At 70.8% G+C, this 57,671-nt stretch carries 47 protein-coding genes (1 of these 47 running past the window's edge); 22 read left to right on the forward strand and 25 right to left on the reverse strand.

Annotated features, from left to right (window positions below; genetic code table 11):
* Positions 1-40 precede the first annotated feature (40 nt).
* From ACWIGI_RS37185 to mqo, 7 genes are all read right to left on the reverse strand, one after another.
* On the reverse strand, positions 41-412 hold the full coding sequence (locus tag ACWIGI_RS37185; RefSeq protein WP_454208272.1) for a cobalamin biosynthesis protein: 372 nt from the start codon (positions 410-412) through the stop codon (positions 41-43).
* Positions 399-1,913, reverse strand: coding sequence for a cobyrinate a,c-diamide synthase (locus ACWIGI_RS37190; RefSeq protein WP_454208273.1), 1,515 nt, complete (start codon positions 1,911-1,913; stop codon positions 399-401). Before ACWIGI_RS37190 ends, ACWIGI_RS37185 begins: the two co-directional genes overlap by 14 nt.
* Entirely contained in the window at positions 1,910-2,530 is a 621-nt protein-coding gene (cobO, locus tag ACWIGI_RS37195; RefSeq protein WP_454208274.1) for a cob(I)yrinic acid a,c-diamide adenosyltransferase, read from the reverse strand. Before cobO ends, ACWIGI_RS37190 begins: the two co-directional genes overlap by 4 nt.
* Positions 2,531-2,611: 81 nt before the next feature.
* Complete coding sequence (locus tag ACWIGI_RS37200; RefSeq protein WP_454208275.1) at positions 2,612-2,782, reverse strand: hypothetical protein; 171 nt, start codon at positions 2,780-2,782, stop codon at positions 2,612-2,614.
* A gap of 222 nt (positions 2,783-3,004) precedes the next feature.
* Positions 3,005-5,113 carry a magnesium chelatase subunit D family protein gene (locus ACWIGI_RS37205; protein ID WP_454208276.1) on the reverse strand — a complete coding sequence of 703 codons (2,109 nt, stop codon included), beginning with the start codon at positions 5,111-5,113 and terminating at the stop codon, positions 3,005-3,007.
* A 140-nt stretch (positions 5,114-5,253) separates the two neighbouring features.
* Positions 5,254-5,703 carry a GNAT family N-acetyltransferase gene (locus ACWIGI_RS37210; protein WP_454208277.1) on the reverse strand — a complete coding sequence of 150 codons (450 nt, stop codon included), beginning with the start codon at positions 5,701-5,703 and terminating at the stop codon, positions 5,254-5,256.
* An 18-nt stretch (positions 5,704-5,721) separates the two neighbouring features.
* Positions 5,722-7,245: a malate dehydrogenase (quinone) gene (gene mqo / locus ACWIGI_RS37215; RefSeq protein ID WP_454208278.1), complete on the reverse strand. Its 1,524-nt coding sequence runs from the start codon at positions 7,243-7,245 to the stop codon at positions 5,722-5,724.
* 279 nt (positions 7,246-7,524) lie between these two features.
* Between mqo and ACWIGI_RS37220 the strand changes: the two genes are divergently transcribed.
* Entirely contained in the window at positions 7,525-8,463 is a 939-nt protein-coding gene (locus tag ACWIGI_RS37220; protein WP_454208279.1) for an alpha/beta hydrolase, read from the forward strand.
* Here ACWIGI_RS37220 and ACWIGI_RS37225 read toward each other — a convergent pair.
* The 3 genes from ACWIGI_RS37225 to map all read right to left on the reverse strand — a co-directional run bounded on the left by ACWIGI_RS37225 (position 8,443) and on the right by map (position 11,975).
* Positions 8,443-9,006 (reverse strand): alpha/beta fold hydrolase, encoded by a 564-nt coding sequence (locus tag ACWIGI_RS37225; protein WP_454208280.1) that lies wholly within the window; start codon positions 9,004-9,006, stop codon positions 8,443-8,445. The two genes, ACWIGI_RS37220 and ACWIGI_RS37225, sit on opposite strands and share 21 nt — an antisense overlap.
* A 79-nt stretch (positions 9,007-9,085) precedes the next feature.
* Complete coding sequence (locus ACWIGI_RS37230) at positions 9,086-10,957, reverse strand: cobyric acid synthase (RefSeq protein ID WP_454208281.1); 1,872 nt, start codon at positions 10,955-10,957, stop codon at positions 9,086-9,088.
* A gap of 154 nt (positions 10,958-11,111) precedes the next feature.
* Positions 11,112-11,975 carry a type I methionyl aminopeptidase gene (map, locus tag ACWIGI_RS37235; RefSeq protein ID WP_454208282.1) on the reverse strand — a complete coding sequence of 288 codons (864 nt, stop codon included), beginning with the start codon at positions 11,973-11,975 and terminating at the stop codon, positions 11,112-11,114.
* A gap of 123 nt (positions 11,976-12,098) precedes the next feature.
* Here map and ACWIGI_RS37240 point away from each other — a divergent pair, with 123 nt between their 5' ends.
* Both ACWIGI_RS37240 and ACWIGI_RS37245 read left to right on the forward strand, forming a co-directional pair.
* Positions 12,099-13,112 (forward strand): LLM class flavin-dependent oxidoreductase, encoded by a 1,014-nt coding sequence (locus ACWIGI_RS37240; protein ID WP_454208324.1) that lies wholly within the window; start codon positions 12,099-12,101, stop codon positions 13,110-13,112.
* Positions 13,113-13,252: 140 nt separating this feature from the next.
* Positions 13,253-13,963 (forward strand): hypothetical protein, encoded by a 711-nt coding sequence (locus ACWIGI_RS37245; RefSeq protein ID WP_454208283.1) that lies wholly within the window; start codon positions 13,253-13,255, stop codon positions 13,961-13,963.
* Between the two features lie 60 nt (positions 13,964-14,023).
* Here ACWIGI_RS37245 and zomB read toward each other — a convergent pair whose 3' ends face one another.
* From zomB to ACWIGI_RS37265, 4 genes are all read right to left on the reverse strand, one after another.
* The gene (gene zomB / locus ACWIGI_RS37250; RefSeq protein ID WP_454208325.1) at positions 14,024-15,910 is read right to left on the reverse strand and encodes a flagellar motor control protein ZomB; all 1,887 of its coding nucleotides are present in this window, start codon (positions 15,908-15,910) and stop codon (positions 14,024-14,026) included.
* Between the two features lie 122 nt (positions 15,911-16,032).
* Complete coding sequence (locus ACWIGI_RS37255) at positions 16,033-17,454, reverse strand: glycosyltransferase 87 family protein (RefSeq protein ID WP_454208284.1); 1,422 nt, start codon at positions 17,452-17,454, stop codon at positions 16,033-16,035.
* A gap of 412 nt (positions 17,455-17,866) precedes the next feature.
* Positions 17,867-19,207, reverse strand: a complete 1,341-nt coding sequence (locus ACWIGI_RS37260; protein ID WP_454208285.1) for a hypothetical protein — start codon at positions 19,205-19,207, stop codon at positions 17,867-17,869.
* A 4-nt stretch (positions 19,208-19,211) separates the two neighbouring features.
* On the reverse strand, positions 19,212-20,285 hold the full coding sequence (locus tag ACWIGI_RS37265; protein WP_454208286.1) for a DUF3089 domain-containing protein: 1,074 nt from the start codon (positions 20,283-20,285) through the stop codon (positions 19,212-19,214).
* A gap of 87 nt (positions 20,286-20,372) precedes the next feature.
* Between ACWIGI_RS37265 and ACWIGI_RS37270 the strand changes: the two genes are divergently transcribed.
* Positions 20,373-21,065, forward strand: coding sequence for a TetR family transcriptional regulator (locus ACWIGI_RS37270; protein ID WP_454208287.1), 693 nt, complete (start codon positions 20,373-20,375; stop codon positions 21,063-21,065).
* A gap of 214 nt (positions 21,066-21,279) precedes the next feature.
* A complete protein-coding gene (locus tag ACWIGI_RS37275) occupies positions 21,280-22,113 on the forward strand; it encodes a DUF1295 domain-containing protein (protein WP_454208326.1) in 834 nt (277 codons plus the stop codon).
* A gap of 3 nt (positions 22,114-22,116) precedes the next feature.
* Here the strand turns inward: ACWIGI_RS37275 and ACWIGI_RS37280 are convergent, their stop codons facing one another.
* The 5 genes from ACWIGI_RS37280 to ACWIGI_RS37300 all read right to left on the reverse strand — a co-directional run bounded on the left by ACWIGI_RS37280 (position 22,117) and on the right by ACWIGI_RS37300 (position 25,780).
* Positions 22,117-23,091, reverse strand: a complete 975-nt coding sequence (locus ACWIGI_RS37280) for an alpha/beta hydrolase (RefSeq protein ID WP_454208288.1) — start codon at positions 23,089-23,091, stop codon at positions 22,117-22,119.
* Positions 23,092-23,219: 128 nt separating this feature from the next.
* Entirely contained in the window at positions 23,220-23,540 is a 321-nt protein-coding gene (locus tag ACWIGI_RS37285; protein ID WP_454208289.1) for a hypothetical protein, read from the reverse strand.
* Between the two features lie 173 nt (positions 23,541-23,713).
* Positions 23,714-24,166 carry a DUF4259 domain-containing protein gene (locus tag ACWIGI_RS37290; RefSeq protein ID WP_454208290.1) on the reverse strand — a complete coding sequence of 151 codons (453 nt, stop codon included), beginning with the start codon at positions 24,164-24,166 and terminating at the stop codon, positions 23,714-23,716.
* 108 nt (positions 24,167-24,274) lie between these two features.
* Positions 24,275-24,769: a hypothetical protein gene (locus ACWIGI_RS37295; RefSeq protein WP_454208291.1), complete on the reverse strand. Its 495-nt coding sequence runs from the start codon at positions 24,767-24,769 to the stop codon at positions 24,275-24,277.
* 204 nt (positions 24,770-24,973) lie between these two features.
* Positions 24,974-25,780: a GntR family transcriptional regulator gene (locus ACWIGI_RS37300; RefSeq protein ID WP_454208292.1), complete on the reverse strand. Its 807-nt coding sequence runs from the start codon at positions 25,778-25,780 to the stop codon at positions 24,974-24,976.
* Positions 25,781-25,876: 96 nt separating this feature from the next.
* On the opposite strand from ACWIGI_RS37300, the gene ACWIGI_RS37305 reads away from it, so the two are divergent.
* The 8 genes from ACWIGI_RS37305 (at position 25,877) to ACWIGI_RS37340 (ending at position 33,000) form a co-directional block, all read left to right on the forward strand.
* The gene (locus ACWIGI_RS37305) at positions 25,877-26,992 is read left to right on the forward strand and encodes a TIGR03364 family FAD-dependent oxidoreductase (protein ID WP_454208293.1); all 1,116 of its coding nucleotides are present in this window, start codon (positions 25,877-25,879) and stop codon (positions 26,990-26,992) included.
* A 71-nt stretch (positions 26,993-27,063) separates the two neighbouring features.
* On the forward strand, positions 27,064-27,717 hold the full coding sequence (locus ACWIGI_RS37310) for a phosphonatase-like hydrolase (RefSeq protein ID WP_454208327.1): 654 nt from the start codon (positions 27,064-27,066) through the stop codon (positions 27,715-27,717).
* 85 nt (positions 27,718-27,802) lie between these two features.
* A complete protein-coding gene (locus ACWIGI_RS37315) occupies positions 27,803-28,870 on the forward strand; it encodes a 2-aminoethylphosphonate ABC transporter substrate-binding protein (protein ID WP_454208294.1) in 1,068 nt (355 codons plus the stop codon).
* Positions 28,871-28,905: 35 nt separating this feature from the next.
* The gene (locus ACWIGI_RS37320) at positions 28,906-30,090 is read left to right on the forward strand and encodes an ABC transporter ATP-binding protein (RefSeq protein WP_454208295.1); all 1,185 of its coding nucleotides are present in this window, start codon (positions 28,906-28,908) and stop codon (positions 30,088-30,090) included.
* The gene (locus ACWIGI_RS37325) at positions 30,087-30,332 is read left to right on the forward strand and encodes a hypothetical protein (protein WP_454208296.1); all 246 of its coding nucleotides are present in this window, start codon (positions 30,087-30,089) and stop codon (positions 30,330-30,332) included. Before ACWIGI_RS37320 ends, ACWIGI_RS37325 begins: the two co-directional genes overlap by 4 nt.
* Positions 30,329-31,225 carry a 2-aminoethylphosphonate ABC transporter permease subunit gene (locus ACWIGI_RS37330; protein WP_454208297.1) on the forward strand — a complete coding sequence of 299 codons (897 nt, stop codon included), beginning with the start codon at positions 30,329-30,331 and terminating at the stop codon, positions 31,223-31,225. The genes ACWIGI_RS37325 and ACWIGI_RS37330 overlap by 4 nt, the downstream gene beginning before the upstream one ends.
* A 3-nt stretch (positions 31,226-31,228) precedes the next feature.
* Complete coding sequence (locus tag ACWIGI_RS37335) at positions 31,229-32,026, forward strand: ABC transporter permease (protein ID WP_454208299.1); 798 nt, start codon at positions 31,229-31,231, stop codon at positions 32,024-32,026.
* 26 nt (positions 32,027-32,052) lie between these two features.
* On the forward strand, positions 32,053-33,000 hold the full coding sequence (locus ACWIGI_RS37340; RefSeq protein WP_454208300.1) for a DUF6301 family protein: 948 nt from the start codon (positions 32,053-32,055) through the stop codon (positions 32,998-33,000).
* Here the strand turns inward: ACWIGI_RS37340 and ACWIGI_RS37345 are convergent.
* Positions 32,975-33,574, reverse strand: coding sequence for a DUF7691 family protein (locus ACWIGI_RS37345; RefSeq protein WP_454208301.1), 600 nt, complete (start codon positions 33,572-33,574; stop codon positions 32,975-32,977). The two genes, ACWIGI_RS37340 and ACWIGI_RS37345, sit on opposite strands and share 26 nt — an antisense overlap.
* A gap of 146 nt (positions 33,575-33,720) precedes the next feature.
* On the reverse strand, positions 33,721-34,086 hold the full coding sequence (locus ACWIGI_RS37350; protein ID WP_454208302.1) for a MerR family transcriptional regulator: 366 nt from the start codon (positions 34,084-34,086) through the stop codon (positions 33,721-33,723).
* 49 nt (positions 34,087-34,135) lie between these two features.
* On the opposite strand from ACWIGI_RS37350, the gene ACWIGI_RS37355 reads away from it, so the two are divergent.
* Positions 34,136-35,248, forward strand: coding sequence for an alkene reductase (locus tag ACWIGI_RS37355; RefSeq protein WP_454208303.1), 1,113 nt, complete (start codon positions 34,136-34,138; stop codon positions 35,246-35,248).
* 79 nt (positions 35,249-35,327) lie between these two features.
* Here the strand turns inward: ACWIGI_RS37355 and ACWIGI_RS37360 are convergent, their stop codons facing one another.
* Both ACWIGI_RS37360 and ACWIGI_RS37365 read right to left on the reverse strand, forming a co-directional pair.
* Positions 35,328-35,705, reverse strand: coding sequence for a hypothetical protein (locus ACWIGI_RS37360; protein ID WP_454208304.1), 378 nt, complete (start codon positions 35,703-35,705; stop codon positions 35,328-35,330).
* A 326-nt stretch (positions 35,706-36,031) separates the two neighbouring features.
* A complete protein-coding gene (locus ACWIGI_RS37365; protein ID WP_354989989.1) occupies positions 36,032-36,391 on the reverse strand; it encodes a DUF4254 domain-containing protein in 360 nt (119 codons plus the stop codon).
* A 264-nt stretch (positions 36,392-36,655) separates the two neighbouring features.
* Here ACWIGI_RS37365 and ACWIGI_RS37370 point away from each other — a divergent pair, with 264 nt between their 5' ends.
* From ACWIGI_RS37370 to ACWIGI_RS37405, 8 genes are all read left to right on the forward strand, one after another.
* On the forward strand, positions 36,656-37,525 hold the full coding sequence (locus ACWIGI_RS37370) for a helix-turn-helix domain-containing protein (protein WP_454208305.1): 870 nt from the start codon (positions 36,656-36,658) through the stop codon (positions 37,523-37,525).
* A gap of 153 nt (positions 37,526-37,678) precedes the next feature.
* Positions 37,679-38,155, forward strand: coding sequence for an AMP-binding protein (locus tag ACWIGI_RS37375; RefSeq protein WP_454208306.1), 477 nt, complete (start codon positions 37,679-37,681; stop codon positions 38,153-38,155).
* Between the two features lie 59 nt (positions 38,156-38,214).
* The gene (locus ACWIGI_RS37380; protein ID WP_454208307.1) at positions 38,215-51,423 is read left to right on the forward strand and encodes an amino acid adenylation domain-containing protein; all 13,209 of its coding nucleotides are present in this window, start codon (positions 38,215-38,217) and stop codon (positions 51,421-51,423) included.
* A gap of 23 nt (positions 51,424-51,446) precedes the next feature.
* A complete protein-coding gene (locus ACWIGI_RS37385; protein ID WP_454208308.1) occupies positions 51,447-52,427 on the forward strand; it encodes an ATP-binding cassette domain-containing protein in 981 nt (326 codons plus the stop codon).
* Positions 52,424-53,257: an ABC transporter permease gene (locus ACWIGI_RS37390; RefSeq protein ID WP_454208309.1), complete on the forward strand. Its 834-nt coding sequence runs from the start codon at positions 52,424-52,426 to the stop codon at positions 53,255-53,257. The genes ACWIGI_RS37385 and ACWIGI_RS37390 overlap by 4 nt, the downstream gene beginning before the upstream one ends.
* 1 nt (position 53,258) lies before the next feature.
* Positions 53,259-54,080, forward strand: coding sequence for an ABC transporter permease (locus tag ACWIGI_RS37395; RefSeq protein WP_454208310.1), 822 nt, complete (start codon positions 53,259-53,261; stop codon positions 54,078-54,080).
* Positions 54,081-54,172: 92 nt separating this feature from the next.
* Entirely contained in the window at positions 54,173-54,685 is a 513-nt protein-coding gene (locus tag ACWIGI_RS37400) for a peroxynitrite isomerase (protein ID WP_454208311.1), read from the forward strand.
* 293 nt (positions 54,686-54,978) lie between these two features.
* A complete protein-coding gene (locus ACWIGI_RS37405) occupies positions 54,979-55,185 on the forward strand; it encodes a hypothetical protein (RefSeq protein WP_454208312.1) in 207 nt (68 codons plus the stop codon).
* Positions 55,186-55,209: 24 nt separating this feature from the next.
* Here ACWIGI_RS37405 and ACWIGI_RS37410 read toward each other — a convergent pair whose 3' ends face one another.
* Positions 55,210-57,027, reverse strand: coding sequence for a penicillin-binding transpeptidase domain-containing protein (locus tag ACWIGI_RS37410; protein WP_454208313.1), 1,818 nt, complete (start codon positions 57,025-57,027; stop codon positions 55,210-55,212).
* A gap of 89 nt (positions 57,028-57,116) precedes the next feature.
* A protein-coding gene (locus ACWIGI_RS37415) for a GNAT family N-acetyltransferase (protein ID WP_454208314.1) crosses the window boundary here: on the reverse strand, positions 57,117-57,671 show its 3' portion. The gene runs 309 nt beyond the window's last position; 555 of the gene's 864 nt are visible here — the last part of the coding sequence; the start codon falls outside the window, past its right edge; it ends in the stop codon at positions 57,117-57,119.

Raw genomic sequence — 57,671 nt, forward strand, 5'->3', positions numbered from 1 at the left:
GTGCTCGGGGGCATCATATCCGGTGCGGGTCCCGCCGCGTTCAGGGCCGGCGCATGACCGCCGCGGCCACGGTGATGCCCGCGACTTTGCGTTTGCGGATGCGCAGCTCGGCCGAGCGGGCCGCCAGCAGCGCCGCCGCCTCGCAGACGCTGGCGGTGCCCAGGGCCATGGCCGTGCGATCGGAGGGATTGGGGACCGCGACATCGGTCAATTGCGTGGGGGTATAGGCGATTATGCGCACCCCGAGCTGCGCGGCCACGGCGATCAGGCCGGGTTCGGCGGCGCGCCGATCGACGGTCGCCAGGCAGGCGACGGGCGCACCCGCCGCGGCGTCGCGCACCGCGGTCAGGATCGATTCGGCCGACGAGCCGGGGCGCATACCGATTCCGATGGCCAGTTCAGGCAGGAGCATGGGACCGCGCATACTCTGCGGCGGCGGAGACGAAACGGCCGATGGCGGCCGGATTTCCGGCGGGATGGGTGTGCAGGTACGAGGCGTGCACGCGGCCCAGGACCGCGCCTTCGCGCACGGTCTCACCCGAGTGCGCGCGCCACGCCCAGCCGAACGGATCGGCGCCCTTCACGACCAGGCGGGTGCGATGGAATTCGTGACCGCGCACGCGTTCACCGGCTTTCCAGAGTGGGGAATCGGTCAGCGCGACGGCATCGCGATAGCCGAGGGTCAGACGCGGGCCGAATTCGGCGTCGGCGTCCACGACACCGGCCATCCTATGGCCATCGAGGGAACGAGTGAGATACAGCAGGCCCGCGCATTCGGCGTGCACGGGCAGGCCCCGCCCGGCCCGGTCCGCGATGGCGGTCAGCAGGGGCGTATTGGCGGCCAGGGCGGCGGCGTGTTCCTCGGGGAAGCCGCCGGGGATGACCAATCCCGCCGTGCCGGTGGGCAACTCGTCGAACGCGGGATCGAAGACGACCACCCGGGCGCCCGCCGCCTCCAGCAATTCGCGGTGCTCGGCGTACCCGAAGGTGAAGGCGGCTCCGCCCGCCACCGCGATGACCGGCCGCGCCGGCTCGTGCGCGGATCGCGCATCGCGAGCACCGTCATACGCTGCTGGGGAACCGTGTTCGACAGCAGCGCCGAATTCGAGCGGCGCGCGGCCGGTCTCGCCCGGGCCGGCCTCGGACCAGGGCGCGGCGGACAGCGCCGCGCGGAGTTCCGCGGCGGGATTCCAGGTGTCTCCGACGGCGTCGGAGGCCGCCAGCGCCGCCACCGCGGCCAGATCCACGTGCGCGGCAACCAGATCGCTCATGGCGTCCACCGCGCTCAGGGCCGCCGAACCGTGTTCGGCGGCGGTGATCAGGCCCAGATGCCGTGAGGGCACGGCCAATTCGGCCAGGCGCGGCAGCGCGCCGAGCACCGGCAGGCCGACCCGGTCGCAGGCGGCGCGCAGCACCTGTTCGTGGCGTTCGCTGCCCACCCGGTTGAGAATGACGCCGCCGAGCCGGATTCCGCTGTCGTAGGTGGCGAAGCCGTGCAGCAGCGCGGCCAGGCTCTGGCTGTGCCCGCGCGCGTCCACCACCAGGATCACCGGCGCGCCGAGCATCGCGGCGATCTGCGCGGTGGACCCCTCGGCGACGGGTTCGGCGTTGTTCTCGTCGATGCGGCCGTCGAACAGGCCCATGACGCCCTCGACCACGGCGATATCGGCGTCGCGGCTGCCGTGCCGGTACAGCGGGACCACCCGCTCGGCCCCGCACAGCACCGGATCGAGATTGCGGCCCGGCCGCCCGGCGGCGAGGCCGTGATACCCCGGATCGATGTAGTCGGGCCCCACCTTGAAGGGCGCGACCCGATGCCCGGCCCGCCGCAGCGCGCCGATCAATCCCGTAGCGACGGTGGTCTTTCCGCTCCCCGAGGCGGGGGCGGCGATCACCACGGCGGGCACACTCACCACTCGATGCCCCGCTGGCCCTTGCGGCCGGCATCCATGGGGTGCTTGACCTTGGTCATCTCGGTGACCAGGTCGGCGACCTCGAGCAGCGCGGGCGGCGCGTCCCGGCCGGTGATGACCACGTGCTGATTGCCGGGCCGGTCGCGCAGAGTCTTCACGACCTCGTCGACGTCGACCCAGCCCCACTTGAGCGGGTAGGTGAATTCGTCCAGGACGTAGAAGCGATGCTGTTCGGCGTCCAGCCGGCGCGCGATCTCCTGCCAGCCCGCGAGGGCGGCGGCCGCGTGATCCTCGTCCGAGCCCTGCTTGCGGGTCCAGGACCAGCCCTCGCCCATCTTGTGCCATTCCACGGCGCCGCCCGCGCCGGTCTGCTCGTGCAGCGTGCCGAGGGTGCGGAAGGCCGCCTCCTCCCCCACTTTCCACTTGGCGCTCTTGACGAACTGGAAGACCGCCACGTCGAAACCCTGGTTCCAGGCCCGCAGGGCCATACCGAACGCCGCGGTGGACTTGCCCTTGCCCGGCCCCGTATGCACCGCGAGCACGGGCAGATTGCGCCGCTGCCGCGTCGTCAGACCGTCATCGGGAATGCTCTCCGGCAACGGAACACCCTGGGGCATGGATCCGGTCTCCTCTCGTGGCACGGTCGCGCGACCCTGTGCGCCCCCTCACCGTGCCATACCCGCCGGTCCCCGCCGCGCTCAGGTCAGCGCGTGCACGATCCCGGACACCACCCGGCCGATGGTCCGCCCCGCCACGGCGAGCATGCCCGGCGCGGCCTCCATGATCGCGGGCGCCGCCTCCCCCGCGAAATCGGCACCGTTGTCCAGCTGCTTGTTCCGCTTGGACTTGTTACGACGAAAGATCCCCATACCCGGTACTACGCACGAGAGCCCGCCCGAGTTCCCTCGAATCGCAGATCGGCCGGACAACTGTCGGACCGCGTGGGCGATACCCGCCGGGCACGGCACCCGAGCACCTCGACCGGCCGAATCATCACCACCCCGTCACGCCCGCGAATCCGTCGCCACACGCGTACTCGATATCTGTCGGTGAGCGCCGCACGGAAGGGCCGGCGCTGATGCGAATCACGTTCAGGCCGCGCGCGAACCGGCCCTGACGATGCCCGCCACCGCCTCGCCGGTCAGCTCGCCGAGGGCGAGATAGCCCGCGCGGAGATCGGCGGCGAGATCGCGGGCCAGGCCCAGGCGGATCATGCCGCGTTCGCAGTCCACCACCATGGCGGTGACCGCCCGCGCGGCCAGCAGGCGGGCGGCGGTGCGAGCGCGCGGGACCGGGTCCGTACCGCCGGTGGCGCGGCCGTCGGTGAGCAGCACCAGCATGGGGCGGCGGTGCGGGTCGCGGACCTGTTCGCGGGCGATCACCTCGCGGGCCTTCAGAAGTCCCTGCGCGAGCGGGGTTTTGCCGCCGGTTCGCATATCTGCCAGGCGGCGGACCGCGATGTCGACCGAGGAGGTGGGCGGGAGCACCAGTTCGGCGTCCGCGCCGCGCACGGTGATCACGGCGACCTTGTCGCGCCGCTGATAGGCGTCGCGCAGCAGGGCCACCACCGCGCCGGTGACCGCGGAGAGCCGGTCGCGGGCGGCCATGGAGCCGGAGGCGTCGACCACGAAGACCACCAGATTGCCTTCGCGCCCTTCGCGATACGCGCCGCGCAGATCGCCCGGCGCGAACTCGAGCGGGCCGGTCACCCGGCCGCGGGCGCGCTGGTGCGGCGCGGCGGCGAAGACGGTGCCGAGCAGGTGCAGACCGGTCCCGGTCTCGGGGGTGGCGCGCACGACGCGGCCCTGCCGGGTGCGGGCGCGCGAGCGGCGGCCGGGCGCGCCCTCGCCGACGCCGGGCACCTCCCAGCGCGGCGGCTTGGCCGCGATGTGGCCGGGCAGGCCGGTGCGCCCCTCGCGGGCGGGGGTTCCCGACGGATCGCCGCCGGACGGGTCGGTACCGGATTCCGGTGCGCCGGAAGGGTTCCGCGGCGGCGCGGGCGGATCGGCCTCGTTCCGGTCGCCCGCGGCGTCACGCTCGGGGCCGCCGGACTCGGGGGCCTCCTGCCCGCCGCCTGGCGAATCGGGTCCACCGTCCGGATCGTGGTCCGGGTCGGGCTCGGGGGAAGGATCGCGCGGTCCCGCATCATCCTGCGGGACCGCTTCACCTTTTCCCAGGTCGCCCGCACCGCCGTCCTGGGCGCGCGCGGCTTCTTCGGCGGCCTGCTCCATGGCCTGATCGAGCTGATCCTCGCTGATGCCCGGTTCGTCGAAGGGATCGCGCCGGCGCCGGTGCGGCAGCGCGAGTTCCGCGGCGACGCGCACATCGTCCTCTGTCACCGTGCGGCTGCCGCGCCAGGCGGCGTGCGCGGTCGCGGTGCGCGCGACCACCAGGTCCGCGCGCATGCCGTCGACGTCGAACGTGGCGCACAGCGCGGCGATCCGGCGCAGCTCCACGTTGTCGAGCTCGACCTCCCCGACCCGGTCGCGGGCGGTGAGGATGCGGTCCGCGACCTCGCGGTCCGCCGCGGCGTACAGGTCCGCGAACCCGGCGGGATCCGCCTCGAAGTCCAGGCGGCGGCGCACCACCGCCATCCGCACGTCCACGTCGCGGGAGGCCACGACGTCGACGGTGAGCCCGAACCGGTCCAGCAGCTGCGGGCGCAGCTCGCCCTCCTCCGGGTTCATGGTGCCCACGAGCACGAAACGCGCCGGGTGCGAATGGGATACGCCGTCGCGCTCGATGTGCACCCGCCCCATGGCGGCGGCGTCGAGGAGCACGTCCACCAGGTGGTCGTGCAGCAGGTTCACCTCGTCGACGTACAGCACGCCGTGATGGGCCGCGGCCAGCAGACCGGGTTTGAACGCCTGCTCGCCGTCGCGCAGCACGCGTTCCAGATCGAGCGAGCCGACCACACGGTCCTCGGTCGCGCCGACCGGCAACTCCACCAGCCGCGCCGGGCGCGCGCCGCTCTCGTCGACCACGGGCGGCAGCAGCTGCGCCAGCGCGCGCACCACCGTGGATTTCGCCGTCCCCTTCTCCCCGCGGACCAGGACACCGCCGATGCCGGGATGCACCGCGCACAGAATCAGCGCCAGCTGCAACCGCTCCTGCCCGACGACAGCGGAGAACGGGAACCCGGCCTCCTCACCGGAGGCCGCGCGCTTGGATTCCGAATAAGCCACAGAGGAAACGGACACGCCCCAACTCTAGGCGCGCCGGTATCGCGCGTGACGCCGGGCTCCCCGGACGCACCCGCTCCCCCGGGCCGCGGCCTGCGAAAACACATGGCCCGCAACCGAAAACGGTTGCGGGCCACCCTCGTTCGATCCGGTTCGCATCAGCCCTTGCGCATGGGGATGTGCGGGATGCCGTCGTCGATGTACTCCTCGCCGTCACGCTTGAAACCGTGCTTGGTGTACATGTCGACCAGGTAGGTCTGGGCGTTGAGGCGCACGGTCGCCGAACCGGCCTCGGCCAGGGCGGCCTGCAGGACCCGGGTGGTGTAGCCGTGCCCGCGCGCGGACGGGGTGGTGCACAGTCGCCCGATACGGAAGGACTTCACGCCGTTGTCGTGCTCCTCCAGCAGGCGCACCGTGCAGATCACCTCGCCCTCGTCGTCGAGCCAGAAATGACGGGTCTCGGCACCCAGGTCGAGCCCGTCCAATTCCGGGTAGGCGCACTTCTGCTCGACGACGAAGACTTCTACGCGAAGTTTCAACAGCTTGTAGAGGGTCTCGGTGTCCAGGTCCTGGGCCCACGACCGTTTCAGCGTAACCGTTGACATCATCGAGTCTTGCTATCACACCTACGCGTGCGAGGGAACCCCCGCGTGCTTCGGCGTGTTGACCCCGTCCAGGCGCAGCGCCTTGTTGGACCAGTCCCAGACCTCGTTGAACAGGGCCTGGTTCTCCGAGAGCTTGAGCCCGAGCGAGGGCACCATTTCCTTGAGTTTCGGCTCCCAGGAAGCGAATTCGCCCGGGAAGCACTTGCGCATGACGTCGAGCATGGCGCTCACGCAGGTCGAGGCGCCCGGCGAGGCGCCGAGCAGACCGGCGATGGTGCCGTCCTCGGCGGCGACGACCGCGGTGCCCAATTCGAGCACGCCGCCGGCGCCCTTTCTGCGGATGACCTGCACGCGCTGACCGGCGATGATCAGCTCCCAGTCTCTGCCGTTGGCGCGCGGGATGAACTCCTCCATCGCGCCCACACGACCGGCCTGCGACTTGAGCAGCTCGCCGACCAGGTAGTTGACCAGGCCCATCTCGGTGACGCCGACGCCGAGCATGGAGAACAGGTTGTTGGGCTTGACCGACTTGATCAGGTCGGTGAGCTTGCCGTCCTTGAGGAACTTGGGCGTCCAGCCGGCGTACGGGCCGAAGAGCAGGCCGCGCTCACCGTTGATGACGCGAGTGTCCAAGTGCGGCACCGACATCGGCGGCGCGCCGACCGACGCCTGGCCGTACACCTTGGCCTCGTGCTGGGTGACCAGGTCCTTGTTGGTGGCGCGCAGGAACAGGCCCGAGACCGGGAAGCCGCCGAAACCGGAGATCTCCTTGATGCCCGCCTTCTGCAGCAGCGGCAGCGCGCCGCCGCCCGCGCCGACGAAGACGAACTTCGCGTTGATGACGCGGGTCTTGCCGGTACGCAGGTTGCGGACCTTCACGTACCAGGAGCCGTCGGACTGCTTGGACAGGTTGCGCACCTCGTGGCCGAAGGCGATGTTCGCCCCCGACGCGCCCAGGTAGGCCAGCAGCTCCTTGGTCAGCTCACCGAAGTCGATGTCGGTGCCGGAGTCGGTCCAGTTCAGCGCCACCGGGTCGGAGAAGTCACGGCCCTTGGACATCAGCGGTAGTCGCCGCTTGAACTCGTCGGCGTCGTCGATGAACTCCATGCCTTCGAACAGCGGATGCCGCGAGAGCGCCGCGTGGCGCTTGCGCAGGTATTCGACGCCGTCCGGGCCGTGGGTGAAGCTCACGTGCGGAATGGGGTTGATGAAGTTCGACGGGTTGCCGAGCACACCGTTCTCGACCGAGTAGGACCAGAACTGGCGCGAGACCTGGAAGCGCTCGTTGATGTCGATGGCCTTGGCGATCTCCACCGTGCCGTCGGCGTTCTGCGGCGTGTAGTTCAGCTCGCACAGGGCCGAGTGGCCGGTGCCCGCGTTGTTCCAGGGGTCGCTGGACTCGCCCGCGGCGGAGTCCAGCCGCTCGAAGACGGAGATCGACCAGTTCGGCTGCACCTGGCGCAGCAGCGCACCGAGCGTGGCGCTCATGATGCCGGCGCCGATGAGGACTACATCGGTCTTTTCGATCTTCGCAGCGTTCGACACGGCTTTGTCGACTTCCTTGTCTGTTTAGGGCAATCCAGCGGCAGCTAGGTTACCCGTCGTTCACCTACGGCCAATTGTGCCCCTGGACACGCGCAAATCCCGCAACGAAAACCCCGAATGTGAGAGATACCTCCGGTTCTCACTCGCCGGTCGGGCGACTACCTTGGATATGTGACCTCTGATACGTCATCTGCAGCCGTCTCATCCGCGCCGTCTCTGGCCCCGGGTACCTGGCAACCCGATGTCCTCGGAGACGCCTACCAGCAATTGACGATACCCATGGGTGTCGATCCGGACGGTGAGGGCGAGGCGATCGCCACGCTGGTTCGGTACACCCCCGCCGACGCGCCCGTCGCCACGCAGGCGGTGCTGTTCGTGCACGGGTTCACCGACTACTTCTTCCAGGAGCATCTGGCCCAGCACATGGCCGCCCAGGGCTACGCGTTCTACGCGCTGGACCTGCGCAAATGCGGGCGCTCGCGGCGGCCGGGGCAGACGCCGCACTACGTCAGCGACCTGTCGCTGTACGACGTCGAGCTCGATCGCTCGCTGCGCATCATTCGCGAGCAGACCGGCCTGCCGGTGCTCATGATGGGTCATTCGACCGGCGGGCTCGTGCTCTCGCTGTGGATGCATCGCCTGCACGCGGCGGGCCGCACGCGCACCGAGGGCGTGACCGGGCTCGTGCTGAACAGCCCGTGGTTCGACCTGCAGGGCCCGTCCTACTACCGGTCGCTGGGCACGCCGCTGATCAATACGATCGGACGGCTGAGCGGGCTGGCCAAACTGCCGCTGGGTTCGATCTCCACGTACGGAGAAAGCCTGCACCACACCAAGTCCGGTGAATGGGACTACAACCTGGACTGGAAGCCGCTCGCCGGTTTCCCGGTGCACGCCGGCTGGCTGCGGGCGGTGCGGCGCGGGCACGCGCGCCTGCACCAGGGGCTGGACATCGGCGTGCCCGCGCTGATCCTGCGCTCGAAGGTGACCCGGTTCATGAGCAAGTACGGCCCGGCCGCCGACGTGGCGGACGTGGTGCTCGACGTGCGTCAGATCCAGCGCTGGTCGGGCTGCCTGGGCACGCGCACGAACATCGTGCCGATCGAGGGCGCGCGGCACGACGTGTTCCTGTCGTCCGAGCACCCGCGCACCCGGGCGTTCGCCGAACTGGATTCGTGGCTCAGGTGGTTGCCGACCTCACCAGAAGCTGGTGCGTAGCACGATCTCGGTGGCGAGTTCGTGGCCCGCTTCGGCGGCCACGTCCGCGACATCGACCGGTACGAGCCGGAATTCGCCGTAGACGTGCCTGCCCGAGCCCTCGGCCACGGGGGCCGGCAGGCGCTTGGTGGCCAGCAGCGTGGTGGGGATCTCCACCGGCGGGCAGGTCGCGTCGGCGATCTCGCCGTCGGCGCCGGGGGCGGCCGGGTGTCCGCTGCCCGCGGCGATGAGGCTCATGAAACGCCCGAATCCGCGCGCGGCGAGCTGCCAGGCGAGGTCCGCGCCGGTGCCGCAGCCGACCAGGTTGGCCCACGGCACCTTCAGCTCGTCGAGCAGGGCGAAGACCGTCGCGGTGTCGAGCCCGGGGGCCGGTTCGATGACGATGGTGCGCAGGTCGGAGGTCTGCAGTCGATCGCAGACCCCGTCGTATACGTCGGCCGGATCGCCCACATCGGGTAGTAGTACGACGTGATGCCGGGAGTCGTTGCCTCCGACCCGTACGCCCCACTCGCGATCACCGACCGTGATCCGCCGAGATTCCATTTCGATGACGCTACACGGCGCGCGAAACTCCCGGACGTCTGTCGCGCGGATTGTCGTGATGGTCGTCACCGCCGCCGCGTCAGGGGCTCGCGCGCACCGTCAGCGTCGGCAGCCCGGCGGGCGCGCCCGCCCCGATGAGCCGTTCGAGCGCGTCCAGGTCGAGGTGCTGCTCCAGCAGGTCGGCGAGCAGGTCCAGCTGCGCCTCGCGCACCGCGGCCACCGAAACGTCCTCGGCGACAACGAAACCCCGCCGACCGGCGTGAGCGGCCACCTCCCGCAGCCAGGCTCGGCGGAAGTCGTCCGATTCCAGCGCGCCGTGCAGGTGCGTGCCCCAGATCGCCCCGCGCACACTGCCTTCGGGCTCCCCGTCGAGCACCAGCCAGGGCACGTCACCGTTGGCACGGACCCGCCCGTGGTGAATCTCATAGCCCCGCACGGGGATTGACTCGGCGGCTCCTGCCGGACCCGAAGGACTTCCAGAAGCTGCCGGCGCCGAAACGATCTCGCTCGAGCCCATAGAGTCGCTCTCGGCGACGGACGCGCGGCCGGGAACGGACGTGCCCGGGGCCACAGCCGTCGCAGCGCGAGCTGTGTCCGAGATCGCGGTGCCGATGGCTGTGTTCGATATCGCGTCCGGCGCAACGAAGCCCGGTATCGCACTCTCTCCGGCGTGCGGTCCAGCGACCTCACCCGCTGTCGCGTCTCCGGCCGACGCCACATCGAGTCGCGCATTCGCGTCGTCGGCCGCCCCGGGCCGGTGGACCCGATCCACGCCGCGCGCAGTACCGGCAGCGTCCGCGAGGTGGCCGGTGGCACGGCGCAGGACCTTCCGGTCGGCGAACTCGATCTCGAGATCGAGCAGGCCGAGGCCGGGGACAGCGCCCGCGCCGGACTCGACGGTGTCGGTGATGGCGCGGGCGAGCATCTGGTAGCCGCCGCAGACGCCGAGGATCGGGCCGCCCGCGGCGGCGCGGGCGACCAGTGCGTCGGCTATTCCGGTGCGGCGCAGCCAGTCCAGGTCCGAGACCGTGGCCTTGCTGCCGGGCAGGATCACCAGGTCCGCCCCGGCCAGGCGGGAGGGGTCGGTGACCCAGCGCACCGCGACGCCGGGCTCGCACGCCAGGGCCTCGACGTCGGTGGAGTTGGAGATGCGGGGCAGGCGGACGGCGGCGACGGTGAGCCACTCCGTGCCGAGCGGGGGCAGCGAGCGGCCCACGGGGGCGTCGGCGACGGTGCCCAGGGAGTCCTCGGCGTCGATCCAGAGGTCCTCGGCGAACGGGATGACGCCCAGGGTCGGACGGCCCGTCAGCGCGGTGAGCTGGTCGATGCCGGGGCGCAGCAGATCGACGTCGCCGCGGAACTTGTTGATGACGAAGCCCGAGATGAGTCGCTGATCCTCGGGTTCGAGCACGGCGACGGTGCCGAACAGGTGCGCGAGGACGCCGCCGCGGTCGATGTCGCCGACGACCAGCACCGGCAGATCGGCCGCGCGGGCCAGACCCATGTTCGCCAGATCCGTTGCCCGCAGGTTGATCTCGGCGGGCGACCCGGCGCCCTCGCAGATCACCACGTCGAATTCAGCGCGCAGACCGGCCAATTCCTCCGCGACGATCGCCCGCAGTTCGGTGCGGTGCCGGAAGTAGTCCTTGGCCCCGACGGTGTCGATGGCCCGCCCGCGCACCACCAGCTGCGAACGCCGGTCACTGCCCGGTTTGAGCAGGATGGGATTGAAGCGCACACTCGGCTCCAACCCGGCGGCGCGCGCCTGCAGGGCCTGCGCGCGCCCGATCTCCCCGCCGTCCAGGGTGACGACGGAGTTGTTGGACATGTTCTGCGCCTTGAACGGTGCGACCCGCACGCCCCGGCGTGCGAGCAACCGGCAAAGCCCCGCCACCACAACGCTTTTGCCCGCGTCCGAGGTGGTGCCCGCGATGAGCAGGGCGCCCTTCACCGGTCGCGCTCCGCGCGCGCACCGCACATGCGCACCGAGCCACCGGCCCGGTCGACGAGTACCCGGGGAAGCGGTACGCGTTCGACCGACGACCGGGAGAAATCGGCGTCACGCACCGGCCGGGGACCACCGGTGACACGAAGGCAGGAACCGCTCACGGGAGGGTCAGAATCTCCGAGCCGCTGTCGGTGACGACCAGGGTGTGCTCGAACTGAGCGGTCCACTTGCGGTCCTTGGTGACGACGGTCCAGCCGTCGGGCCAGATCTCGTAGTCGATGCCGCCGAGGTTGATCATGGGCTCGATGGTGAAGGTCATGCCCGGCTCGATGACCGATTCCACGGCGGGCTGGTCGTAGTGCAGGATCACCAGGCCGCTGTGGAAGGTGGGCCCGACGCCGTGGCCGGTGAAATCGCGCACCACGCCGTAGTCGAAGCGGTTGGCGTACGCCTCGATGACGCGGCCGATGACATTGAGCGCGCGGCCCGGCTTGACGGCCTTGATGGCGCGCGCGGTGGCCTCCTCGGTGCGCTCGACCAGCAGCCGCACCTCCTCGTCCACGTCACCGGCGAGGTAGGTCTTGTTGGTGTCGCCGTGCACGCCGCCGATGAACGCGGTGACATCGATGTTGACGATGTCGCCGTCCTCGATGACGGTGGAGTCCGGGATGCCGTGGCAGATGACCTCGTTCAGCGAGGTGCAGCAGGATTTGGGAAAGCCCTTGTAGCCCAGCGTCGACGGGTACGCGCCGTTGTCGATGAGGTACTCGTGCACGATGCGGTCGAGTTCGTCGGTGGTGACGCCGGGGGCGACGGCCTTGCCCGCCTCCTCGAGGGCCTGCGCGGCGAGCTTGCTCGCGACCCGCATGGCCTCGATCGTCTCGGGGGTCTGCACCCAGGGCTCGTTGCCCTCCTTGGCCGTCTTCTTCCAGACGTACTCGGGCCGCTCGATGGATTTCGGCACCTCGCGAATGGGCGATTGGGTGCCGGGAACGAGGGGTTTGCGGGTGCGCACTGACATGGGTTCCAGAGTATCCGGACCGCGCGGGGGCATCGCGCCGGAGGCCGACCGGGAACATTTCCGGACCGCAGTCCGTTTATGCTTTCGGTTGACTTGGAAACAATGATGGAAGGGCGGCTTGCCATGGAACTGGGTGTGACGACATTCGCCGAGACGCATCCCGTCGGCGGCGACGGACCGGTGCCGACCGCCGGTGAGCGGCTGCGCCAGGTCGTCGACGAGGCCGTGGCCACCGAACGGGCCGGGCTGGACGTCTACGGCGTGGGCGAGCACCACCGCGCGGACTTCGCGGCCTCCTCCCCCGCGATGGTGCTGGCCGCGATCGCGGCGCGCACCGAGCGGATACAGCTCACCAGCGCGGTCACGGTGCTGAGCTCCGACGATCCGGTCCGGGTGTACCAGGATTTCGCGACCCTCGACGGATTGTCCCGGGGCCGAGCCGAACTCATGGCCGGGCGCGGGTCCTTCACCGAGTCGTTCCCGCTCTTCGGCTACGACCTGGCCGACTACGACGAACTCTTCGAGGAGAAGCTGGCGCTGCTGCTGAAGATCCGCGAGGAGGGCCCGGTCACCTGGTCCGGAAAGTTCCGGGCGCCCCTGAACGACGCCATCGTCTACCCGCGCACCGAGGACCGGCCGCTGCCGGTGTGGATCGCGGTGGGCGGCAGCCCGGAATCGGTGATCCGCGCGGGCCTGCTGGGCCTGCCGCTGGCCATCGCCATCATCGGCGGGCAGCCGGCGCGGTTCAAGCCGCTGGTCGAGCTGTACCACCGCGCCCTCGAGCAGGGCGGGCACGACCGGCAGCCGGTCGCGGTGCACGCGCACGGCTACCTCGCCGACACCGAGGAGCAGGCCGTCGCGGACTTCTACAAGCCATACGCCCGGGCGATGAGCGGCATCGGTCGCGAACGCGGCTGGGGTCCGATGACACCGCAGCAGTTCGAGGCCCTGCGCGCGCCCGGCGGCTCGCTGTTCGTCGGCACCCCGGACCAGGTCGCGGCCAAGATCGCCGACGTACGCGACACCCTGGAACTGGACCGCTTCATGCTGCACGCCAGTGTGGGCACGCTGCCGCACGAGAAAGTGCTGCACGCCATCGACCTGCTCGGCACGAAGGTGGCCCCGCAGGTGCGCTGAGCACGGCCGCGGCGGGGGCCGAACGGCCTTCCGGCGCGGCGGCGCAGCGAGTACTGTCTGCTAGGGCCTCGCGGGGCCCTGGCAACGAACGCGTTGTCGACTACCTGGATCAAGGTTTGCGCACCGATCAGGAGAGTTCGATGAAGCTGCGCCGTGCACCGCTGATGTTCGTCCCGGCCCTGTTGCTCGCGCTCCTGGTGAGCGGCACGGGCCACGCCGAGCCGGTCCTGCCCGCGCGGCCGTTCCACGTCCACAAGACGGGTTCGAGCCTGGAAGTGGCCATCGACCACGGCACCTTCGCCATGAACGGCGATCTGCTGGCGATTCTGAGCGGCGACGGCCGCGTACTGGCCACGCTGCCGCTGCGCTTCCGGCTCGCGGACTTCCTGTTCCCCATCTCGGTGAAGATCGACGGCGGCACGGCCGTCATCACCCCCAGCCTCGACGTGTCCCAGGCGCTGTACCGCCCGGTGTCCGAACCGATCGACCAGCGCGCGGCGCAGGACCGGCTCAACGGCGATCTGATCGCGGGCGCCGGCATCGGACTGCTGGTCGGCACCACCACCGGCACGGTCGGCGGCTGCCTGCTCGGCGGGGGCATCGGCGCGATACTCGGCGGTCTGTCCACGGTGCTGGGCACCGCGATCGTCGGGCTGGGCGGGCTCGGGGTCGTCCTGGTGCCCGCGCGCGCGATCGTCGGCTGCGGCGGCGGGGCCCTGACCGGCGGCGTGATCGCGGCCGCGGCCGGTGCGGCGTTGAGCGCGGGTGGCGGAGCGATCTACTTCTACACCGTCCCGCCGCCGCCCTCGGCTCCCGATCACGGCCCCGGGCAGATCGCCACCGGCAACTGATATCGTTCGCGCCCGGCGCCCGCCGGAACCGGCGGCGCGGGCGCACCGCCGGTTCTCCCGTCAGTTCGGGTAGTACGGTCCCGGGAACAGCGGTTCGGGCAGATCACAGCGCTGCAGCTCGTATTTGGCGATGCGCTCGATGCGCGTGCTCGCGAACCCGATGGCCTGGCGCAGATTGTTCCGGAAGCGCGTGAAGGTCAGCGGCGCCCGCGAGGAGGCCAGCAGATCCTGGGTCTGCGGGCAGGACAGCGCCTTTCGCGCCTGTTCGACGTGCAGCACCCGGATGTGCGCGGCCATCCACGGATGCAGGGCCACCACGCCGGTGTCGGCGACCGCCCAGCTGGCGTCGAGATTCTTGTCGTGGCCGATGCGCCCGTCGGTGAGCCGATCACTGTGCGCGGCAACCGGATACGCCAGTCCGACCGGATCGATGACGCGCACGTCCAGGGGCACGTTCATGCTCGACATGCCCAGGTTCAGGAAGTAGACCGTGTGCCCGGTGCCGCCGGCGGGCACGGGCTCGGGCGGCGGGATGACGTACCAATAGGTCTGGTCGGGCAGGTTGATGGCCAGGCCGCCGTTCGGCGTCTCGGCGATGTCGTTGAGCAGCGGCCGCATGCGCGGGAAGTCCAGGTAGTCCTCGGCGCGAATCGGGTGGTCGTGCCCGCTGAGCAGGACGTAGTAGATGCGCTCGTCCACGATGCCGGAGGCCCGGATCTCGGTGCCGGAGGTGATCGCGGTGGTGTTGGCCGCGAACAGCGCCCAGCCGATGGTGGCCGAGAGCGTGACCAGCGCGGTGGTCGCGGTCCAGTCGACCCGGCGGCGGCCGCCCGCGGTCGCGAGCCGGGGGCGCAGGGGCAGCACCATGACCGGCAGCAGCAGGCAGAACAGCTGGGGCAGCAGCATGCGGCCGTGCATGAAGTCACCGCCGACGCGGGTCTCGTAGACGGTCAGCACGATTCCGCTGCCGACCATGAGCACGACGACCGCGGCGGGGCTGTGCAGGCGGCGACCGAACTCACCGATCCTGGTGCGCAGCAGAGCTTTTCGGTCGTCCAACACGGGGCGCTCGATGCCCGGGCCGCGCGTCGCGCGTCGCTGCCACACCAGCACACCGGCCCATCCGGCGAGCAGCACCAGCGGCAGCGCCAGCCAGTACGGCAGGGCCAGGTCGCCCAGATAGATCAGGCCCTGCTGCCATTTCGCGCCGCTCGCCTCCTTGGCCACGGCCGTGTTCGGGTAGGGCAGGCCGTAGTAGCCCATACGCCAGATCTGGTAGCCGACCGGAACCGCGCCGGCCACCGCCACCGTCGCCGCGCGGAACACCCACGGCCGCAACCGGGTTCGCGGCACCGGCGCGCAGAACAGCGTCAGCAGCGCCAGTCCCCCGACGAGGGCCAGCTCCGGCCGCACGAGCGGGGCCAGTCCCGCCCAGAACACCGTCGCGAAGAACGCCGCGGGCCGCACCGCCGCGGTCTGCGACCAGCGCAGCATGGACCACCACAGCACGGCCAGCCAGAACAGCACCAGGCAGCTCTCCAGGCCGGAGCTGGCGTAGTCGCGGGCCGGCGGCAGCGCGATGTAGACCACCGCGCCGGCGGGCACGAGCAGCGCGGACGCCGATCCGCCCCAGAGCCTGGCCGCGCCGAGCATGGCGATGACCACGGCCGCGACGGACAGCGTGAGCGAGATGCCGAGCACCACGTATTCCAGGCGCAGGCCGGTCAGCCAGCTGAAGAACCACACGACGTACGTCCACGCCGCGCTGGTGTTGGTCTCGACGCGCTCGCTCATGTTGAAGACGGGGCCGTTGCCCGCCAGCAGGTTGCGCACCGTGCGCAGCACGATCAGGCCGTCGTCGGCGATCCAGCGGCGTTGCCAGGCTCCGGCGGCGAAAAGCACCGCCGTCAGCGCGATTCCGCCGATCAGCAGGGCCCGCGAGAGCACCGGCCGGTCGGCGGGCGCGGACGCGGGCGGCGGCGTCTCGCGCGGTTCGGGCGGCGGCGCCGGGGTCGCGGGGAGCTCCCGCAGAAGGGGTTCCACATCGATATCAGGCGAGATGGACAGCGTCACCTACGACTCCGATCCGGGACATGTGCGCGGGTAGTTGGGGCGGGACCGGCGACACCCGTGCGATTCCGGGACAGCAGCACGAAGGCCACGGTCAGGACGCACAGCAGCGGGTAGCAGCCGGCGTAGAACGGCACCGCGAGATAGGACCACCAGTCCGGAATGTCGTCGCGCGGCAGCATGAACAGGCCGATGCCGATGGGATGCGGGGACTCCGCGAGCGGCGGGCGGTCCGGGTAGTTCCACCACCAGCAGAAGGCGATGGACAGCACGGTCGCCAGGGGTAGCAGGCCCCGGCGATCGGCGGCGGTGCGGGCGTGCTGCAGGGCGAGCACGGCCAGCGGCACGAACCACACCCAGTGGTGCCCCCAGGAGAACGGGGACGCGCACGCCGAGGTCATGCCGGTGATGGTGACCGCCAACAGGATTCGGCCGGTGCGGTGGGCCACGACGGCGGCGGCCAGGCCGAGTGCCACGACGGGTAGCGCGGCGGCCAGCCACAGCCACGTCGGCGGGGTGTACACGGCCCACCCGGACGCCTCGGAGATGAATCCGTCGGCGTCCAGGAACCGGAGCAGCTGCGCGAGAAAGCCGTTGATCGATTGGTTGCCGGGCGAATCGACCGAGCCGACCCGCCCGGAGGTGGTCACCTGCGCACCCCAGTAGGTCCACGAGTCGCGCGGGCGCGCGAGGAATCCGACGCCGACGGTCCCGGCGAAGGCCGCGGTCGCGACGGCGAGGGTGCGCCACTGCCGGGTGCACGCCAGGTACAGCAGGAAGAACGCGGGGGTCAGCTTGATGCCGGCGGCGACCCCGACCCCCAGCCCGCGCAGCCGGGCCGCGGGCGGGCGGGTGAGATCCCAGACGATCATCAGGACCAGGAAGACGTTGATCTGCCCGAGCCAGATGGTCGAGCGCACGGGTTCCAGCGCGGTGCACAGCACGGCGAGCAGCACCGCGAACGCCCATGTCCGCGCGGTGTTCTCGTACCGCAGCACGCGCAGGCAGCGGGCGACGAGCGCGATCAGGGCCGCCATGATGGCCAGCCACCAGATCACCTTGGCGGCGGTGAGCCCGAGCAGGGCCAGGGGGACGAACGTCAGTGCCGCGAACGGGGTGTAGGTGAACTCCATCTCCCAGATCACCGGGCCCCGATAGAGCGGGTTCCGGTCCAGCAGCGCCTGCCCGCCCGCGCGGTAGACCTGCATGTCCAGGTCGCAGCTGAACAGGCCGTAGTACGGATTGCCCAGGGGCAGCGCGAAGACGTGCCAGACCAGTACGCCCACCGCCAGGACCGCGCACACGGCCAGCACGGGGTCGGCCACCGCGCGGGCGGCCGTCGATGTCCCGCGCGGGGCGGAATCCGCGGCGACCGGGTGGGCGATCGCGGGCTCGGTGCTGTTCACGGGGGCGGCGCTCACCGTCGTCTCCTGTTCGGCAGAACTGTTGCGTCGATCAGGGCGAGGGCCGGAAACGATTCGCCCGTACTGATATGCGGCCGGGATGGAAATCGACCGGGCAAAGAATGGGGGTATTTCAGCCGAAGCGAATACTAGCGGCATCGTTACCCCCTCCGAAGCCACGAAACACCCCAAAAGCGGCTTACCGGACAGGATTTCGGAATCAATTCGGCGAATTCGATGGCGACAGCACGCCGAAGTCACAAAAGCGACAGGGCCGCACCCCCGAACGGAGTTGCGGCCCTGGAGAAAAAGACGGACGGCGGGATTCCCACGCCGGACAAATGGGTACTCGAATTGCCTTGCGCCCGCGCACTGTCCGGCGCTGCGCTTTTCTCGCTGGTCAGACGGTATTCACGCGAGTGAAACGGCCTCAATTACCGCCGCAGCCGGTCGCTTCGAAATCCGCGACGGTCCGGTAGTACTCGCCGCCGGGATAGTACGGGCCCATTCCCGCCGCTTCGGAGCCGCGCGTGAGGTTCTGAATCGCCTCGGCGAAGTCCGGATCGGGAATCATGTTGCGCACCATCAGTACCGACTGCGGCAGCGCGCCCGCGGGCAGCCAGGCGACGCCGCATTCGAGGCGGGCATTCGCCGGACGCCGTGGCCCGGTCGAGACGGCGATCGTGTAGAAGCCCTGCGCGTCAACGGGAATCTGCTCGTCGTACACGCACTGATACACCGCCGTCGACCACGGATTGTTCGAGCACACCGACCAATACCGCACCTGGCCGGCGCTCATGCGGGCGGTGCCGTCCAGGGTGCGCGGCGCGGTCGGCGCCTTGCCGCGCAGGACCAGAACCTCGCCCAGGCCGGTGTCCATGGTGGTGGCGATGTATTTGTTGTCCGGATTGTCGAAGAAACCACCCGCGGCGCCGAGGCGTTCGGTCACCTCCTGCACCCGGGGCAGCACGGTGTCACCGGTGATCTCGTTGCCGAACAGCAGTCCCGCGATAGCGGTGGCCAGATTGGTGAATTTGGACCAGCTCGGCGGATTGGTGCCGAACAGACCGACCGCCGGTGTGTCGAACAGGGACGCGCCGGTGCCGGGATCGGTTGGCGGCTGCGGATATCCGGCGGGCGCGCACGCGGGCACCGGGGTGCGCCGCCCGTCGGCCGCCACCAGGGTCACCGCGGGCAGGGGCACGCCGCCCGCGAGGTCGGCGCCGGTGTCGGGCAGGTACACGCGGATCAGGAACAGCGCGCCGTTCTCCGCGGTCGAGCGGGTGCCGTCGGAGCTGGTGGTGTACAGCGTGTTCGCCGGGCGGCCGGTCTCCGGGGCGCGGCCGTCGACGAGCCGGACCGTGTAGGAACGGTTTTCGGCGGTGCGGTCGGCGCCGGGCAGGAAGGGGTTGGCCGATCCGGCGTCGGGGACGATGGCCTGGTCGTTGAGGCCGTCGACGGAGGTGGAGGTACGACTGTAGGTGGCCATCGACAGATAGCGGGCGTGCGGGAACTGCCCGCTGATTTCGATGTACCCGCCCTGCGGGACCGGCATGTTCGAGCCCCAGTAGGTGGCGCCGGTGTCGGGATAGGCGATGTTCACCCGGTCCGGTCCGGCCTGGAATCCCCACGCGCACGAGGTATTCGGGCCGAGCAGTATGTTGCCGGCCGGGGCGGCCGTACCGGCGCCCGCGAGTATCGTCGTCGCGCCCGCCAGCACGGTCGAGGCCAGCGCGAGCCGCGCGGCCCGGCCGCGGAATCCGTCGAGCATGTCGTTATTCCTCGTTGTCCAGGTAGGTGCGCGCCTGCGCGGCGACGATATCGACGAGATCGGGTTGCGCGAGATTCACATCCCACAGGTGCAGACCCCATGTGGGATCGGGGACGACCGGCAGCGCGGTCGCCGCGGGCGCGCCGGTGCCGGGACCGCCGCCGTCGATCATGAGCACGTGCGGCCCGTCGCCGGTGGTGCAGGATCCGGTGTAGGCCCGCACCTGAAGACCACCGACCGAACTGCGCAGCGTCCGATCGGAGCGGCCGGTGAGCGGCCCCGGATCGGTGCACAGCACCTCGTACTCCGGTCCGAAGACGAAACGTCCACGGGTGCCGGAGGTTCCGGCCTCGGTGGGCGCGAAACCGTAGCGGGTCCCGGGCGGCGGGGTGACCGCGAAGGCCGAATACGCGATGACGCAGCCGATCTGGGCGGGGGCGGTACACCCAGGGACGGAGTAGAAGTCGCCGCCGACCAGCTCACCCCGGCGCACCAGCACGTTGCTGCCCGGCACGATCGCCGAGATCAGCTGCCGCTGCGCCGGCTGCCCGTCGATCCGATTGCGGATCAGCGCGCGCAGCATGGTCGACCCCTGCGAATGCCCGATCAGCACGACGCCGCGACCGTTGTTGTGGTGCGCGAGGTAGTCCTGCCAGGCGCTCTCGAGACTGTCGTAGGCCACGTCGAGCGCCGCCGATCGCGCGGGGCCCGGCGAGTTCTGCAGGCCGCGCAGCGTGCTCTGCCGGTACACCGGAGCCCAGACGTTGCAGGCCGCCCCGAACGGCTCGGCCTGCTGCCGCGCGATGAACCGCTGCTCGGGCCCGGGGGTCAGGTCGGCGTTGTCCCCGGCCTGCGTCGAGATGGTCGGGTACACGTAGAAGCAGTCGACGGGCGCGTCCGACCGGCCCCCGCAGGGGTCCTCCGCCTGCCCCGGGCGGCACAGCCACACCGTCTCCGGCTCGGCGGCGCGGGCCGCCGACACCGGCACGATGCCCAGGGCCGCGGCCAGCAGTGCCATGGTCACGGCGATCTCGGCGCGGGCGGGCCGCCGCCGGGCCGGACTCGTCTTCGAGCGCATGCGCGGAATCTAGCAGGCCACCGCGGTGTCCGGCGGTGCAGCGCGCGGCTGTCGAAAGGCTCGGGATAACGCGGTTACCCTTGCGGGGTGGTTCGAGAGCAAGAGTCGGAGGTGACGGCGCGCATCCTCGCGGTCGTGCAGGAACTACTGGCCGCCGACGGCTACAACGGCGTGCAGTTGCGCACGGTCGCCGCCCGGGCGCACGTCTCGCTCACGCGCATCTACAAGCTGTTCCCCACGCGGGACGATTTGATCCTGGTCGCGCTCGAGCGGTGGATGGCCGAGCACTCCTACGCCGAGGTCGAGTTGCCCGCGCCCGACGAGTCGGTGCGCGACGCGCTGAACCGCGTGCTGCACTGCGTGTTCGAACCGTGGGAGCGCAATCCGCGGATGCTCGAGGTGTACCACCACGCGCGCTCGGGGCCCGGTGGCCAGCGCCTGGACGAGCAGGGCCTGGCGGCCGTCATGCCGGTCGCGGTGCACGCGCTGCGCGACCTCGATCCGGAGTACATCCAGGATCTGGCGATCATCCTCACCAACATGGTGCTGTCACTGATCAGCCGATTCGCCACCGGCACACTGGAAATCACCGGCATCCTGCCGATTCTCGAGCGCACCGTCTACCGCCTCACCGCCGACAACGAGACCGCCAGCCGCCAGCGCACCCCGAATTCCGGGGACGGTCCGGTCACCGCGTCGCTGGCCGATATCTCCGAGAGTCTGGTGCAGCCGGTCACCCGGCCGGGCGCCGAACCGCCGCGCGGCGCGGCCCGGGCGTGATCCGCGCGGCCGATCGCGCACCCGCCCGGCCCGAGTGAAACGTGTTACATTTTTGACCCCGCGGCCGAGGTCCGGGCGGTTCACGCTCGGGCTCGGGCCGCGGCCGGTAGGAGGTGACGGGTCGGTGCGGTCCCGGGACGATGGTTCGCCGTCGATCAGAAGCAAGTCGTCGTCACTACTGCTCGTCACCGCGTCGTACGTGGTGGCGACAGCGGTGGCCGGGGCGTGGCTGGCCTGGGGGCCGGGCACCGATCGCCCGCTGCTCGACGTGCTGATCGCGGACGTGCTGGCCACCCTCGTGATATTCGGATTCAGCCGGGCATACCGCAATTCGAGCTTCTACGACGCCTACTGGAGCGTCATCCCACCCCTCATGCTGGTGTACTGGTGGGCCGGGAGCGAGCCGGGCGTGGATCAGCTGCGCTGCTGGCTGATCGCGACGGTGATGCTGCTGTGGGCGGTGCGGCTCACCGGGAACTGGGTGTACGCCTTTCCCGGTCTGCACCACGAGGATTGGCGCTATCCGATGCTGCGCGAGCGGGCCGGGCGCTTCGGCTTCCTGGCCGATCTGGTCGCGATTCACCTGGTGCCCACCGGCCAGGTGTTCCTGGGCATGATTCCGGTGTACGTGGCCGTGACGCGGCCGGGCGAGAGCGTGACCTGGCTGCTGTGGGTGGCCTTCGCGCTCGGAATTGCCGCGGTGGCACTGGAGTTGGTCGCGGACACCCAGATGCACCGGTTCGTCGCGCGGCGCACGCCGGGCCAGGCGATGGACACCGGGCTGTGGAGCTGGTCGCGGCATCCGAACTACTTCGGCGAGGTGAGCTTCTGGACGTCCATGGCGCTGTTCGGGGTAGCCGCCGCGCCGGGTGACGCGTGGTGGTTGTTCGTCGGGGCGCTGGCGATGCTGGCGATGTTCCTGGGCGCGAGCATCCCGATGATGGAGCAGCGCAGTCTGGCGCGGCGGCCGGAGTACCAGGACGTGATCGACCGGGTGTCGAAGTTCTTCCCGCGCCCGCCGCGGCCGCGCGTCCCGGCCCGGGGGTAGTGCTCAGACGCCGAGCGCGGCGGCGAACACCGGCCAGGAATCGTGCAGGTCGTCCTGCCAGTACGGCCACGCGTGCGTCCCGGACCGGAAGACCGTGGTGGCCGGAATACCCAGGGCCGCAAGGCGACCGGTGAGCGAGAGGGTGCAGTCGCGCACGACGCTCTCCATGGCGCCGCCGACCAGCATGCGGTCGGCCAGGCGGGCGACGTCGCCACCGATGGACGGATCCGCGAGGGTGTCGTGCACGCCCGGCGCGCCGTTGCCCGCCGAGATGTACAGGGCCGTACCGCGCAGCCGCTCGGCGTTGACGACCGCGTCGTTGGCGACCCAGGCCGGATCGTCGGGCGACCACATGTTGTCCGGGTTCGCGCCGAACAGGCGCAGCGAGGAGCGCACGACCGCGCGGGCGAAGGGGTCGTTGGTGCGCGGGCAGCCGCTGAACGCGCCGACCGCGCTGAAGTGGCCGGGCGCGGCCAGGGCCAGGGCCAGCGCCGAGGACGCCGACATGGAGATGCCGGCGACGGCGTTGCGCCCGTTCAGTCCGAAGCGGTCGCCGAGCACCGCGGGCAGTTCGTCGAGCAGGAAGCTCGACCACTTGTTGCGGCCCAGCGCCGGATCGTCGACCGCCCAGTCGGTGTACTGCGAGGCGCGGCCCCCGATGGGCTGGATCACCGTGACCGGCTTGTCGGCGAAGAAGTACGCGGCGTCGGTGCGATTGGTCCACGGCCCGCCGGACTCGCCGCCGTCGATGGCGTTGAGCAGGTACAGCGCGGGCGCGGAGCCACCCGCGTGCGAAATCCACACCGGCACGGTGCGATCCATGGCCGCGGAGTAGACGGTGGCCTCGTACTGGCGGCCGCCGAGGGGGCGTACGTCCAGGAGCGCGGGCGCACCGCCCGGGGCGGCGGTCGCCACCCCGGGCACAAGTACGGCTATCGCGGCGAGCAGGACGAGCAGACAGAGCGAGGGCCGGCGCATGAGGGGATTATTCCCCGGCAGCGGCCCGGATTCCGGTAGCAGCGCGCGGTGTCGCCGCACGGAATCCGCACGGCGGACCGGTGGTTCGGCTAACGGGTGGCGACGGTCGGTTCGTCTGGGGCGGGAACTCAGGGGGTGAGCAGGTGGTTGGGGCAGTAGGTCATGATGTCGATCTCGGTGGCGGTCATGCCGTTGATGCCGACGTTGGTGCCCGGGTGCATCCGGTCGAAGGCGATGAGCACGCCCTTGCGGCCGGGGTTGCGCTCGATGTCGGCACAGGTCTTGCGCCCCAGCTTGATCGAGAGCTGTTTGAAGGCATCGGACTGGTTCTGATCACCCATCAGCAGCAGCCGCAGTTCGTCCTGCGGCGCGTACGCGTGGGCCTGCACGGAACCGGCCAGCGACAGGGCGGCGGCGGCGATGCCGACCGCGACGATCCGACGAAACACGTGAACCCGCCTTCCATCTCCACTGATACCCGGCCGCTATGACCGGTGCCCGGAATCTACCGGCCCGATCCCCCCGAACCGGGGATTGCGACCGGCCCCGCACGGGATCAGACCGAAAAGTCCGCAATGCCGGTGCCCGCCTCGACAGGCGGGCACCGGCGGGCGCTCGGGCGCTAGAGCGGCAGGGCGGAGCGGTGGGCCTCGGCGGCGGGCAGCAGGACCCCGCGCAGCTCGGCGATGCCGGCGAAGACCTCGTCGGGACTGTCGGCGTCCGCGTCGGTCCACAGCTCGAACCACTCCGAGTCCTCGCCGACCACTCGGGTCAGGGCCCGAATCGCCAGGGCGGCAATATCGTCGGAGAAGGCGATGGTGCCGCCCTCGACCAGGAAGGCGGGGGCGTAGTGCGAGGTGATCGGCGTGCCGCCGGGCAGGGTCGAGGCCACGATGGCGGCGGCCGCGACGGCCGCGGACGCCTCGTGGTCGTCCAGGTAACCGGTGGTCTCGGCGGTCACCGTCAGCGCCCGGCGCACCAGTTCGGCCCGCTGCGCGGGGTCCGCGTCCTGGAGCGCGCCGCACCAGTCGGCGGCGCTGTCGTTGTCGAACGGCCCGGTGTCCCAGGTACCCATCAGCATCCTTTCGTCGGTACCGGCACCGTACGCACTCGGGCCGACAAAACTCGGCACCGGCACGGAAGTTCTTTCGGCCGACCAGGATTCGCGGGTGAGCGGGCGCGGCTACGGCGCGAGCATGCGGGGCGGGTACGGCTGCAGGTCGATCGTCGCCACCAGGTCGCCGTAGGGGGCGGTGCCGTGGGAGAAGCGATGGCCGATGCGGGCCAGGGTCGAGCGGAGACCGTGTTTCGTGCGGACGCTCTCGTTCAGGCGGGCCGCCCAGTGGTCGTCGCGGACGATGCGGACGATGCCGTAGTGCTGACGACTGCCGAGCGCGGGTCTACCGCGCCAGTCCCCGGCCTGGATCACCACCCGGCGGTCGCGAGCGAGCTGCTCGGACTCGATGTCGTAGGAGGAGAGCAGAAAGTTCAGCCGGCCGTACTCGGCGGGCAGGACCAGGTGTGGCGTCGTGGCGATGCGGTTCGGTGCGATCGGGCGGGTTACCAGCACCGACAGCGCGTTCCACCACATCGCTCCGGGTTGTGCCGCCGCGTTGGCGGCGGGCAGGGTATTTCCGCGTAGATTCACGGCGGCCGTCGGCGCGGGGCGCATGGTCACGGTAGATCTCCAAACTCGTTGTTCTTCAGTACCTTTCGAACCCAAGCCCGGAAATGGGCAGGCGGGAAGAACAACCTCGGACGCCCCCGCGCCGATGAGTGAGCGCCGCAATTGTCCCGATCTCGAGGTTAGCCTCGCTTACGAATCCGTGCCACGACCGACACGACGCGGCCCCGGGACCAGCGATAACGATTGGCGCACCCGTCAATCGGTCAGCGTCGCCTGGAACGCGATGCGGTCGCCGCGGTAGAGCGAGCGCACATGTTCGATGGCGATCCCCTCGGCGTCGACGCTGCGGCGATGCAGCAGCAGCATCGGCAGCGCGGTGGTGCACTCGAGCAGCGCGGCCTCGCGCGGGGAGGCCAGCACCGTCTGAATGCGTTCGGTGGCGCCGGCGTAGACGACGCCCATGGCCCGGGTCGCCGCGTACAGCGAGGTCTGCGGGTCGTAGCCGGCCCGCAACGGGGCGAACCGCGGCAGCGGCATGAAGGTGGACTCGAGGCCGATGCGCTCGCCGTCGGCCAGCAGCACACGCTCGAGATGCATGACCCGCGTGCCCGGCGCGAGGCCCAGGGCCGCCGCGGTATCGGAATCGGCGGGTTCGTCGGTCCAGCCGACCAGCTCGCGCCCGGGTGTGCGACCGAACTCGAGCGCGCCCTCGGTATAGGAGCGCAGGGACAGCGGCTGCACCATCTTCGGACGCGAGACCACCGTGCCCCGGCCCTGACGGCGAACGCGGCCCTCCACCAGCAACTCTCGCACCGCCTGACGCACGGTTTCCCGCGCGACCCCGCACCGCAGCGCCAGCTCGCGCTCGGACGGGAGCGGATCGCCCTCGCCCAGTTCGCCCAGCAGCGATTCGAGTTCGGTGCGCACCCGGTACGACTTGGGCAGGCGCGCCTCGGCGTTCGCGGACGATGCGAGGGAAGACGCTGGGCCGGAAGCTGTTTCGCCAGGGGCACGGCGACCGGTCCGCGGGCCGCCCACCCCGGCAACCTCGGTTGTGTCCATGCGCCCAGCATACAGATGATTGGTCTATACCAATTGTTTACCCAGCGTTATCCCACGAAACACTCCTAGGTCTAGACCATTGGCCACGATGAGCCCATGCGATTGGTGATTATCGGCGGCGGCATCCTCGGCACCGCCCACGCGCTCGCCGCCATCCGGCGCGGGCACCGGGTCGTACAGCTCGAGCGCGAGGTCGAGGCCCGCGGCGCGACCGTGCGCAACTTCGGCCTGGTCTGGGTCTCCGGGCGCAGCGCGAACGAACTCGACCTCACCCTGCGCTCGCGGCAACTGTGGGAGGAGATCGGCGGGCGGGTGCCGGGCGTCGGCTTCCGCGCCACCGGGTCCCTGACCCTGGTGCGCACCGAACACGAGCTGGCGGTCGCCGAGGCCGCGGCCGCGGGCCCGGCCGCCGCGGACCGCGGATTCGAACTGCTCGACGCCGACCGGGTGCGCGCGTTGAACCCCGCGCTGCGCGGCAAATTCCTTGCCGGACTGCACTGTTCGGCCGACGCCGCGGTCGAGTCCCGGCAGGCGCTGCCCGCGCTGCGCCGCTACATGGAAGCCACCGAGCGGTACAGCTTCTTCGCCGGCGCCGAGGCGCGCACCATCACCGGCGGCACGGTGATCGACGATCGCGGCCGCCGGCACGAGGGCGATCTCGTGCTGGTCTGCCCCGGCGCCGCGCATTCCGGACTGACCCGCGAACTCGTCGGCGACATCCCGGTCCGCCGCGTGCGGCTGCAGATGATGCAGACGGCCCCGCTCGGCGAGCCACTGCCCACCGCCGTGGCCGACGGGGACAGCTTCCGCTACTACCCCGCCTTCGCGGGCGCGGAACTCGATCGCCTGAATCTCGAACAGGCGCAGCCGTTCACCGCCGCCCAGCACAAGATGCAGCTGCTCATGGTGCAGCGCCTGCACGGCGGGCTCACCATCGGCGACACCCACGAGTACGACGAACCGTTCGCCTTCGACGTGGACGAGGCGCCGTACGAGCACCTGATCTCGGTGTCCGAGGAACTGCTCGGCCGCAAGCTGCCGCAGGTGGTGCGCCGCTGGGCGGGCGTGTACAGCCAGTCCGTCGATCCCGGCGCGATCGTGACCCGCGCACAGGCGAGCGAGTCCGTCTGGGTGATCACCGGACCGGGCGGGCGCGGCATGACCCTCGGTCCCGCGCTCGGCGAACAAACCGCCGACCTGCTGCACCTGTGACCACCCACCGACCACGACCCGACAGGGGAATCATCTTGTCCGACAAGCGTATCGACCTCGCCGTGCTGGATATGGCGGGCACCACCGTCGCCGACGACGGGCTGGTGGAACGCGCCTTCGAGGCCGCGGTCACCGCCGCGGGCATCCCGGCGCAGGGCCCCGAGCGCGAGGCCGCCCGCGCGTTCGTCCTGGACACCATGGGGCAGTCCAAGATCTGGTGCTTCCGCACGCTGCTCGGCGACGAGGACCTGGCGCAGACCGCGAACCGCGCCTTCGAGGCGGCGTACACCGAACTCGCCGAAGAAGCCGGTGTCGCACCGATTCCCGGCGCGGCCGAGGCCATCGCCGAACTGCGCGCGGCGGGCGTGAAGGTCGCCCTGACCACGGGCTTCAGTCGCGACACCCAGGACCGGCTGTTGCGCGCGCTGGACTGGACCGAGATCGCCGACCTGACCCTGGCGCCCTCCGACGCCGGACGCGGGCGCCCGTACCCCGACCTGGTGCTCACCGCGGTGCTGCGCCTGGAGATCGATGCCGTGGATCGCGTTGCGGTACTGGGCGATACGACCAGCGACATCGCCACCGGCCTGGCCGCCGGCGCGCGGATCGTCGCGGGCACGCTCACCGGCGCGCACGGGGAGGAACAGCTGCGCGGCGCGGGCGCGACCCACGTGCTGCCGTCGGTCGCCGACTTCGCGCGCCTGGTCCTGGACCAGCGGGCCTGATCCCGAAGACCCCCCGCGTTCCCGGACGCGGGGTTCACCCTATCCCTTCGACTCGCCTCCCCTCGAACCGAAAGTTGTAGTCACCGTGCGTAATACGAACAACCGCCTCGCACGCACCCTCGCCCGCACCGCTCTCGTCCTCACCTCGGCCACCGCGCTCGCGTTCGGGCTGACCGCCTGCGGCGGCACCGGCACCGACGCCGGCGACGGCAAGACCGTCACCGTGTACTCCGCCGACGGCGTCGGCGACTGGTACAAGAACCAGTTCGCGAAGTTCAAGGACCAGACCGGCATCGCGGTCAATCTGGTGGAGGCGGGCTCGGGTGAGGTCGTCAACCGGGTCGACAAGGAGCAGTCCAACCCGCAGGCCGACGTGATCGTCACCCTGCCGCCGTTCATGCAGAAGGCCGACAAGCAGGGCCTGCTCGAAGCCAGCGGCGTGGACACCGCCGCCTTCCCGGCCGCGGACAAGGACGCGAACGGCAAGTGGGTCACCCTGGCGGGCAACTACCTCTGCTTCATCGCCAACCCGTCGGTCGACGCGGCCAAGCTGACCTGGGACGACCTGCTGAAGCCCGAGTACCAGGGCAAGCTGCAGTACTCCACCCCCGGCCAGGCCGGTGACGGCACCGCCGTGCTGATCCTGCTGCAGCAGCTCTACGGCAAGCAGGGCGCGCTGGACTACCTGACCAAGCTGCAGGTCAACAACGTCGGACCGTCCTCCTCGACCGGCAAGCTGCAGGCCAAGGTCGACAAGGGCGAGATCCTCATCGCCAACGGCGACATCCAGATGAACCTGGCGACCGTGAAGGAGAAGGGCTCCAAGTTCAGCGTGTTCTTCCCGGCCGCGGCCGACGGCAAGGCCAGCACCGTGGCGCTGCCGTACCTGATCGGCCTGGCCAAGGGCGCCCCGCACAGCGCCGAGGGCAAGCGGCTCATGGAGTTCCTGCTCTCGGCCGAGGTGCAGAAGACCCTGCCCGAGGCGAACGCGGTGTCCGCGCGCACCGACGCCAAGGACGCGCCCGCCGCGGGCAACGGCCCCTCCCCCGCCGCGCTGGTCAAGAACGTCGAGATCGTGCGGCCGGACTGGAACCAGGTCCTGACCGATCTCGACGCCGACATCGCGGCGTACACGAAGGCCACCGGCAGCTGATTTTCCCGATCCCGCAGAGCCCAGGAGCAGCAACCATGTCCTCCGCGTTGACGACATCCACGGCGACGGCGACCACCGCCGGCGAGCCGGCCATCGTGTTCGACCGGGTCGGGGTCACCTACCGTCGCGGTCGCACGACCACCGTCGCACTGGCCGATTTCACCCTGCGCGTCGCCGCGGGGGAAACGGTTGCGCTGCTGGGACCCAGCGGGTCCGGCAAGTCCACCGCGCTCAAGGCGCTGGCCGGGTTCGTCCGGCCCACCTCGGGCGCGGTGCGGCTGGCCGGGCGCGAGGTCACCAACCTCTCCCCCGCCAAACGCGGCATCGGGGTGGTGGTGCAGTCCTACGCGCTGTTCCCGCACATGCGGGTCAGCGAGAACGTGGCCTTCGGGCTGAAGGCACATCGGGTGCCGCGCAAGGAGATCGGCGCGCGGGTGACCGAGGCGCTGGAGATGGTCGGCATGGGCGCGTACGCCGCGCGACTGCCGCGCGAGCTCTCGGGCGGACAGCAGCAGCGGGTGGCCATCGCCCGCGCGCTGGCCATCCGGCCGAAGGTGCTGTTGCTCGACGAGCCGCTCGCGGCGCTGGACGCGCAACTGCGCCAGTCCATGCTCGGCGAGCTGCAGCAGTTGCGAAAGGCGTTGCCGGACACGGCGATGCTGTACGTGACACACGATCAGTCCGAGGCGCTGGCGCTGGCCGACCGGATCGCGGTCATGCGTGACGCCCGGCTGGTCGACATCGACACCGCCCGCAATCTGTGGCGACAGCCCGCGACCGAGTTCACCGCCTCGTTCCTGGGCGGCGCGAACCTGTTGCCCTGCACCGTGAATCACGTGTCGGGGACGGCGGCGCTGGTCACCGTCGGTACGCACACGCTGCGGGCGGAGGCCCCGTTGCCGGGTATCGGGCGGCCGGACTGGGCGCCGGACGCGCGGGCGCAGTTGTGCGTTCGCCCGCACACGGTGCGGATCGTGCCGCTGACGGAGCGAGATGCCCTGCGCGGCACGGTGACAACCGCCGTGTGGAAGGGCGCGGTGACCCGGCTGCACCTGTCGGTTCCCGGGATTCCCGGGGAGCTGATCGCCGAGACGCCGGGGCACACCGAACTGGTGGCCGGTGATCACGTGGGTGTTCGCTTCCCCGATCCGGCGGGTGTGCTCATTCCGCCGGGCATCGGGACCGACGCGGCCGCCGACCATCCCGAGGTGCGGGCATGAGTGACGCACTGCCGCAACGGCATCGCGTGGATGCCGGCGAGGTGCTCGGGCTCGCCGGGCCGGAGATGACGGTGCGGTCCGGCGCGGCCGGGCCATCGCACCGGATCGCGGCGACCGGGTCGGCGTCATCGGGCTCGGCCACGGCTGCGGACGCACCGGCCGCGCCCCGGTCCGACGCTCTCGACGGGTGGGCGGACCTCTTCTCGACCGTGGCGGCCGTGCGCGACAGGAGGCGGGCATGACCGCGCTACTCGAAACACCTTCCGCACCAGCGGATCCGGAGCCGCCCGCGCGGCGGCGCGCCCTGCGATCCGTCGCCTGGACGCTGCCGCCCGTGCTGGTGGTGCTGCTCATCGCGGCCTACCCGATCTGCCGGGTGCTGTGGGAATCGACGGCGACCGCGGACGGCGGGCGGGGCCTCGGAACCTGGACCGGCGTGCTGGCCGAGTCCTCGTTCCGGAACGCGCTGTGGCGCACCGTGTCCATCGCGGTGTGCTCGACCATCGGCTGCCTGATACTGGGCACGTTCCTGGCGATCGTGCTGGCGTTCATCCCCTTTCCGGGATCGCAGCTGGTGGGCAGGCTCATCGACACCGTGCTGACGCTGCCCTCGTTCCTGGTCACCCTGGCGTTCACGTTCCTGTACGGCACCGCCGGCGCGGTGAACGCGTTCATCTCCCGGCTCACCGGGAATTCCGAACCGGCGCTGAACTTCCTGAGCACGCCGTGGGGCATCATCCTCGCCGAGATCACCTTCTTCACCCCGTTCGTGGTGCGGCCGCTGCTGGCGGGGTTCGCGCAGCTCTCGCGCGAGCAGCTGGACGTGGCGGCGAGCCTGGGCGCGTCGCCGTGGCGGGTGCTGCGCTCGGTGGTCATGCCCGAGGCGTGGCCCGCGCTGGCGGCGGGCGGCAGCCTGGTGTTGCTGTTGACGCTCAACGAGTTCGGCATCGTGCTGTTCACCGGCGCCAAGGGCGTGATCACGCTGCCCGCGCTGATCTACACGCGCGGCATCGTCACCTTCGATCTGCCGGGCGCCGCGGTGCTGGCGTCGGTGCAGGTGCTGCTGTCACTGAGCCTGTACCTCGGGTACCGGCTGCTGTTCGCCCGCCTGACCGGAACCCGTGGGGAGAGCTGAATCATGCTGGTGTGGACCCGTTCCGGGCGGCTCGCGGTACTCGCGTTCTTCGCCCTGGTGGTCGTCGTCGTCTTCGTCGCGCCCATCGCGACGGTGGTGGCGGCCGCCCTGGCCGGGCGCTGGACCGGCCCGCTGCCCTCGGATCTCGGCTTCGCGAACTTCGGCCGCGCCCTCGAGGGCGAACAGGCGGCCAGTCTGTCGGTGAGCCTGCAGACGGCGCTGCTGGCCGGCGCGGTCTCGCTGGTGCTCGGGACCTGGGCGGCGCTGGCCGCCCGCGAGGCCCCGCGCTGGCTGCGCCGCGTCACCGACGCGGTCTTCCACCTGCCCGTCGCGATCCCCTCGGTGGCGATCGGCCTCGGCGTCCTGATCGCCTTCAACGAGCGCCCGCTGCTGCTGGGCGGCACCAAATGGATCGTGATCGTGGCCCACACGGTGCTGGTCCTGGCCTACGCCTTCAGCGGCGTCTCCGCCGCCCTGGACCGCCTCGACCCCGGCTATCGCCAGGCCGCCGAGTCCCTGGGCGCGGGCCCGGTCCGGGTGCTGTTCCGCATCACCCTGCCCCTGCTGCTCCCCGCCCTCGGCGCGGCCGCCGGCCTGGCGATAGCCCTCTCGATGGGCGAACTGGGCGCGACGATCATGGTCTACCCCGCGACCTGGAAGACCCTCCCCGTCACGATCTTCGCCGCCACCGACCGCGGCGAGGTGTTCGACGCCGCCGCCAGCACAACCCTCCTGGTCCTGACGACCCTGATCGCCCTGGTCCTGCTCGGCCGCCTGAAAGGCCGGGCGGCCCTACGCTGACGGTGGCCCCCGCTACCATCCCCGCCGTGAGGATCGACATCGACCGCGTGGCCCGAATAGCCGCCACCGCAGCGGAATTCGACTGGACCTGGCGCCCCGCCGACCTGCCGCGCTTCTGCTCGGAGACCGGGTGGAAGATCGCCGCCGAGAACGCCCGGTCGGCGCGTCTGGTGACCGACATGACTCCGGACCGCCCCACCGCCACGGCCTCCTACGGGTCGTACCCCTCCGGGGATCGATCCGATGCCGGCCTACGACTGGAGTACCTCTCGATCGTCCTCACGGAGACGGAAGACCTGATGGACGAACGGGTCACCGCGCTCCGCAAGGAGCTGGAAGATGCGATCGGCGCGCAGCTGGGCACCCACGCGGTGACCCGGCGCGGCGCGGAGGTACCGACCTGGGGTTCGCCCCGTGCCCGCATCTCCCTGCACGCCGATTCCCGTTCGATCGCACTCGATGTCGTCAACCCGCGGTACTTCGACCGCACGGGCATTGGTGTGCAACCGAGCTTCGTCACGGCCGGGTATGTCCGGGACAACGAGTGGACGGTGTTCGCCGACGCGCTGGCGTGGACACTGTGGCGGCTTCCGGCTCCCAGCTACCTCATCGTGCACGCCTCGGGCGGTCGCTTCGCGCAGTTCGCGGTGGTCCACGACGAATTGTCCGCCGAGATCTCCAGCAACACCTGGCTGGAGCCGGAGTTCCGGATGACGGATTCGGAAGAGATCCGGATGACCGAGTTGGGGTGGTTGCCGTACAGCGAAGAGGGCTGCCCCAACTGGTATCACGATGTCGCTTTCCCGGCCGGCGAGCCGGATTTCGCGGCGTCCGCGCGCCGAGCGGTCACCACGCTGCGTGAAGTCTTTCACCGTCCCGGTCCCAGCGGGTTACGGGTGGAGGCGTGGACCGTCGAAACGCGCCTGGTTCCCGATCTCACGGCCCTGCTTACCGGGCGAATCCCCCTGTCGTGAAGGAGAAGCCCGCCACCCCGCGCCCGGGTGAGGACGCGGCCTTCCGAGCCCACTGCATCGACCGATCGGCCCACTCACGGGTGTCGTCGTCGAGGGTTGCCAGCTGCTCCGGAGTGAGCGCGTCCCACTGCGAGCATGCCCGCACGCAACTCTCGTGGCTCCATTCGCCGTAGCCGCCGCCAGTGTTGGACAGCGGCGCGGGGTAGCCGCCTTCGAAGGCTGTCAGGCGGATGTCGACGCCGATCCCGTTCAGGCGCTCGTCCACCTGTGCGAGCCGACCGCGGCGATACGGCTCGTGGCGGTCCACGTACTCCGCGTAGAACTCGCAGATCGTCTCGAAAGCGTTGGTGTACCAATGCTCTTCACCGTCGGCGTAGGGACCCCCGTTGATCACCGCGTGCACCGCCTCGGCCGGGGTCGGCTGCTCATCGTAGGAACGAAAGTTCTCGTTCACATGCGCGAACTCGTCCTCGAACCGCGTCTCGATCATCCGCCGCAGCCTGTCGTCGCCCAGCCCGATGGCTTCCACGGCCTTCGCCAGATCGACGACGTAAATCCTCACGAATCTGCCCACCGAACGACCCTATCGGGCGGTCACGACACGAATCGCGTTCGCGCACAACGCGAGGCGACCCGCGAGCAGGCGGCGAACCACCGCCCGATCGAAGGCCCGCGCGGGCAGTCCTCGACCGCGACCCGCGACGGCGACGGCGATCCGATTCACGCCGGGGGCGGGGTGGCGGCGTTGATCACGCCCTCGAGGACCTCGTGGGCGCGGTGCAGGTCCTTGATCGTGGCCTCTATGCGATCGCGTTCGGCGGTGAGGGTGCGCAGGAGGTAGGGGGTGGCCACCGCGGTGGGGGTGCCGTCCTCGTCGTTGATGCAGGGTAGGAGGCCGACGATCGTGCGGCTGTGCAGGCCGGCGGCGTACATCTCCTGGATCCGCAGGACCCGATCCACGGCGGTCTCGCGGTAGTCGCGCTGACCGCCGGGGGTGCGGGTCGAGGCCAGCAGGCCCTGGGACTCGTAGTAGCGCAGGGAGCGCACGCTCACGCCGGTTCGGTCGGCCAGTTCACCGATGCGCACGACATTTCTCCTTGCACCTGACATTGATGTCAGGTTCTACGGTACCGGCATGATGCTGCTGACCGAATATCGCGGACCCCACCTGTTCCTGCCGAACAGAGTGATCATGTCGCCCATGACGCGGCTGCGCTCGCACCCCGACGGCTCGCCCACCGCCGACGTCGCCGACTACTACGCCCAGCGCGCCACCGCCGGACTCGTTGTCACCGAAGGAATCTGGCCGCACAGCAGCGGTCAGAGCGAGGCGTGGGTGCCCGGACTGCAGACCGTCGAGCACGTGCGCGCGTGGCGCGTGGTCACCGAGGCGGTGCACGCGGCGGGCGGGCGGATCTTCGCCCAGCTCATGCACGGCGGGCGCAAGGGGCACCCGCTGGCGCGGATCGACGGCAGCATGCCCGCGGGCGCGTCGGCGGTCGTCGACCCGGAGCGGGTGCACCTCATCGCCGGGGGCAAGGCCGACCCGATCGTGCCGCGGGCGATGACCACGGCAGAGATCGACGCCGTCGTCGACCACTTCGCCGACGCGGCCCGCAACGCCGTCGCCGCCGGATTCGACGGCGTGGAGTTGCACGGCGCGAACAGCTATCTGCTGCACCAGTTCCTGGCCGACAACACCAACCTGCGCACCGACGAGTACGGCGGGTCCATCGCGAACCGCGTGCGGCTGCCCTTGCGGATCGTGGACGCGGTGGCGGCCGCCATCGGCGCGCACCGCACCGCGATCCGCCTGTCCCCCGGCAACCCGCAGTTCGACATGATCGAACGCGACCCGGCGCCGCTGTATCGGCACCTGGTAGCCGAGTTGAACACGCGCGGACTCGCCTACCTGCACCTCACCGACGACGACGCCTACGCTGCCCTGGCCGACCTGCGACCGCTGTGGAGCGGCACGCTCATCGCCAACGTCGGCGAGAACCGCACACCCACCACCGCTCCCGAGGCCGAGCGCGTGCTCACCGACGGAACCGCGGACGCCGTCTCCTTCGGCCGGGCCTTCATACCCAACCCGGATCTGGTGCACCGGATCGCACACCAATTGCCGCTGGCACCCCTGCGCGAGGAGTTTCTGTACGGTCGCGACGCACGCGGATACAGTGACTATCCACGCGTGAGTGAAACACTCGTTTCGAGTCCCGCGAATAGCGGCGTGAACCCGCGCTGAAACACAATTCCGCGAATTGGGAAGTTGGGCCTAATACCGAATGGTCGGTATTAGGCCCAACCATTTCCCCGGGGAGGGATCAGCCCGGGAAATCCAAGTCCGCGGCCGCCGCCAGCAGCGCACGGGAGTGGGAATCATCCGCGTCGCGGATCAGGCCGGCCGCCAGGAGATACGCCGCGGCCATGCGCAGCGCGGAATCCTGAAGTCCGGTGAGGGTTTCGGTGAAATCGGCGGCCTTGGCCTCGAAGCCGCGCCCCAGCTGCCGCGCGGAATCGAATCCGCCCCAGCCGCCGGCGCCCCGTAGCCGCCGAGCCCGCTCGACCTGCGGATCGAGCGAGTCGGCGAAGCGCAGGAAGTGGGTGGCGCAGCGCCGCGCGGGCGCCTCCGCCATCCGAAAGGCCCCCTGGGCCGCCCGGGAGTACAACTGATCACCCGCGGTTACTCCGGTGTACAGCACGGCATCGTCCCCTTACCGAACTCGTCATCCCCTACCGAGCTCGATCGACCCACTGTGAAATGCCTTTTCCCACCCGGGCTTTCGCCGGATGTGTCAGGCTGAGGGGATCCCGGACGGGCGTGCCGCGCCAGTCGACCACGCGGCACGCCGGGCGGGGCGCCCCGTTGCGCCCGCCGTCTGGAGGCGGGCGACGTCCGCGGTACAGGTGCGCTACTGGTCCGATAGCGCGACCCGGTTGACGTCACCGCTGGCTACAATGCTCCGCCGCACGCGTCGATTGCGTCAATGCGCTTGCGTGGCAACGCAGGCGAACGCGGTGCGCGGAATCACTGTTCAGGCAAACGACGCCGGCCACCGGCCACGTCGATTACGAGATCAGTGTAACCGTCCACCAGCTCGGCGAGGTGGTACCAGTGTTTATGGGTATTGTCGCTGCCCGCGCCCTCGTGATCGATCACCTGATTCGCTTCTACCCAGCTCCGGGCCATGCGATCGACGACCGCGCCCAGACTCTCGGTGTGCAGCGCGGCGCCGTTACGGTGCTGCGGCAGTTCCTGTTCCACCCAATCGTTGATATCGTCAACGAGTTCGCCCCGGCGACAATCGATCTCGGTGACCAACATGGGGTCTCGGACTTGGCCGCGACGTTCGTGCAACTCGGCGAGAGCATGCGCTGAACGCAACAGGACTCGATCTTGAAATCGCCTGCCCTGGAACGCGCAGAGCAATTGCGGCGCGGTCGGCAGGACGCCGGCTATCGACATGGTCATCGGAACTCCCCGTACGTGCCCGCTTGCATCACTAATAGCACCAACATGATTGGTCTCCGGATTTCAGCTATACCGCTCATCGGATCGGCTGTTCACGAATAGGCTAGCCGAATCATGCTCTTACAAATGCAAGAACGCAACAGTGCGTTCTAAGTAGTGCGCTAAGCGAAAGGGTTTGTCATGGCAGGCAAGCGCACCGTGCTCACCGTCCGTCTGCGCCGCCTCGCGGCGATGCTGCACGAGATGCGAGAGACCGCCGGACTCAGCAAAGAGGTGGTGAGCAGCAAAACCGGTATCAACGTCACCACGCTCTACCGCATCGAGACGGCGCAGGCCAGGCCACAGCGCCGCACCCTCACCGCGATGCTGGATCTGTACCGCATCGCCGAACCACAGCGTTCAGATGCCTTGCAGTTGCTGGTCGACGCCCTCAAGCCCGGCATGGCCCGCTCCTTCGAGGACGCGGTCTCCGAGGTGTACGGCGCGTACATCAACTTCGAGGCCGAGGCGCTCTCGGCGCGGTTCTTCCAGGCCAGCTACGTGCCCGGGCTGCTGCAGACCTCCGCGTACGCCAACGCGGTCTACCAGACCACCATGCCCAAGATCTCCGACCAGGTGATGAACCAGCGCATCCAGGCCCGCCAGGAGCGCGCCGGCGTGCTCACCAAGCACGACCCGCTCGAACTCTGGGTCGTACTGGACGAGGCCGTGGTCCGGCGCCTGGTCGGCGGCCCCGAGGTCATGCGCGAACAGTTCGACCTGCTGCTCGACCACACCAACAAACGCAACGTGATCCTGCAGATCCTGCCCTTCGACGCCGGCGCGCACCCGGGGATGCTCGGGTCCTTCACCCTGCTGGACTTCCCCGACCCCGCCGACCCGGAACTGGTCTACGTCGAGGGCATCGCCAGCGACGAGTTGATCGAGGGCCACCCCGAGGTGCGCCGCTACGGGGTCATGTTCGACCAGCTGCGGGCCATGGCGCTGAGCCCGCGCGATTCCATCACGATGATCGAGGAGAGCCGGGACGAGCTGGGCAGACGCGAGTAACGAGGCTTCCACCCACCCTGGGGTGGGGGAAGCATCACCCTCGGAGCGGTGATCGGCAGCACTGAGGTCGCTGTTGGATCGAACCGGATGCGACGACAGTTGGATACATCCCCAACAGCACCACACAGTCGCATTTCCGAGAGGATGATAACGATGTGCAAGTCGGTCGAATCGCCCGCCATCACCCTCGTTCCCCAGCGAGCGAGCCGGCAGCACGCTGCCACCGCGACCATCTCTCGCCCCGATTCGGCGTCCATCGCCTACAGCGCGGCCGACTGCGCCCTGACCTACGCCGAACTCGATCGGTGGTCCAACCGGATGGCCCGCATGCTGCTGACCCTCGGGGCCCGCCCCGGCACCCGGGTCGCCATTGCCGCCACCCCGCAGCTGGAATCGATCGTCGCCCGCCGCGCCATCGCCAAGACCGGCGCCACCGCGGTGCCCTTCACCACCGAGAAGACCTCGGCCCGTGTCGATTTCGGAATCACCACCAGGGAGGGCCTGGATCGCTTCGCCGATCCCCGCCGCGTCCTGGTGCTGGACGAGCGCTCCACGCTGCTGCAGTACCTCACCGGCTCGGACGCCCCGCTGACCGACGCGGAACTGCATCGGGCCCGCCGGGCCTCCTGACCCCGGCCCCCGGTACTCCGCGCTCTCGGTTCCGCTTTCATTGACACGCAGGATGTTTCATGGATTCCAGCTCTGCCGCCAGCTCCGACCACGCAGCATTCGCACTGTCCGCGGCCCAGCGCGGCATCTGGTTCGCCCAGCATCTGGCCGGTGACACCCCCATATCCATCGCACAGTACGTCGAGTTCGACGGGGCGGTCGACATCGAACTGCTCGCGGCGGCGGCCCGCCGGGCGGGCCGCGAGTTCGGCACCGGCTACCTGCGCCTGCTCGAAATCGACGATCTGCCTTGGCAAATCGTCGACACCGACCTCGACGACAGCATTCTCACCATAGACCTGAGCGCGGCCCCCGATCCGGAGGCCGCCGCACAGGCGTGGATGCGCGCGGAGTACACCGCGCCCCTGGACATGACCCGCGACCGGCTCTGCACGGTGGCCATGCTGCGCCTGGCGCCCGACCGCTGGTACTGGTACTCGCGCCTGCACCACATCCTGCTCGACGGCGTCGGCGCGCTCACCATGCTGCAGCGCACCTCGGAGATCTACAACACCACCGCGGCCGGGCTCGAGGTGCCGCCCGGCCGGGCCGAGCCGCTGCAGAAGATCGTGGAAGCCGATGTGGCATACCGTGATTCGGACCGCCTGCAGGCCGACCGCGACTACTGGCGCGAGCACCTGGCCGGTATGGCCGAACCGGCGAACCTGGGCAGGCGCACCGGCGCCGTGGACGCCCATCCGCGCCTGCTCAGCGGCGCGCTGCCCGCCGAGACCGCCGCGCTGCTCGACGCGGTGACCGCGGAGTTGTCCACCAGTGCGGCGCCCGTAGTGGTCGCGGCCTTCGCCGCGTTCGTGGGCGCCATGACCGGCACCGGCGAGATCGTGCTGAGCCTGCCGGTCTCCGGCCGCACCACCGCCACCCTGCGCCGTTCGGGCGGCATGGTCGCCAACGTGGTGCCGCTGCGCCTGCACCCCGCCCCGCTCGCCACCGCCGGCGAACTGATCCGCGCCACCCAGGGGGAGCTGACCGCCGCCCTGCGCAGGCAGCGGTACCGGCAGGAGGACATCCTGCGCGACCTGGGCTGGGCCATGGACGAGGTCGCCAGCTTCGGCCCGACCGTCAACCTCATGCTCGCCGACACCCGCATCCGCCTGGGCGGGGTGACCGGGCGGCTGCACGTGCTCACCTCCGGCCTGATCGACGACCTGTTCGTCAACGTCTACCCCGGCATCGGCGGCGAACGCACCCACATCGACTTCCAGGCCAATCCGAACCGGTACGGCGAGGACGAGCTGGCCGGCCTGCACGAGCGGTTCCTGGCCTTCCTGCACCGCTTCCTGGAGGGCGGGCAGAGTCAGCCGCTGGCCGCGGTGACCGCGCTGGCCGCGGGCGAGCGCGCCCGGCTGGTGCCCGCCGCCGGCCCCGCGGACGCGCGGACGCGCACCCTGCCCGAGATCCTCACCACCGGGGCCGAGATCGACCCCGCCGCCATCGCGCTGCGGGTGGAGGGCAGCGCCCTCACCTATCGCGAACTCCTCGAGCACAGCACCCGGCTGGCCCGCGTCCTGATCGCGGCCGGCGCGGGACCCGAACGCGCGGTGGCGATTTCGATTCCGCGCTCGGCGGAATCGGTGCTCGCCATGTGCGCGGTGGCGCTGACCGGCGCGGCCTTCGTCCCGGTCGACCCGAAGTACCCCCGCGATCGCATCGAGCACATGCTCACCGACAGCGGCGTCGTCGCCGGGCTGACCGTCGCGGCCGAGCGCGGCGCCCTGCCCGACCGGGTGCGCTGGCTGGTGCTGGACGCGGAGGAGACCGAGAAGGAGCTCGCCGGGACCGACGCCACGCCGATCACCGATGCCGACCGGGTGCGCCCGGTCCGGCTCGATCAGCTCGCCTACCTCATCTACACGTCCGGGTCCACCGGCCTACCCAAGGGCGTCGGGGTCACCCACCGCGGCCTCGCGAATCTGGTGTCCGGCTCCGGCTCGGCCTTCGGCGTCGCCGCCGACGCGGTCATGGCGCACGCGGTCTCCCCGAGCTTCGACATCTCGGTCGAGGAACTGCTGGTCGCCTTCGCGGTCGGCGCCACCGTGGCGGTGGTGCCCCCGGCCGCCTACGCGGGCGAGGACCTGGCCCGCGTGCTGCGCACCCTGGAGGTCACGCACCTGAATGTGACTCCGGCCGTGGCGGGTTCGCTGGATCCGGCCACCCTGCCGCGGATTCGCACCGTGGTGGTCGGCGGCGACGCCTGCCCGCCGGAGCTGACCGCGCGCTGGGCCGGGCGCCGCGTGATCAACGGGTACGGGCCGACCGAGGCCACCGTCACCGCCACCCTGAGCGCGCCGCTGACCCCGGGCGAGCCCGTCACCATCGGCGCGCCCACCCGCGGCATGCGCGCGGTGGTCCTCGACGCCTGGCTGCGGCCGGTCGCGCCGGGGGTGACCGGCGAGCTGTATCTGAGCGGGCCCGGGCTCGCGCGCGGCTATCACCAGCGCATCGGCTTCACCGCCGAGCGGTTCGTCGCGAACCCCTTCGCACCCGGTGAGCGCATGTACCGCACCGGCGACCTGGTCCGCTGGCGGCGGCGCGGGGACGGGTACGAGCTGGAGTTCGGCGGCCGCGGCGACACCCAGGTCAAGGTGCGCGGCTTCCGCATCGAGCTCGGCGAGGTCGACGCCGCGGTCGAGCGGCATCCGGGCGTGGACACCGCCATCACCGTGGGCGCGACCACCCCCGGCGGAGCCACCGCGCTGGCGACCTACGTGCTCGCGCTCGCCGACACCGAGATCGATCCCGAGGCCGTAAAAGCCACCGTGGCCCAGCACCTTCCGGCGCACATGGTGCCCGCGGCGGTCATGGTGCTCGACACCCTGCCGCTCACCCCGGCCGGCAAGGTGGACCGGCGCGCGCTGCCCGCGCCCGACTTCGGCTCCGCCGCGCGCAGCGGCCGCACCCCGGTCACCGCGCGCGAGGTCACCCTGGCCGCCATCGTGTCCGAGGTGCTCGGCATCGCCGACGTCGGCGCGGACGACAACTTCTTCGCACTCGGCGGCGACAGCATCGTCGCCATTCAGCTGGTGGCCCGGGCCAAGACCGCCGGACTGTCGCTGCGTGCGCGAGATGTGTTCGAGCACAAGACCGTTGCCGCCCTCGCCGCGGTGGCCACCGAGGTCAGCGCACCCGCGGTGCACGAACTGGCGGGCGGCGGCACGGGCGAGGTGCCGCTCACCCCGATCGTGCACGCCATGCTCGAGCAGGGCGAGACCTGGCCGCGCTTCGCCCAGGCCGTGCTCGTCGGCCTGCCCGCCGACGTGGACCGGTCCCGGCTGGCCGTGGCCGTCCAGGCCCTGCTGGACCGGCACGATCTGCTGCGCAGCACCCTGCGGCGCAGCACGGATCTGCCGCGCGACTCCCAGGACCCGGTCTGGATCGTGGGCGCGCCGGGCTCGGTGCGCGCCGAGGACCTCATCGAGGTCGTCCCCGCGCTCAACGGCGGGGACGGGGAAGCGGAACTGCAGTGGGCGGCCGACCTGCTCGATCCCGCCGCCGGGGTCATGGCGCGCTTCGTGCTCATCGAGCGCGAGCAGAACTCGCCGCTGCTGTGGCTGGTGCTGCACCACCTGGTGACCGACGGGGTCAGCTGGCGCATCCTGCTGCCGGACCTGGCAACCGCGTGGCTGGGCGGCGATCTCGCGCCCATCGGCACCTCGTTCCGGCGCTGGGCGCACGGCCAGCGCGAGCAGGCCGCGCGGCGACTGCCGGAAATGCCGCTGTGGCAATGGATCATGGAGACCCCGGACCCGCCCTTCGGCGACCGCGCGCTCGATCGCGCCGTGGACACCGCCGCCACCATGGGGCAGGTGCGGACCGTGATCGACCTCGACACCGCTTCGGCCGCACTGGAACTGGTGCCCGAGCGCTTCCACTGCGGCGTCGACGACGCGCTGCTGACCGCACTGGCCATGGCCGCGAGCAGGTGGCGCGCCACCCGGCACACCCTGCTCACACTGGAAGGCCACGGCCGCGAGGAGGCCATCCTGCCCGGCGCGGACATCTCCCGCACCATCGGCTGGTTCACCAGCGTGTACCCGGTCGCGCTGGACCTGAGCGAGATCGACCTCGACGAGGCGTGGGCCGGCGGGCCCGCGGCCGGCACCGCGCTCAAGACCGTCAAGGAACAGCTGCGGGCCATCCCGGACAAGGGCGTCGGCTACGGCATGCTGCGCTACCTGGTGCCCGAGGTCGCAGCGGACTTCGCTAACGCGCCGGTGCCGCAGCTCAGCTTCAACTACCTGGGCCGCACCGGCGGCGCCGAGGGCACCGGCGACGAAACCCCCTGGCTGCCACGCCGATTCGCGGCCACTCAGCACGACGACGCGCCGCTGGAAGCGGTCCTGGACATCAACGCCTTCCGCACCGACGCGGGGCTGGAGGTCACCTGGGCCTATGCCGCACAGGTGCTGACCGAAGCCCAGGTCGAGGAGTTCGCCGGGCTGTGGGCGCGGGCGCTCACCGCGCTGACCGAGCACGCGCGCGGCGGCGACGCCGGCGGGCACACCCCCTCGGACTTCCCGCTCGTGCCGGTGTCGCAGCGCCACATCGAGGACTGGGAGACCCGGTACCCCGACCTGGCCGACGTGTGGCCGCTCTCGCCCCTGCAGTACGGGCTGCTCTTCCACGCCCGCTACGACACCGACACCGCCGACGGCTACACCGTGCAGACGCGGCTCTCGCTGGCGGGCCGGGTGGACGCCGCGCGCCTGCGGGCCGCCGCCCACGCTCTGCTCGGACGGCACGACGTGCTGCGGGTGGCCTTCGTCGAAACCCCGGACGGGCCGCGTCAGCTGCTCACCGCCGTCGACGAAATCCCCTGGCAGGACCTGGATCTCACCGCGCTCGGCGACACCGCCGAGCGCACCCGCGAGCTGGAACGGCTCATCGCCGTGGACGCGGGCACCCGTTTCGATCTGGCCCGGCCGCCGCTGGTGCGCTTCAGCCTGATTCGCACCGGGGACGAGGCGTACACGCTGCTCATGACCAACCACCACCTGATCCTGGACGGCTGGTCCACGCCACTGCTGGTGCGCGAACTGCTCGCCGGCTACCTCGCGGCCGTCACCGGCCAGACCTTCGACGGCCCGCCCGCGCACTCCTACCGTGAATTCCTGGCCTGGCTGGGCGAACAGGACGACGCCGCCTCCATGGACGCCTGGCGCGAGGCCCTGGCCGGGGTGGATTCCCCGACCCGGTCCGTGCCGACGCTCGCGGGCATCTCGCACACCGAATCCGGCATGGTGTCGGTGGATTTCGGCCCCGAGTCGCTGTCCCGGCTCGAGGCCACCGTTCGCGGGGTCGGCGCGACGGTCAACACCGCCGTGCAGGCCGGGTGGGCGCTGCTGCTGGCCATGCTCACCGGCCGCACCGACGTCGTCTTCGGCGGCACCGTCTCCGGGCGGCCGCCGCAGCTGGCCGGCGTCGAGGAGATGGTGGGGCTGTTCATCAACACGCTCCCGGTGCGGGTGCGCCTGGATCCGGGCGAGCGGGTCGGCGATCTGCTCGCGCGGGTGCAGACCGAACAGGCCCGGCTCCTCGATCACCAGCACATCGGACTGGCCGCCATCCACCAGGCGGTCGGGTTGCCCGAGCTCTTCGACACCCTCACCGTCTTCGAGTCCTACCCGATCGACCGCGAAACCCTCTCGCGCGCACTCGATATCGCGGGCATGCGCATTCTGGACGTCGCCGGCACCGACGCCACCCCGTATCCGCTGAACCTCATGGTGATTCCGCAGCGCGCCGCCGACGGCGCCGAAAGCCTGCAGCTCACCATCAAATTCATGGCCGACCAGCTGCCCGAGGCGGCCGCGCGGCGGCTGCTGGAACGATTCACGCACCTGCTCGAGCAGATCGCCGGGCAGCCCGGACGCCGCGTCGCGCACCTGCAGCACTGCGAACCGGCCGAACGCCGGGCGCTGCTGCCGGTCCGCGGCGCGGAACCGGTGCCCATGCGCACGCTGCCGGAGATCCTCGGCGCGGGCGCGCGGGTGAACCCGGACGGCATCGCGGTCAGCTCCGGCACGCTCACCATGACCTACCGGGACCTGGACGCCTGGTCCAACCGCTTCGCCCGGGTGCTGCTGCGCCGCGGCGTCGGCCGCGAGGTGTTCGTGGTGCTGGCGCTGACCCGGTCGGTGGAATCCATCGTGGCGGTGTGGGCGCTGGCCAAGACCGGCGCGGCCTTCCTGCCGCTGGACCCCAACTATCCGGTCGAGCGGATCGAGCACATTCTCACCGATTCGCGCGCACCCATCGGCGTCACCGTGTGCGCGGTCGGCGAGACCCTGCCGGGCACCATCGACTGGCTGCTGCTGGACGACCTCGCGACCATCCGCCGCGTCATGACCGTGTCCGACGCGCCGATCACCGACGCCGAACGCGGCGGGCCCATCACCCTCGGCCAGGTCGCGTACCTGATCTACACCTCCGGCTCGACCGGCAAGCCCAAGGCCGTACTGCTGAGCCACCGCGGCCTGTCCAATCTGGCCGCCTCCCAGGAGACCCTGCTCGACCTCAACGAGACCTCGCGGCCGCTGCAGGTGGCGTCCCCGAGCTTCGACGCCTCGGTGCACGAGATGCTCATGGCGCACGCCATGGGCGGGCAGCTGGTCATCTCACCGCCGGACGTCTACGGCGGCGCCGAACTCGAGGAACTGCTGCGCACCGAACGCGTCACCCACGCGGTCATCACCCCCTCGGTGCTGGCGACCATGAACCCGGCCGGACTCACCGATCTGGTGAACCTGGCGGTGGCCGGCGAGGCCGCCGGACCCGAACTGGTGGCCGCGTGGGCGCCCGGTCGGCGCATGGTGAACCTCTACGGGCCAACGGAATTCAGCGTGTGGGCCACCGGTCCGGGCGAGCTGCTGCCCGGGGAGCAGATCACCATCGGATCGCCCATTCGCGGCGCGGCGGCCATGGTGCTGGACACCTGGCTGCGCCCGGTGCCGGTCGGGATCACCGGCGAGCTCTACCTCACCGGCCCGGCGCTCGCGCGCGGATACTTCAACCGATTCGCGCTCACCGCGACGCGGTTCGTCACCAATCCGTACGGCCCGCCCGGCTCGCGGATGTACCGCACGGGCGACATGGTGCGCTGGATCGAGACCAAGGGCCCGGACGGCTCCCGGCTCGAGCTGGAATACCAGGGGCGCAGCGACTTCCAGGTGAAGATCCGCGGTCTGCGCATCGAACTGGGCGAGATCGACGCCGTGCTCAACGCCGACGACGAGATCGAGTACGCCGCCACCCTCGGCACCCCCGGACCGGGCGGGCAGACCGTGCTGGTCTCCTACGTCGTCGGCACGGGCACGCCCGGGGCGCTGGACACCGAGCTGCTGCGCACCCGGGTGGCGTCCTCGCTGCCGGGGTACATGGTGCCCAGCTACATCATCGAACTCGACGACGTGCCGCTCACCCCGGTCGGCAAACTCGATCGAACCGCCCTGCCCGCACCGGATTTCACCAGTCTGCAGGAGCGGTACCTGGCCCCGCGCACCCCGGTGGAGACGGCGGTGGCGGAGGTGTTCGCCGACGTGCTGGGCGTGGAGAAGGTCTCGATCGACCGGTCCTTCTTCGAACTCGGCGGCAACTCGCTCAGCGCCACCAAGGTGGTGGCCCGGGTGAACGCCGCGCTCGGGGCGACCGTGGCGCTGCGCGATCTGTTCGACGCGCCGACCGTGGCACAGCTCTCGGCCCGCGTCGTACCCGCCGGGGACGGGCCCGGACGGGTCGCGCTCGCCGCGCGCATCCGGCCGGACCGGATCCCGCTCTCCCCCGCCCAGCAGCGCATGTGGGTCATGAACCGGATGGATCCCACCTCCGGCGCGTACAACATCACCGCCGCGCTGCGCCTGACCGGCGCGCTGGACGCCGACGCGCTGCACGCGGCCGTCGTCGACGTGGTGACCCGGCACGAGACCCTGCGCACCGTCTATCCCGCCGACGCGGACGGCCCGCGCCAGGTGGTGGTGAGCGTGGAGGCCGCCGCGCCGCGCGTCGGCGTGCGGGACACCGAAGACGGTGCGGCCCTGCGGGAACGGATCGCCGAACTCACCGGATCGGGCTTCGACCTGACCCGGGAGACCCCGCTGCGGGTCGGGCTGTTCCGGCTCACCGACGTGCCCGAGACCCACGTGATCGTGCTCGTGGTGCACCACGTCAGCGCCGACGGCGCGTCCATGGCCCCGCTGGCCACCGATCTCGTCGGCGCCTACCTCGCCCGCACCGCGGGCGCGGGCGCCACTCAGCCGCCGCTGCGGGTGCAGTACGCGGACTACGCGCTGTGGCAGCGGGAACTGCTGGGCGACGAGAAGGACCCGGAATCGGCTGCCGCACAGCAGATCACGTACTGGTCGCAGCGACTCGCGGGCGTCCCCGACGTCCTCGAGCTGCCCGCGGACCGGCCCCGGCCGGCCGTGCAGTCGCTGCGCAGCGCCGACCTGCCCTTCACCATCGACGCGCAGGCGCACCGCGGGCTCGCCGCGCTGGCGGCCGCGACCGACACCAGCCTGTTCATGGTCGTGCACGCCACCGTCGCGGTGCTGCTGTCCCGGCTCGCGGGCACCCCCGACGTCGTGATCGGCACCGCCGTGGCCGGACGCGGCGACGCCGCCCTCGACGATCTCGTCGGCATGTTCGTCAACACCCTGGCCCTGCGCACCCCTGTGGACCCGGGCCGCGGCTTCCGCGAATTCCTGTCCGCGGTACGGACATCGGATCTGGACGCCTTCGCCCACTCGGAGGTGCCGTTCGAACGCCTGGTGCAGGTGCTCGATCCGCCGCGCTCGACCGCGCACCATCCGCTGTTCCAGGTCTCGCTGTCGCTGCAGAACTTCGCGCTGCCCGAACTGGAGTTCCCGGGACTGCGGGTGAGCGTCGAACCGTTCGAGCGGGACGCCTCGCAATTCGATCTTACCTTCGACCTGCGCGATCCCGCGCCCGGCGCCGAGCCCGGCGGACTGGCGGGCACCCTGACCTACGCCACCGATCTGTTCGACCCCGCCACCGCCGCGCAACTCGTGGAGCGCTGGCAGCGCCTGCTCGCCGCCGTCCTCGCCGACCCGGACATCCGCATCTCCGACATCGACCTGCTGCGCGCCGCCGAACGCACCGCCCTGGTGCCGCTGCGCGGACCGCGCGGCACCGGCGAGCACACGACCCTGGCCGAGGTGCTCACCGCGGCCTCGGCCTTCCACCCCGAACGCCCGGCGATCATCGCCGACGGCCGGACCCTGACCTACGGGGACTTCGAGGCCGCCGCGGACCGCCTGGCCGACCGCCTCGCCAACGCCGGCGCGGGCGTGGAAACCACGGTGGCACTGGCACTCCCGCGCAGCGCCGAACTGCTCATCGCGCTGCTGGCCACCGCGAAGACCGGGGCGGCCTTCCTGCCGATCGACCCGCGCCATCCGATCGAGCGGATCGACCACATGCTCACCGACTCCGGCGCCGTGCTCGGCCTGACCGTGGACGCGCACCGGCCACTGCTGCCGGACAGCGTCCTGTGGCTGCACCTGGACGCACCGAGCGGCCCCGCTCGCCGGCCCTGGGACGAGATGTCGCCCTGGAGTGAACCTTTCGGCGAGATCGACCCGAACCATCCGGCCTGGCTCATCTACACCTCGGGCTCCACCGGCACCCCCAAGGGCGTCTCGGTCTCGCACCGCGGCCTGGCCGATCTGGTCCGCGCCCAGCACCACATGCTCGGCCTGAACGCGAACTCGCGCGTATTGCAGGTCGCCTCACCGAGTTTCGACGCCTCGGCGTTCGAGGCGCTGATGGCCTTCGGCGCGGGCGGCACCGCGGTGGTCGCGCCGCCGGACGTGTTCGGCGGCGACGCGCTCGCCGAACTCATCGCCGCGCACCGGGTCACCCACCTGGTCATCACACCGTCCGCGCTGGCCACGATGGATCCGGCGACCGTGCCCAGCGTGCGGGTGCTCGCGGTGGCCGGCGAGGCGATCGGGCCCGAGCTGGTCGCGCGCTGGGCCACCGGCCGCATGCTCGTGAACCTGTACGGCCCCACCGAATTCACCATCTGGGCCACCACCTCGGACGTGCTGCGCCCGGATCGGCCGGTCACCATCGGCCGGCCCATCCACGGCGCGGCCACCCTCGTCCTGGACGACCGGCTGCGGCCGGTGCCCATGGGCGTGGCCGGTGAGCTGTACCTGGCCGGCGACGCCCTCGCCCGCGGCTACCACGCCCGGCCCGGACTCACCGCGAGCCGCTTCGTCGCCGACCCCTACGGTGCGCCCGGCGAGCGCATGTACCGCACCGGCGACCTGGTCCGCTGGACCGGCTCGCTCGGCGCACCGCGCCTGGAATACCTGGGCCGCACCGACTTCCAGGTCAAGGTGCGCGGTCAGCGCATCGAACTCGGGGAGATCGACGCGGTGCTGACCCGCGCCGAGAACGTCGAGTTCGCCGTCACCCTCGGGGTGCAGGGACCGGGCGGAGCGACCGCGCTGGCCGCGTACCTGCTGCCCGAGGCCGGAGCCGAGATCGACCTCGCCGCGCTGCGCGCGCACGCCACCGAGGCGCTGCCGGGCTACATGGTGCCCACCGCCTTCGTGGTGCTGGACGCCATACCGCTCAACGCGGTGGGCAAACTGGATCGGAAAGCGCTGCCGGAACCTGTTTTCGAGGCCGAGACCGAATATCGCGCACCCGGCACCCCGAGCGAGGCGGCGCTGGCGGAGATCGTGGCCGAACTGCTGGGCCGCGACCGGGTCGGCGTGCACGACTCGTTCTTCGCCCTCGGCGGCGACAGCATTCTCGCCATCCAGCTGGTGTCGCGGGCCCGGCTGCGCGGGCTCGAACTCAGCCCCATGCAGATCTTCGAACACCGCACCGTCGCCGCGCTGGCCGCCCTGGCCGACGCCGCCGGGGAGAGCGTGGTGCTCGAGGAACTGCCCGGCGGCGGCGTCGGCGAGATCCCACCGACCCCGATCGTGCGGTGGATGACCGAACGCGGCGGCGACTTCGGCCGCTTCGCCCAGACCGCGGTGCTGGAGATGCCCCCGGGCATCACCCGCGCCCAGGTCGTGGCCACCCTCACCGCGGTCGTGGATCACCACGACATGTTGCGCGCCAAGCTGATTCACGACGACGGCGACTGGCGGCTGCACACCGGCGCGCCCGGCAGCGTCGACGTGGACGCCCTGGTGCATCGCATCGAGTTCGACGCGGCCTCGACCGCGGAACTGCGCGAATACGCTGTCACGGAACTGGATTCGGCACTGAACCGGCTCGATCCGGCCCGCGGCACCGTCCTGCAACTGGTCTGGCTCGACCCGGTCGACGCCACCCGCGCCGGACGGCTCATCGTGGTGGCCCACCACCTGGTCGTCGACGGGGTGTCCTGGCGCATCCTGGTCCCCGACCTGATCGCCGCCTGGGCCCAGATCCGCGGCGGCGCCCAGCCGATCCTGGCCGAGACCGGCACCTCGATGCGGCGCTGGGCGCACGCCCTCACCGAGGAGGCGCGCGGCCCCGAACGCAGGGCCGAACTCGACCACTGGCACGCGCTCGCGACCGCACCGGATCCCCTGCTCGCGGACCGCGACCTGGATCCGGCGATCGACCGGGTCGCCACCGTGCGCACCGTCGACATCCAGGCGCCCGCGGCGGTCACCACCGCCCTGCTCACCACCCTGCCCGCGCTCTTCGACGGCACCGTCGAGGACGCCCTGCTCGCCGCGCTGACCCTCGCGGTGGCCCGGTGGCGGGCGGACCGGAACCGGGCCGATGAACAGGATCCGGTCCTGGTGCGTATGGAAGGACATGGGCGGCAACAGGAAATCGTGCCCGGGGCCGATCTGTCCCGGACGCTGGGGTGGTTCACCACCCTGTATCCGGTGCGCCTGGAACTGCCCGGCGTCGACGTCGGGCAGGCGCTGGCCGGTGGACCCGCCATGGGCGCGGCCATCCGCGCGGTCAAACATCAACTGCTCGCCGTTCCCGGTAAGGGCATCGGCTTCGGCCTGCTGCGCTACCTCGACCCCGAATCCGCGAACCGGTTCCCGGCCCGCCTGCCCGGGCGCATCGGCTTCAACTACCTGGGCCGCTACGCCACCGCCGACATCCCGGCCGGGCTGGAAGGACTCGGCTGGCTGCCCACCGACGAATTCGGCGATCTGCACGCCACCGAACACCCCGGGGTGCCGGTGAACGCGGAGATCGAGATCAACGCCGTGGTGGTCGGGGACCGGCTGGAAGCCTCGTTCGGCTTCCCGGGCGGCCTGTTCGACACCGCGGAGATCACCGAGCTGGCCCAGCGCTGGCTCGAAGCGCTCACCGCCGCGGCGGAATTCGCCGCCACCCCGGCGGCCCGCGCGGCCGCCGACGCCGAGGCCGCGTACCTCGCCGAACAGGCCGCCGCCCGCGTGCTCGCCGAATCGTCCACGGGCGCGGGCGGTTCCGCCCTCGGACTCGACGTCGTCCTGCCCATCCGGCCCGGCGGCGACGAACCCGCCCTGTTCTGCATCCACCCGTCCTCCGGCATCGCCTGGACCTACCTGGGTCTGGCCGAACAGCTGCGGCCCGGACGGCCCATCTACGGCCTGCAGGCCCCCGACCTGTCCGGGGATCCGCACGCCCGCAGCATCGACGACTTCGCCGACCGCTACGTCGCCGAGATCCGCGCCCTGCAACCCGACGGGCCGTACCACCTGCTCGGCTGGTCCTTCGGCGGGCTCATCGCGCACGCCGTGGCCGTGAAACTCGCGGCCGCCGGCGCCGAGGTGGGCACCCTCGCGCTGCTCGACGCCGACAGCACCGACATCGACGGCGACAGCATCGAGAAGCTCACCGCCGGTTCGTTCATCGCCACCTTCGGCGTGGTGTTCGGCATCGGGGACATCCCCGCCGAATCCACCGCGCAGGAAGCCGCCGACCTCATCAGCGCGCGCATGGGCGGGGTGTCGCTGGTCGACGCCGTCACCCTCGAGCGCATGGCGGCCTCCTACAACGCCTCCGCCCGCACCCGCACCGGCTACCAACGGCCCGTATTCCACGGCGACGCACTGTATTTCAGCGCCACCGTGGACACCTCGGACATCTTCGGCCCCGAGGGCTGGCGGCCCTGGATCACGGGCGCCATCACCAATCACGACATCGAGGCCGGCCATGACGAGCTGACCTCACCGCACGCGCTCGCGATCATCGCCCGCGTCCTGGACGACCACCTGGGAGATGCGCGGTGACAACCCTGGAAGGGACAGTGACAATGGGCGACGGAGTATTCGTCGAGAACGTGGAGAAATCCTTCGGCGCGGTGCATGCCCTGCGGGGCATCAGCTTCACCGCCGCGCAGGGCGAGGTGCTCGGCATCCTCGGCCCCAACGGCGCGGGCAAGACCACCATGGTCAACATCCTGTCCACGCTCATCGCACCCGATGCCGGCCGCGCCGCCGTCGCCGGCCACGACGTGGTCACCGAGGCCGCGGCCGTACGCCGCAGCATCATGCTGACGGGGCAGTTCGCGGCCCTGGACGACGCGCTCAGCGGCTACGAGAACCTCGTCATGTTCGGGCGGCTCATGGGCCTGCGCAAACGCGCGGCCAAGGCCCGGGCCGACGAACTCATCGCCGAGTTCGACCTCGGCGCGGCCCAGGGCCGGCGGGTGGGCACCTACTCCGGCGGCATGCGCCGGCGCATCGACATCGCCTGCGGACTGGTGGTGCGGCCCGAGGTGGTGTTCCTCGACGAACCCACCACGGGGCTGGATCCCCGTAGCCGCCAAGGGGTCTGGGATCTGGTCGGCGGATTCCGCAAACACGGCATCACGACCCTGCTCACCACCCAGTACCTCGAAGAGGCCGACGCCCTGTGCGATCGGATCATCGTCATCGATCACGGCGTGGTCATCGCCAGCGGCACCGCAGACGAACTCAAATCCCGTACCGGCGGCAGCTATTGCGAGATCGTGCCGCAGCGCATGGAGGATCTGCCCGCCATCGCCGACGCCCTCGGCGATCTGCTGCCCGAGGCCAATCGCGACGCGCTGAACGCGGACTCGGACCGCATCGCCGTTCCCGCGCCCGCGGGCGCCAAGACCCTGGCCGAAGCCCTGCGCCGGCTCGACGGCGCGGAGATCGAACTCGTCGACATCGCGCTGCGCCGGCCCTCGCTCGACGACGTGTTCCTGAAGCTCACCGGGCACCTCGCCGAGGAGCCCGCCGTCGAGGACGAAGGAGCGCGGGTATGACCGCCGCGACCACGGCCCCCGCGGGCTGGCTGACCGCGGCCCGGGCCACGCCCGCCACCGTCCAGCAGTGGTGGGTGCTGACCTGGCGGCTCATCGCGCCGGCCGTCAAGACCGGCGAGATCGCCACCGCCATCCTCGCGCCCATGACCTTCGCGGCCAGCTTCTACATTCCGCTCAATCTCGTGATGACCTTCTCCGGCACGGGATTCAGCAGTTACGCGCAGTTCATGGCGCCCATCGTCATCCTGCAGGCGGCGGCGTTCACCGCCATCTCCGCCGCCTTCCGGGCCGCCACCGACATGGTCTCCGGACTCGACCGGCGCTTCGACGCCATGCCCGTGCATCCGCTCGTACCCACCGCGGCGCGCATGTCCGCCAACATGTTCCGCATGGCGGTGGCCCTGGTGTCGGCGCTGATCAGCGTGTACGTCATCGGCTTCCGCTTCGAGGGACCGGCCCTGCACACCGCGGCCTTCATCGGCCTGGCCATGCTCATCGGCCTGGCGTTCTGCCTGGGCGCGGACGTCATCGGCACCGTGACCAAGAGCCCCGAGGCCACCACCCAGATGCTGGTACTGCCACCGCTGATTCTGGGCATGCTCTCCACCGGACTCGCGCCGGCGGCCCAATTCCCGGACTGGGTCGAACCTTTCGTCCGCAACCAGCCGGTCTCGCAGTTCGCCTACGGGCTGCGCGCGCTCGGCGGGGACAGCCTGGGCAACGCGGGCGAGGTCACCTGGTCACTGATGCTGCCGCCGCTGCTGTGGGCCGCCGCGATCATCGTGGTGTCCGCCTACTTCACCGTCCGGCTCAACACGAAGAGGTCCTGACATGGCGACCCTGGACGCGCCCGCCGACGCCGACATCGTGCGCACCACCGAAACCTCCGTCCCGGCCCTGGTGCGCCACACCTGGATTCAGACCCACCGGCTGCTGCTGCGCTGGGCCCGCGATCCGATCACCCTGCTCGAGACGCTCATCGTCCCGTGCCTGCTGCTGCTCATGCTCGACATCGTGGTCGGCGGGCAGATCGAGAAGTTCTCCGGCAGCGACGCCCTCTACGGCTCCGCGCCGATGGTGACGCTCGTCGGCGCGCTCTCGGGCACGGTCGCCAGCGGCGTCATGCTCGGGCGCGAACGCGACGCCGGGCTGCTCGCGCGCTTCTGGGTGCTGCCCGTGCACCGCGGTTCCGGGCTGGCCGCGCGCATTCTCGCCGAGGGCATGCGCATCTTCGCCGGCACCATCGTCATCATCTGCTTCGCCACGGCCCTGGGCTTCCGCTTCCGGCAGGGACCCCTGGCGGCCTTCGCCTTCCTGTGGATCCCGGTGCTGTTCGGGCTGGCCTTCGCCACCATGGTCACCGCCATCGCGGTGTTCACCGCCAAATCCACGCTCGTCGAGGGGGTGGCGATCCTGTCCTCGCTGCTCATGTTCTTCAGCACCGGATTCGTCCCGCTGGCCGCCTATCCCGGCTGGATTCAGCCCGTCGTGCGGCATCAGCCCATGTCGGTGGCCGTGGACACGATGCGCGGGTTGTCCGCGGGCGGGCCGGTCGCGTGGCCGCTGACCCAGACCATCGCGTGGTCGGTCGGCGCGATCGCCGTCTTCGCCATCCCGGCGGCGTACGGCTACCGCCGGGCCAGCCGCCGCTGACAGCCGCCACCGAACCGGGCAATCCAGACCCCTTTCCGCGAATCCCGGCGCCGCCGCGCGCCGACCGGCCTCGACGCGGCGGCCGGACCACTATGCTGGCCGCCGTGCTCGAACCCCAGACCCCCGTCGAACCCCACCCCGCCATCGCCCATCTGGCCCCGCTGCTGGGCAGCTGGCGCGGCCGCGGCCAGGGCGAGTATCCGACCATCTCCTCCTTCGAATACCTGGAGGAAGTGCACTTCGGACACGTCGGCCGGCCCTTCCTGACCTATCGCCAGCGCACCCGCGCCGCCGACGACGGACGGCCCATGCACAGCGAGACGGGGTATCTGCGGGCCATCGGGGGCGACCGGGTCGAACTGATCCTGGCGCATCCCACCGGCATCACCGAGATCTGCGAGGGCGAGCTCGTCGCCGACGACGACGGTCTGCGCATCGAGCTGGACTCGACCTCGATCGGCCGCAGCAGCAGCGCGAAATCGGTCACCGCGCTCGGGCGCACCATCACCCTGTCCGGGGACACGCTCAGCTACACCCTGCGCATGGCGGCGGTGGAACAGCCGCTGCAGCATCATCTCGCCGCGACCATGCACCGCCAGAACTGACACCGGCCCGCGGGCCCCGCCGCCGCTCGATCCGCGTCGGCCCGGGGGCAACCGACAGGTATATCGCGACAATTCGATAACGGCCCGGCGTGGCCGAACGCATTCCCCCTGGTGATCCGCACCACTTCCCGTCGCGAAGTGTGCGGGATCACACCAATGGGTTGCCCCGCGCATGGCTGTCCGATTACCGTTCCATGCGTTGGCAAACAATCAGCCACCACTCATGAGCACCGGTTATCCGCGACAGACCGTTCCGGGTCTCCCGACTCATCCCCAAAACAAGGGAGTGGGATATGAAGCGTTCGGCTCTTCTACTACTCACCACCGCCGGCATGATCCTCGCCGGCGCCGGGGTCACCGAGATTCTCGGCGATGCCTCCACCGTCGGCCCGCCCGCCAGAACCCTGGCCCAGCAGCGATTCGTCTCCGACACCATCAACGGCAACATCCAGCCCGACGCCTGCACACTCTCGTCGCGCACCCTGCCCGCCGACCGCTGACCCTTCGCGTCGAGTTCGGGCCCGCTATCGATATCCCGGCGGCAGCGCCGTGAGCATGTCCCTGGTCACCGCCACCGCGTTGTCGGAACTGCCGCCGCGCACCACCAGCGTGGCGAAGGCCATATCACCGCGATACCCCACGAACCACGCGTGCGAGCCGCCGTCCACCTCGGCCTCGCCGGTCTTGCCGTACACCTCGCCCTGATCGCGAATGCGCTCGGCGGTACCGCCGAGCACCACCCGGCGCATCATCAGCCGCAGCCCGTCCACCACCTCCGGGCTGAGCTGGGTCCGGTCGCCGGAGACCTCGGTCGGATGGCCGGAGATCAGATACGGCACCGGCGTCGTACCGTGCGCGATGGTCGCGGCCACCAGGGCCAGCCCGAACGGGCTCATGAGCACCTTGCCCTGCCCGATGCCGTCCTCCGCGCGCTGCACGAGTTCGTCGGCCGCGGGCACCGAACCCGACACCGTCGGCAGGCCGACCACCGAGTAGTCCGGGCCGACGCCCAGCGCGGCCGCCGCCGTGCGCAGATCCTCCCCGCCCAGTTCCGAGGCGATCTTGGCGAAGGCGGTGTTGCAGGACCGCTCGTACGCCTGCCACATCGGCACGTCGCCGACCGTGAAGAGGTTGTAGTTCGGGATGGTCCGATCCCCCACGATGATCGTGCTCGGGCACGGCACCACCGTCTCGGGATCGGCCAGGCCCGCGGTCATCGCGGCGGCCGCGGTCACCGTCTTGAAGGTCGAGCCCGGCGGATACAACCCCGAGGCCGCGACCGGGCCGTCGGCGTCGGCGGCCTCGTTCTGCGCGATCGCCAGGATCGCACCCGTCGAGGGCTGCATCACGACCATCATGGCCTGCTCCTGGCGCAGATCCACCGCGCGCTGGGCGGCGTTCTGGATGTAGCGGTCGACGCTCAGCGAGAACGACGGCGACGCCTGCGGTTCCACCTCGGTGAGCACGTCGACATCGGCGCCGTTGGCGTTGACGGTCAGCACCGCCCACCCGGCCTTGCCGTCCACCTCGTCGATCACGGTCTTGCGCACCTGGGTCAGCAGATCGGGCGCGAAACGGCGATCGGTGGGGACCATGTCCCACTGCTTGTCGTGACTGACACCGCGCAGACCGGACAGCTCGGCGGCGACCTCGTTGTACTCCCACTCCGAGAGCGTGATCACGGTGAACTTGCCCTCGGCCTTGCGGGCGGCGGTGAGCACCGCGAGCGGGGTGAGGTCCTCGTCGAACTGGCGCAGGACTACCGCGAGGGAGTTGGCCACCCCGATCGGGTCCGATGTGCCCTTGCGGTCGAAGAAGATTCGGTAGATCGGGCCGGGCACGAGCACGTCCGAACCCGAGCGCTCGTTCACCCTGGCCTTGGGCGCGGGCAGACCGCGCAGCTGCAGGGTCTGGGTATTGCCCAGTTGCGGATGGATGTTCGCCGAGTTCCAGCGCACCGCCCAGGAGCCCTCGCTGCGACCCATCTGCAGTTGCCCGCTGTAGGTCCAGACGCGGTTCTTGGGCAGGTGCCACTCGTAGGTGTAGTCCACGGTGGCGGTGTCGCCGGTGACCCGGGGCGGCTCCGAATGCGCGATCAGTTCCTCGGCCTGGAGCTGATCCCACGCGGAAGACAGTGCGGGAGCGGCCTTCTCGGGCAGGTTGGTGAGATCGGCGGCGGCCTGCACGTCCTTGTCCGCGAAGGCGGACAGGAAGGCGTCGGCGGTCTGGGCCGGGCCCTGCGGCCCCGTGGCGCAGCCGACCGCGGCCACCGACACCGCGGTGACGGTCAGCAGGGCAGTCAGCAGGGAGTGCCGCCGCGACGGAGAGAACCGAGTTGACATCGGCACAGATCGTAGAGCCAACTATGGGCAAACCGGCGCGACACACTGAGCGAGAACGGATTTCACGCCGTTCTCACAGAAACCCGCGCTCAATCCAGGAGGACGGTGGCGAATGTCGCGATCTGCCGGAAGCCGACCTTCTTGTACGCCGCGCGCGCGACCTCGTTGTAGCAGTTCACGTACAGACTGGCGGTACGCCCCGAGGCCACCACCACATTCGCGACCGCCGCGGTGCCCGCGGTGCCGACCCCGGTGCCGCGGTGATCCGGGTGCACCCACACGCCCTGAATCTGGCCGGTGCGGCGGGACAGCGCGCCCACCTCGGCCTTGAAAACCACTTCGCCGTCCTCGAAACGAGCCCAGGCGCGCCCGGATTCGATGAGACCGGCAACCCGGCGGCGATACCCCCGGCCGCCGTCACCGGCGCGCGGATCGACCCCGATCTCCTCGGTGAACATCGCGACCGCGGCGATCAGATAGCGATCGAGCTCCTCGGGCCGCACCCGGCGCACCCGCAGATCCGGGGCGACACCCGCGGTGCGCTCGAGCGCCAGCAGGGGCTGATCCGCGCGCAGCTCGCGGGCGGGACCCCAGTGCTCGGACAGCAGTTCCCACAGCGGCAGCGCCAGCTCGCGCCGGCCCAC

The organism is Nocardia sp. NPDC055321 (genome assembly GCF_053645575.1).

Excerpts from the sequence above, each read along its gene's own strand:
- ACWIGI_RS37185 (WP_454208272.1), bottom strand. The coding sequence starts at position 412 with ATGCTCCTGCCTGAACTGGCCATCGGAATCGGTATGCGCCCCGGCTCG.
- cobO (WP_454208274.1), bottom strand. The coding sequence starts at position 2,530 with ATGCCCCAGGGTGTTCCGTTGCCGGAGAGCATTCCCGATGACGGTCTG.
- ACWIGI_RS37200 (WP_454208275.1), bottom strand. The coding sequence starts at position 2,782 with ATGGGGATCTTTCGTCGTAACAAGTCCAAGCGGAACAAGCAGCTGGAC.
- ACWIGI_RS37210 (WP_454208277.1), bottom strand. The coding sequence starts at position 5,703 with ATGATGTCAACGGTTACGCTGAAACGGTCGTGGGCCCAGGACCTGGAC.
- ACWIGI_RS37220 (WP_454208279.1), top strand. The coding sequence starts at position 7,525 with ATGGGTGTCGATCCGGACGGTGAGGGCGAGGCGATCGCCACGCTGGTT.
- ACWIGI_RS37225 (WP_454208280.1), bottom strand. The coding sequence starts at position 9,006 with ATGGAATCTCGGCGGATCACGGTCGGTGATCGCGAGTGGGGCGTACGG.
- map (WP_454208282.1), bottom strand. The coding sequence starts at position 11,975 with ATGTCAGTGCGCACCCGCAAACCCCTCGTTCCCGGCACCCAATCGCCC.
- ACWIGI_RS37240 (WP_454208324.1), top strand. The coding sequence starts at position 12,099 with ATGGAACTGGGTGTGACGACATTCGCCGAGACGCATCCCGTCGGCGGC.
- ACWIGI_RS37245 (WP_454208283.1), top strand. The coding sequence starts at position 13,253 with ATGAAGCTGCGCCGTGCACCGCTGATGTTCGTCCCGGCCCTGTTGCTC.
- ACWIGI_RS37260 (WP_454208285.1), bottom strand. The coding sequence starts at position 19,207 with ATGCTCGACGGATTCCGCGGCCGGGCCGCGCGGCTCGCGCTGGCCTCG.
- ACWIGI_RS37265 (WP_454208286.1), bottom strand. The coding sequence starts at position 20,285 with ATGCGCTCGAAGACGAGTCCGGCCCGGCGGCGGCCCGCCCGCGCCGAG.
- ACWIGI_RS37280 (WP_454208288.1), bottom strand. The coding sequence starts at position 23,091 with ATGCGCCGGCCCTCGCTCTGTCTGCTCGTCCTGCTCGCCGCGATAGCC.
- ACWIGI_RS37290 (WP_454208290.1), bottom strand. The coding sequence starts at position 24,166 with ATGGGTACCTGGGACACCGGGCCGTTCGACAACGACAGCGCCGCCGAC.
- ACWIGI_RS37300 (WP_454208292.1), bottom strand. The coding sequence starts at position 25,780 with ATGGACACAACCGAGGTTGCCGGGGTGGGCGGCCCGCGGACCGGTCGC.
- ACWIGI_RS37305 (WP_454208293.1), top strand. The coding sequence starts at position 25,877 with ATGCGATTGGTGATTATCGGCGGCGGCATCCTCGGCACCGCCCACGCG.
- ACWIGI_RS37310 (WP_454208327.1), top strand. The coding sequence starts at position 27,064 with ATGGCGGGCACCACCGTCGCCGACGACGGGCTGGTGGAACGCGCCTTC.
- ACWIGI_RS37320 (WP_454208295.1), top strand. The coding sequence starts at position 28,906 with ATGTCCTCCGCGTTGACGACATCCACGGCGACGGCGACCACCGCCGGC.
- ACWIGI_RS37325 (WP_454208296.1), top strand. The coding sequence starts at position 30,087 with ATGAGTGACGCACTGCCGCAACGGCATCGCGTGGATGCCGGCGAGGTG.
- ACWIGI_RS37330 (WP_454208297.1), top strand. The coding sequence starts at position 30,329 with ATGACCGCGCTACTCGAAACACCTTCCGCACCAGCGGATCCGGAGCCG.
- ACWIGI_RS37335 (WP_454208299.1), top strand. The coding sequence starts at position 31,229 with ATGCTGGTGTGGACCCGTTCCGGGCGGCTCGCGGTACTCGCGTTCTTC.
- ACWIGI_RS37355 (WP_454208303.1), top strand. The coding sequence starts at position 34,136 with ATGATGCTGCTGACCGAATATCGCGGACCCCACCTGTTCCTGCCGAAC.
- ACWIGI_RS37370 (WP_454208305.1), top strand. The coding sequence starts at position 36,656 with ATGGCAGGCAAGCGCACCGTGCTCACCGTCCGTCTGCGCCGCCTCGCG.
- ACWIGI_RS37375 (WP_454208306.1), top strand. The coding sequence starts at position 37,679 with ATGTGCAAGTCGGTCGAATCGCCCGCCATCACCCTCGTTCCCCAGCGA.
- ACWIGI_RS37380 (WP_454208307.1), top strand. The coding sequence starts at position 38,215 with ATGGATTCCAGCTCTGCCGCCAGCTCCGACCACGCAGCATTCGCACTG.
- ACWIGI_RS37385 (WP_454208308.1), top strand. The coding sequence starts at position 51,447 with ATGGGCGACGGAGTATTCGTCGAGAACGTGGAGAAATCCTTCGGCGCG.
- ACWIGI_RS37390 (WP_454208309.1), top strand. The coding sequence starts at position 52,424 with ATGACCGCCGCGACCACGGCCCCCGCGGGCTGGCTGACCGCGGCCCGG.
- ACWIGI_RS37395 (WP_454208310.1), top strand. The coding sequence starts at position 53,259 with ATGGCGACCCTGGACGCGCCCGCCGACGCCGACATCGTGCGCACCACC.
- ACWIGI_RS37400 (WP_454208311.1), top strand. The coding sequence starts at position 54,173 with ATGCTGGCCGCCGTGCTCGAACCCCAGACCCCCGTCGAACCCCACCCC.
- ACWIGI_RS37405 (WP_454208312.1), top strand. The coding sequence starts at position 54,979 with ATGAAGCGTTCGGCTCTTCTACTACTCACCACCGCCGGCATGATCCTC.
- ACWIGI_RS37410 (WP_454208313.1), bottom strand. The coding sequence starts at position 57,027 with ATGTCAACTCGGTTCTCTCCGTCGCGGCGGCACTCCCTGCTGACTGCC.